Raw genomic sequence first — 57671 nt, 5'->3', positions numbered from 1 at the left:
AGGAGTTCAGGCGAGCCCATATCCCTTAACTTTGGGCTGCACAACCCCGCGGCTACACGGATAATTCCTTCGCAAGAAAAGCTACACGAGCCGCGAAACCCCCTAGTCAACAATCAATGATTGGGGGGACGATCCCATTGGCATACAGTCGGCCGGCCTTCAAACTGAAGTCACGGTGGCTTGGAAGCGGAGCGGAGGAGTTGTGGATTCGTGTGTGATTCGTGCGGGCCTAATTGATGACCATGAAGCGATACGGATCGGCCTCGCTCAAGCCGCAATCCGTGACTCTCCCGAAAACAAGCCCCGGGTGAGCATCAAGGGCGTCGCTCCCACAGTTGATTCGTTCTTGGGTGCTGGGGCTAACATCTGCGACGTAGTCGCCTTGGACCTTTCCCTGGCAGATGGTTCAAACCCGGGAGACAACGTTAGACGTCTCGTCGAGGCTGGCTACAAGGTCCTCATCTACACGCTTGGCGACGACATTCGGTCACTTCAGCAGGCACTGGCCAACGGAGCAATGGGGGTTTCCCGCAAATCCGAACCTATGAGTGAGACCTTATCCAAGCTCCGGAGAGTCGCAGCGGGGGAGTCCATCGATAACCAGGAGCTGGCCGCCGCAATCGAGACTGACGCTGGCTTCGCTGCGAACCTATCGGACCGGGAAGCCGAGTGCCTTGGCCTGTATGCGACGGGATTCTCTCAGTACCAGGTCGCTCGGCGCATGAACGTTGCATCAGGCACCGTCAAGAAATACATCGACAGAATACGAGAAAAGTACGAGGAAGTGGGTCGGCCGGCTGGGACAAAAATAGAGTTGTATCGTCGCGCGGTGGAGGACGGAGTCCTCCCGCCTTTACTGCCCGGGCGAAAGAAGTAAGCGTGACTCCAGGCGCCTCCTCGGGAGCTTCTGCAAAGGCGACGGAGCGGTTATTGGGGAGCGGAATCACTGCATTCTCAGGGGTGCTGCTTCTGCAGGCGCTGGGTCTCGTCCTGGCCCAAGTTCAAGGGACGGGATCTTGGTGGGCAGCCATTCTTTTGTGTGGCATCCTGACTGTCTTTGTTTGTTCCGTTATTGCCTCTGTTCACGGGCGATCCCATCGCATCACGCATATTCTCCTGCTCGTTATGGTTTTAGCGGGGTTTACGCTCTGGCAGGTCGCTGCGCCGCCTGACCCGCCGCCTGAATTCGGTACCCCTTGGTTGTGGGCGGCGGTGAATGTTGGTGCTGTGTGGGTAACTTTTGTTGCCGGCACGAGGACGGGATGTCTTTTCGCTCTGGCAACAGGTGCAGTGTTTGTGGCTCTTCGCACGACCGCCCAGGTCGAGTTGAGATCGACGATATGGGCAGGAGAAGACACAGTCTTTGCAACCATCCTTGCACTGGTCATCTGCTCGGCCATAGGTGTCGTCCGACAGTCGGCTGTCCGACTGGATGCGGCCGCCGAAGAGGCCATCCGGCTATACACGCTGGCTGCGTCCGCCACGGCGCTAAGCCGCGAGCGGCTTAGACTTGATGGGCTCCTCCATGACAGTGTCATGGCTGCATTGCTAACGGCCGCGAATGCCCATTCAATCCACGAATACGACGCCAGCTCGCTGCTGGCTCGTGACGCCCTTGAACGTCTCGAACTTTATGAAACTGGTGCCGAGAGCAGCTCCTTCGAAACAGTAAAGGAGTTGGCCGCCCGGATTCGCTTCACTGTCGATGACGGCAACAGTGACACTCAAATCTCGGTTGGCTGCGACTCTCCAACAAGGGTCACCCTTCCCCCCGTAGTTGCGAGGGCCTTGTTTGAGGCCACAACCGAGGCAGTGCGAAATACAACGCGCCATTCCGGAGCAGAACAGTGCGAGGTAAATGTCGTGGCGGGAAAGCACTCCGCTAAGAATTGGATCCTCATCCGGATAAAGGACACCGGAAGGGGCTTCGATGAAAACTCGGTATCGGAACGAAGGCTTGGCATCCGTGTTTCAATTATCGGCCGGCTTGATTCCGTGGGAGGTTCCGCAAAGGTTAGATCCACGCCGGGCACTGGAACAGAAGTCGACCTTGAGTGGGAAGGCGCCTCGATGTGATTGCTACCAGCTCAACAAGAATGCTGACAGTTCTGTGCGCCCTATTCTCGAGTGTCCATGTCGTCGTAGGGCTGCTTAGCCTTGACAAGGTGAGCAGCCCTTGGCCGCCCCTTGCAGCGATGATGCTGTACCTAACGGCTACGGTTATCGTTCTAAGTCCAGCGCCTCAGGAACTAGCGATCTGGCGGGCTTTTACAGGCGTCGGAACTGTGATTGTCATGGCGGTACTGGTCGACAGTGTCTTACCCAAGGTCGTTTGGCCCGGCTATGCTGCCTGGCACACCGCAGCGTCCTACACCCTACTAGTTGTGATAAATCTTCGCGGAAGGGTGTTCCTCTCGTGGATTGGGGGCATTCTGTCTGTTGTCCTCACCGTCATCTGGGCATCCGACGCCGCTAGTGGATGGATCGGTGGCATGTTGATGAGTATCGCGACGATCGGATGGCTGACCGTGGCCACCGGGGTCAGCCGTTTCCTGCGCAACAATAACCGCCTCATCATTCAATATGCAGCTGATGCCCGGGCGTCGGTGGACCGCTACGCGGCGGAAAAGGCCCTCGGCGTTGCCCGAACACAATGGATTAATCACGTTCGCCGCGTCGCTGCTCCTGCATTGGAGCAGATCTGCACCCACGAGCATATTCCCAGCGAAGTACAGCGGCAGGAATACACGCTTATCGAAGCCCAGCTGCGCGATGAAGTCCGAGGTCGCAGCCTTGCCACTGACCACGTCCTTGAAGCGGCGTGGAGGGCCAGGAAACGTGGTGTGACTGTTCACCTTATCGACGACGGTGGGGAGGACCTGTCTCCAAGTTTGGTTACCAGAGCTGCTGACAAGGTCATTAGTGTGCTTGACCAAGCACAGACAGGGACTGTTACGGTTCGAATCAGACTTGCCGGCGGGGCATCCGCCGTGACGATCTTTGCCACGGCTTCCGAAAACTCGGACGAGCCGACGTTGGTTGAAATTTTTTGATTTGAAGAGCCGCGTGTAGCGACCGGAAATCCAGCCATGGACTTGGCGTACGCACTTCAGCGGACAATTAGTGGCCAGACGGCTCTCGCCCCTTTAGTGAGGGCCTGTCCACTCGTATCATCAAACGATCACGGGCCGGACAAACCAAAATCCGCAGCTGGGACGGTTGCAATACAGTTCCATCGTCCTCCGGGATCCGAGACCAAGTGAGGTCTCAGGAAACATGAAAGCGCCCCGACAACTCCGTTGTCGTGCAGGACTTCGGTCCCATATTTTCATCCCTGATGCCGGGTCCCCGGCTCTTCCTAAGGACACAACCATGAATGAAAAATTCGCCCAGCCATCAGCATTGAGCAGCGGGTGCACTCCCACGCTGAAGAAACGGATGCGGCTACTTGTGACTCTGGGCATGACTTCCGGAGCTTTGATGGCAGGCACTCTCGCCGCTTCCGCCCCAGCATCCGCGTCCACGTACTTAGGCGGGGTGGACATGCAACGCGCATGCGACGTCCAGTATCCGGGCTACGGCCTACGAGCAGTCGTCCAAAATCAGTACAACGCCTACTCATGGAAGTGCGTATCACCTTGGGGCTACACAGCCGGAATCGACGTGAACCGTGAGTGCGTCACTCAGTACGGGCCTGGGGCCTATGCGGGTCTATGGAACAAGTACAACCCGTACACGTGGTTCTGCCAGCGATGAGTCGAGAGTTTGCCCGGAGACCGCGTCACTGAAGGATCGGCTCGCGACGCCACTCCCAGAGAAAATTGCAAATTAAGGTTCTCGAATCGTATGGCATTCGAGGGACCGCGGCGACGACTTCTTGCACGTCAGATCATCGCAAAGTCGTCACGGACAACGACCCCTTGATCTAATCTGGGTTTGCCACACTTCCAGCCGGAAGGAATTATCAATTCGCAGAAGGGGTGCACTATTCGCGTTGGCGTCCGCGGCTTTAGTAACACCTCTCGTGACCGCCGCTCCTGCCCTCGCCTGGTCGGGTAGCAGCACCGTGACAGTGACCGGCAAATCGGGTTGTTGGGATCAGGGGGGGCAGCAGGCGACTGTATACGGCGAGCTTAATAACCAGGGACACACGTCGGTTCAGGGCGGCATGCCAACCCGATATAGCGTCACTTTCACGAATGTGCCCAGTGGCGGCGGGTGGGCCTGGTTCACTGTCCACTGCACCGTTGGCGGCGATCACAACACCTGGGTCCGCGTATACCGGCCCTTCTGGGGCAGCACACTCAACGTTGACCTCTGACGGGGTGTATCGCGGCAAACTGGATCACGCTGCCCTGGCGCCCGTACGGGGCAGCGTGGTCCTTGCTGTGAGTCTTGAACTGGTCCTCCGTGAAGGGCCACAGACGTGGTCCTAGATCCGGTTAGCGTGCTCATCAGTCGTCACCCTAGAAAGTGTCCAGCAAGTGCGCTACTAGCATGTTGGCCTCTCCTGACGGATCTGGAGCAAAGGGGATTGAGGTCCAGAAGTTCGACGGTTGTCAGGTTGAGTCCTTGACTTCCCTGCGCACGCGTACAGAAACTGCTTTTCGAACCCTATACTGACGATTTCCATTGGTTGCTCTGACGTCAGGTTTGGGTGTGGCCCAACCTGATGACGAGAGCTCTTTCACCGCGTTCGATTCGTCGACACCCTACGCTGGCAACATCGATGCACGAAAGCTCGTCGAAACCACGCTTCCCCTTAAACCGATTATGCCTAATGACACGTCAGCCTTCGTCAGATGCGGGTGGCTTAGCCGTCATAGCCTGATCCTGAAAGACCGGAGCGGCATTCGAGTTACTTCGAAACGATCGTTGGGCGAGGCAGCCATCCACAGCATCAAGTCAGCTGCGGCAGCAAGTCCAGGACGCCGGTGGATTGTTTCGAATGCGGCAGGCCTTCTACGCAGCTCTCAAGGCTGCCGACTAACTCAGGGGGTGTGCAGGAGTGAAGAAGAACAGGGTACTGCCAGGAAGTGAACGCGCTGCTGGCGTTCGTTACCTGACTGGTTGCCTCGAGCAATCAATCAGGATATAGTTGACTTTAATCAACTAAATCTATGGAGCGACCTTGTCTAAAAACACCGACTCAACGACAGCCGACCCTGGGTTGTCCGCCTCCGGGATGACCCAGCGGGAGGTAGTCCAGTCCCTGACCGCCCTATTGATGGGCATTTTCGTCACGATTCTCGCCGGGACCGTCGTGTCAACCTCACTTCCGATTATTCTTTCCGACCTGGGTGGCGACCAGACCGCCTACACATGGGTGGTTACATCTACCCTTCTGGCCACCACCATTTCCACGCCGGTCTGGGGCAAACTCGCCGATCTTTCCAACCGCAAGGCACTGCTGCAGTTTTCGCTGCTCCTCTTTGTTGTCTCTTCCGCGATCGCCGGTTTTTCCCAAGACACCTCAATGCTCATTACAATGCGCGTGGTCCAGGGCCTAGGCGCGGGCGGTTTGACGGCGCTGAGTCAGATCGTCATGGCGGACATCATTTCCCCCCGTGAACGCGGCAAGTACATGGGCCTCTTCGGTGCGATGATGGCACTGGGGACAGTGGGGGGACCACTCATTGGGGGCTTTATTACCGACACTCTCAACTGGCGTTGGAACTTCTTCGTCGCATTGCCGTTCGCGGCCATTGCCCTCATCTTGATCCATAAGACCCTGCACCTCCCTGCCAAGAGCAAGCGCAAGGTCTCCATTGACTACGCCGGCATCGTGCTGCTGTCTGTAGGAGTCTCGCTGTTGCTCATCTGGGTATCCGTTGCCGGGCAGCAGTTCGAATGGGTGAGTATCTACTCGGCACTGATGGTCGGCGGAGCTGTCGTCGCACTGATCGCCTTCGTCCTTGTGGAGTTCAAAGCTGCCGAGCCCATCATTCCGCTCTCAGTGTTCAGGAACCACACGTTCACACTTTCGGTCATAGCCTCGATCGCCGTCGGTGTGTCCATGTTTGGCACCTCCGTTTTTCTGGCTCAGTACATGCAGCTTGCCCGGGGGGCGAATGCGACCCAATCCGGGTTGATGACCATCCCGATGATGGGCGGACTGCTGATCATTTCCACTATTGCAGGAGCACTTATCTCCAAATACGGCAAATGGAAGCTAATCATGATCATCGGATCGATGCTTCAACTGGCAGGCCTGTACCTGCTCGGCACTATCCACTACGACTCGGACTTCTTCTTGGTATCGCTATACATGTTCATCCTGGGTGCAGGCTTGGGCATGATTATGCAGAACCTGGTGCTGATTGTTCAGAATGGCGTCGCGTCGGCTGAAATAGGCGTTGCCAGCTCTGGGATCGCATTCTTTCGGTCCCTTGGAGGAACAATCGGCGTCTCAGTCTTGGGGGCTCTTATGGCAACCAAAGTAACTGCCCTCATGGCACGCAAGGCTCCCGAACTCCAGGCAGCTATCGCGGCCCTCGGTGACAAGGGCAAGGAAATTAGTGCAGCGCTGGCCAGCGGGAACATGCCTGATGCCCATAGTCTGCCCGACTCAGTGCGCACCATTGTTGAATCCGTATACGGTGATTCCGTCGCTTACGTTTTCATGGTCGCCGCACCGTTGAGTATTCTGACCGTCCTTGCAATTGTCTTCGTACCGAACAGGGAGCTAAGCAACCAAACCCGCCAGCAGCGCGAAAATAGTGAGGCTGCGACAGCCTTGTCTCCAGGCCTGGAAGCCGTCGAGCAGAACGTGGCCGAGGTCAGCGAGGCCGTTGTCGCGGTCACCCCAAGCCTGGGGCCCGGAAACGGCAAGGTACAACGACAGGACACCCCGTGATCACCGCAGACTCGCCAAGCCAAGAACCACACACAGACTTCGATGGCGTCATCGCAGAGGTCGAGCAGCAATTTAGCAACGTAATTGTGCGGTCCCGCAACAACATCAAGACACGCGCTCTTGCCATCGACCCTGCCCTGCAAGCACAGGGGTACATGGTTCTAACGGTCCTTTACCAATTTGGGGCCCGGCAACAGGGCTGGCTGGCGCAGGAGATGGCAACGGACAAAGCGATGATGAGCCGAACGATCAGCCAGTTGGAGTCCCTTAACCTCGTCACCCGGGACATCGATCCCAACGATGGACGGGCGCAGCTCGTATCAATGACAGCAGAGGCCCACGCCCGCTTCCGAGCGAACCTCGCGGAGGTTCACCAGTTACTACACGATCGCCTCTCCACATGGGACATCGACGAGGTCCGTCGGCTCGTCGCGTTGCTTGCCAAGATCAACGAGTCGGGTTTTTGATTTAAGCCCTCGCAGGCTCACATTCCCAGACGTGCAATTCAGGCGTGGGAAAGATCCCCACTGAGTCCATGCATGCCCCATCTAGACGTGGCTAAAGATGGCGTTGGTGTGTTTGTTCGCATCTAGTCAACGCCGGTAGATCTCTATCGGGTCCTCGAGTAGTACAGCGTACTTTGCCTATTCCCTTCACCTTGCAGCCAAATGATCTCGCCTGAATCTGCCACCGTGTCGACGACTGCGCAGCTCAGAATCCCGGCGCCGTTGACCGGTTCAACACGGTCACCGTGATAGAGATCGCTCGAGGAAGCAACGTACTGACCTTGTGGAAGATACATATTTCCCTCTGCCTCTCTCCCGGAACGGATCCCGTGGAGGATTCTTGTGTCCTGTCGTCCAGTTCTCTCGCACCGCTGGTGTTGAGTTGGTCATCTCGTCTCCTGAGCCGGAGCGTTGGGGTTAGGGAAAGGAAAGATCGCAAGAGAGAGATCTAACGGGTTCAACTGTCCTATTGGGCCCGACCGAGGGTGGGGCAAGAGAAGTCTGGAGGCGCTTCTCTGGCCCACCTCGAACGGCCAGGCAAGACAGAGGTTTCTTCGGCAGGAATAGACGCTGGTTAGAGTTCGCTCTGAACCGGTGCCGGTCCGCACCTTCGGAAGTAGCTTTCCCGCGACCCATCACAGCCCTTGGAGAACACCGCCGTCAGGGAGTTCATCTAAGAACAGCGTGCGAAAGCGCTTCTGCTAGTTCTAGTTCGTTCAACAGGCCGCGGAAACGGCAGTGCGCAGGCGTGTCGATTAGTCTTCGGCCTGATGTTGATGTCTCCCGGCGCCGGCGGCCAGACCGGCCCACGGCCGGTTCAGGGGACTGCGAACGGCACAGGCGTCTCAGCCCCCGGCAGGCACGGACTCACGAGATTGATCGTTGCAGCGGTACTTTTCGGAAGACAGTTTGTCCATGTGCATGGCGTTGAGTCTGTTCAGGTAGCCCGCCAGCGTCTGCACTTCCTGCTGCGGCCATTCGGCGAACCGCGCAAGAAGCTCATTACTCCTGGCATTTTGAACTTCATGCATTCTTTCTTCACCTCTTTCCGTTAGGCCGATATATTGCGCACGACCATCTGCTGCGTCGGCTTTCTTCTCGACGAGGCCGAGACTCTGAAGTAGGGCAATCTGCCGACTAGCGGAGGACTTGGTAATGCCGACGATAGCGGCAAGATCTGTTAGGCGGATGTCGCCTTCCTGGCGGATGAAGGTCATTAGCCCATACGCAGCCGGTTCCACATCGGGGTGTACCTGACGAGACAACTGATGTGACATGGAACGGGCACGCCGCCAGAGCATGCTTAGTTGGTGTTCGACCTCTTGGAGGGCATCATTCACGGCAGCGTTGGATTTTCCCGTATCTGGGTCGCTGTGAAAGTGGTTGCTCATGACAGTCCTGAGAGTAGTTCCCTGGCCTGGCGCTCCTAGCCGGGCCCTTCTTTGGGGGATGGAGCGTCGCCTCTGCGACCGCACAGTGACGGGCGCGGAAGCCCATCAGAGGAGCGCACGCCGAGCACGATCAAACACATCGTCGACCAAATTCTGAAGCAGGCCGCGTCCCTCATGAGGGACGAATTTGTTCACCGACAGGCGCCGATAGCTTGTTGGATCTGGTCAAGTGTCCGAAACACCATAATCGTGTCTCTTGCCGAGTGGACCGGGTGCTCCACAAGGCCTGCCCGGACGGCATCGCTTACCGCCCGTAGCATTGGAATGTAGCCGTTTCCTTCGCGGGGGAGGTCGACTTGCGTTGGGTCATGGATGATGTTTTGCCATGAACCTGCGTGTATCCGCAAAGATGTGGTTGACCAAAAAGGCCCGGGCAATTCGATCCAGCCCTTGGTTCCATTGACCGCGCCGGAAAGGTCAGCGAATTCCTTCATTGACGTCGCGCACTGGGCAAAACGTCCATCGCTGTATTCCAACGTAAAGTGCTCCGCGAGGTCAAGGCCGTCGGGGCGAACTGTTCCGACCGCGTGGACCGAGTCAGGTGGCCCGAAGATTACGTGTCCGAGCGTAACTGGATAAATTCCCTGGTCCAGGAGTGTGCTGCCGCTGAGCCTGACGTCCCATCGGCTGCGGTTTTCTTCCGGCAGTGGAATACCGAACATCCCCCTGCAACTGCGGGGTTCACCGATCGTACCTGAAGCGATTTCCTGCGTCATCCGGATAAAAGCAGGGTTGAACTTTGTCCACATGCCCTCCATGAGAAAGAGATTCTTTTCGCCGGCGGTACGGAACAGCTCCTCAACCTCACTGGCTGTCTGCGCCATAGGCTTTTCAATCAGCACATGTTTCCCAGCCGAGAGCGCTTGGAGTGCCAACTCATAATGTGTCGAAATAGGTGTTGCAATATACACGATGTCCACGACGGGGTCGGCCAGGAGTTGTTCGTAATCATTCGTGGCCCTGGCTCCTGAAACACCGCTAGCAAATGCTTGGGCTTTAGTAATATCCCTGCTGTAGATGAGTTCGACCGAGACGTTCGGGCAGGATACGAGGTCCGGAACAACCATGGAAGAGATCCAGCCCGTTCCTACGACTCCCCATCTTAATGAGCCCTGCTGATCTGCCTTTGCTGCCATGAGATTCCTATTCTCTGTTTAACGAATTCCTGCAAGTCCGCCTGAGCGTCCGTCCGCGTCAATCTGGCTTCGCAAAAAACCAGGGCACTCCCACCGCCGCTACTATCAAAGATGTTGCTGACCACCAATGTGCTTATGGATCGGAAGAAAGACAACAATCGGAAATCGGCCCTGTCTGATCAAGGAACACTTGGCAGGCCGATGCCGGACCATTGGTCCGGCATCCGGGTCGAGCCCCTAGAGCCCGTCGATCGGTGCCATCCGGGCTGCTGGGGGCACGGCATGGATCGCTGCCCCGGCGCTCTTCGGTCCGTAAGGTCACCTGTTGTGTCAGGCTGATGCGTGGTCGCTGAACCGGTCGTGGGCTGCGTCAGCGAGGAGTGCATGCATTCTTGCTTCTGCCCGTTCAAAGACTCCACCGCCCGGCACAGCATGGACCCTGTCAGCTTCGATTGCGTTCAGGGCGGCTTCGGCTGCAGCACGGGCCGTAATGATGCCACCATGTGAGGCAGCCAATTTTTTCATCAGATTGGGATCCGCGCTCGGCTGGCGGTTGATAATTCCCAAGGTCGCAGAGTTGTTTCCAAGGGGAGTGTCCACAAGGCCCGGACACAGAACGGTGGCACCAACACCACGTCCGGTAGACCTGAGCTCGATATCAAGGGATTCTGTCACTCCGACGACAGCGTGCATGGTGGCGGAGTATGGAGTGCGATCGGGCAGCGGCGCAAGGCCTCCTGACGACGCCGTATTAAGGATATGTCCTCGGCCTTGAGCGAGAAGATGCGGCGCGAACGACCTCACCCCGTGAACCACACCGAGCAGTTTAATGTCGATCATGCGTCGCCATGTGTCCAGTCGTTGTTCCCACGTCGGTGCCGCGGGCGAGACAACCCCGGCGTTGTTACACACCAGGTCAACCCGCCCAAACGCCTCCATCGTTCGGGCGGCCAGGGCGTCCACCGAGTCGGGATCTGTTACATCCGTGACCACGGCGATTGCCAGGGCTCCCCGGGCGGTGAGCTGCTCGGTGGCTTTATGGACCGCTTCGGCCCTTACGTCGCTGAGGACTACTGATACGCCTCTATCCACGAGTGCCTCTGCCAACCCGTACCCGATTCCGCTCGCGGCACCCGTGATGACGGCAACCTGACCTGCTTGGATCTGCATTTTCTCTCTTTTCTAGCGTGGATTGAGTCATGTTCGGAGATATACGTCAAACTCACTGAATTCGACTATTTGACGTGCGCCCTGTTCAGTAATGACCCAGAAGAGGTCCATGGCGGGTTGAATATCATCGATCCGTCCGGAAAAGAAGAGGGTTTCGGCAATCCGCGCCTCGATGTAGTCGCCCTTGGAAATCTCGCTGCATCCACTGACTCGGTATACGCGCTGAGGTTGTGACCAGTGCGGTGAATGGATGATGTGATTGGAAGGTTCCACCTGAATGTCTTTCGATTAGGGACGAGGACCTCCCGGGATGGCCTGCGGAAGAAGTCCTTTGGCGTGGACGGCATACTGACAGCAAGCCGAGGTGCTTGGCATCCTAAATTTGGGCAGCCCTGTTGCTGGATCCTGGCGATGAAGCTACGCGTAGCGCTGGCGGATGAGGCCGAACGGAACAGCGGGATGCGCCCGAACTACATACTGGCCCGGGCTTGTCCGAGTAATCAGAATTCCTGTCCTGTGACGGATTGCTGCGGGCTTGACGACATGTACGGCGCTGTCCAGCTTGCTGTCGATCTGGGCAGGATCTTGGACCGAGACATCAACCACGCCGGGGCTTGAAAAGTCATTTGTGGCTGGCATTGTTGCTTTCTTTCTTATTCCAAAACGGAAGACGGCTATTGGAAGGTGCATCCTTGAAGCCGTGTGCACCGGGGTGCCAGCGGTTCTGACGCGTGCATTCCTGCGCGCGCCAGAACCGCTGCGCCCGGCATGGTCGGTCAGGGCACCAGTTCGCTGACCTTTGTCTCCACGGTCACCCGGGCCTCGCTGAGGTAGCTGCGGCGCCCTTCAAGGTCTGCCGCCTGGCCAACCAGTTTGACGTGGGTTCGACCGACATCGTCGGCCGAGCTTCGACCAACGATAAGTTCCAGGTTTCCGGGCTGCAGGGTGAATCGACCGTCGATCCCGCTGTAACCAAGGAGGCTGGTGTCGAATTCGAAGGTGACGGTGGCGCTGTCGCCAGGATGCAGCTGCACACGCTTGAAACCGACCAATTGCAGCGCCGGGCGGGTGATGCCGGGAACGCGTACAGAAGCGTAAAGCTGAACAACCTCGACGCCGTCCCGATCGCCGGCGTTTGTCACAGCTACGCTTGCGACGATGCGCCCGTCCTGGGCGGGGATCTCCTCTGCGTTGACGCTCACGTCCCCGTACTCAAAAGCTGTATAGCTCAGTCCGTGTCCGAACGGGTACAGAGGCGTGTGCTCGAGGTCGATGTATCCCCGGAACATATCTGCATCGCTGCGCCGATAGCCGCTGCCGTGATGCTGCGAGTAGTAGATCGGTACCTGCCCGGTTGCCCGGGGCATGGTGTACGGCAACCTGCCGCTGGGATTGGTATCCCCAAACAGCACACCGGCGACGGCACGGGCACCTGCGGGTCCCGGATAATAGGCTACGACGAGACCGGACAGTAAGTGGTCGATCTCGGTCAGCGCGTAAGGTCGGCCTTGATAGACCACCCCCACCAGGGGAGTCCCTGTGGCTGAGAGCGCCTTCACCAATTCCACCTGCGGGCCGGAGAGTTCGATGTGGGCGATGTCTGTGCCCTCACCCTCGGTGATTTTGGTGCCGAACCAACCAGCCCTGCCGCCAATGGCAAGGATAACCACATCGGATTCCTCGGCGGCGGCGACAGCGGCGGCTATGTCCCGGGGTTCATCCTCGGTCACGCCGACGGCAGTGACACTCGTAACCTGGTTCTCGCCGATGCTTTCGCGTATTGCCTCACTAAGGCTCAATGCATCGTATTGGTCGCGGGCTACCGCGTTGGTGTCAACAGCGGCTGCCCGTGCCCAGTTCGCTGCCCGGGCCTTTTCCATTTCCGGGCTGAGCTCCATCATTCCGCCCACCCCTGCCATGCGCGATTCACCGGTCGCCATGCCCTTCATCATGTCGATGGATGCCGGGTGCGTGTAGGCAGCGAAATTGATCAGCGAGGACTCGGCGTGCGGTCCGATTACAGCCACCCGTTTCGATTTGGAGATTGGCAGTACGCCCTCGTTCTTTAGCAGAGTGATCGATTCCTCGGTAATTGACTTCGCGAGCTCCTTGCCACTGGCAGCGAGGGACTGCAGCTCTCCTGCGTCTTCGCGTACGTAAGGATTTTCGAACAGGCCCAGCTTGAATTTATCGACCAGAACGCGAAGAACGGCTTCATCAAGGGTTGCTTCCTTCAACCGGCCTGCAGCCACCGCGTCGACCAAATGGTGCCCATATCCAATGATCGTGGGCAGCTCCACATCGAGACCTGCTTCGAGCGCGAGGAGCCCAGCATCCTGGGCGTTCTCGGCAATGAATTGCCGCGTGGCCAGCCATTCGACGGTGCTGTAATCAGAGACAACGGCCCCGTCGAAGCCCATACGTCCACGCAGCATGTCAGTGAGCAGCTGCCGGCTTGCCCCAACCGGGACTCCATCAACTTCTGAGTACGAGTTCATTACGCTGCCCAGGTTAGCCAGCTTAATTGCGGCCTCAAACGGGGTGGCATAAACGTCATAGAGCTCACGGGCCCCGATAGTGGTAGCAGCCATATTTTGCCCACCTTCGGTCATCGAGTAGCCCAAAAAGTGCTTCGCGGTGGCGAGGACCCCATTAGACAACTCCGATCCTTGAATACCGCGCACGAACGCCACACCCATGGCACTGGTCAGATAAACATCCTCCCCGTACGTTTCGTGCACACGGCCCCAGCGCGCATCACGCGCGATATCTATGACCGGCGACAATGCCTGCTGTACCCCTACGGATCGCATCTGCTGACGAATAATGTCTGCCATCTCCTGGATCGCCTCAGGGTTCCAAGAGGCGCCGAGACCGATGGCAGTCGGGAACGAGGTGTAGCCGGGGGCCAGGAATCCGTTAAGGGCTTCTGCGTGAGAAATTGCAGGAATTCCAAGACGAGTTCGTTCGACAAGGAAACGCTGAATTCCGTTGTTCCTTGCTGCCAGGGCGGTCGGCTCTGGCAGTGCACCGGCATTGGACAAATGACCGATGCCGTTCCCGATGTGCTTCTGCATCGCCTTCTCGTCGAGCCCTGTCGGCCCATAAAGAAAATTTGGCATTAAGGCAGACACCTGCTGCGCCTTTTCCTCGACGGTCATTTGCGCAAGCAGCGCGGTTGCGCGCTCGTGCGGCGTGGGGTGAATACCCATGGTAATGCTTCCTTAAAATGATGGATCGGGTGTCAAAACCGAGAGTTGATGCTCGGAGAGCAGGGGATGCGGTCAGACACTTTGTTACAAGGCTTGGCGCACGGCGGTAGTTCAGTTCCCCTCTCAGGGGAGGTGTGCATCTCTGGCGAGTCGCGTTTGGACCTGAGTCAATTCACTTCGCGTTGCGGACGCCGAGGGTGATGACTACTCCACCCACTGCAGCGAAAGCGCCAGCCACGATATAGAGCAGGCCGAAGTTGCCGCTGGCCTCGGTGCCTCCAACGAGAAGCAGAGTGGGAGCAACTGCAGGCGCAATGACCTGGGGCAGCAGGGTGGAAAACTGGTTGATCCCAACGAATCGGCCCGCTTCGGTGTCACGCTCAGGAAGGATAGTGATGTAAAGGGCCTGGTCCACGGCGAAGAACAATCCCAAACCGAAATTCAGTACAAAGAGGCCGACCATCAGCAAGGGGACATCGCTTGCGACGGCACTGATCCCGGCGCCGACAGCGAGTATGAAGCCGGATGCAAGAATGAAGGGCTTCCGCCGACCAACCTTGTCCGACAGCCATCCGCTGAAGCCCGCAGCCACGGCGTTGGACACAACACCAACCAGGCCTGACAAGGCGACGATCCCGCCAATTTCTGCAACGCCCATGCCCAGCCGGGTAGCGAAAAACAGAGCGCCAAAGGCCGTTCCAAGCGAAACGCCAAAGTTGAACAGGAAGCGACCGAGCCAATTCCAGGCGAAGCTGGAGTACTTACGAACGTTGAAGCCGTAGTTTTTCAGTAACATCAGAGCCGACGGGCGGGGACCGAAGTCAGTGCTCCGGGTATCGGGCTCCTTAATGAAGATCACGAACGCCAGCATCAGGAGTGCCCCGACTCCTCCAGGAACCAAGAACAGCAAAACAGAGTTGGACACGAAAGAAGCTGCGACGGCTGCCCCAAATACGCCGGCAATCAACTGCGCGACGCCCGTGAGCCCTGAGACGCGCCCGCGTTGCTTCTCGGGGACCCGGTCAGCAATTGTGTTCAGCAACTGCAACTGCGCTGTACCAAGTCCGAGCTGCGCCAGGCACCAGCCCACGATCAAGACCGCAAAGCTTGGAGCAAGTGCAGCAAGCAGGAGCCCGGCTACACCGATTACGAGGCATGACGCGATCCAGGGGCGACGGCGGCCAATACGGGAGCGGGTGCGATCACTCAGGGCGCCCGCGATCGGCCCAAAAACAACGCCGGCGAACGCGCCGGCGGAAACGGCGTATCCCACCCAGCTCTGATGAGCTGGCTCAAGCTGCGCCGTTCGGACTGAGAGCGAAAATGCGATTGGAGCCACGATCGCCATGAAGTTGCCGAACATGGCGAGAGTAAGAAGTGTGACGTATTTCTTGGGAGCTTTGGCCTCAGGTTCAGGGGCTAGAGCCACCTGAGTACCGATGGCAGCAGCGCCATCCACTGCCGCAACGGCGGGAGTGCCGAGCCACTCGGGAGTACCGCTATCAATCATTTCTGACTTCCTTGTCGTGTGGTTAGTATCACGTGATAGCAGAGACTATAGCTCAGCGCTCGGGGAAACTGTCAAGAGGCTCCCTTTACTTTCAGCCGTCGATCCCCGTCGGTTGGCGCCCCCTGTATGCAAAAATGTTGAGATGACTTCACTTGAGAAAGTTCGCCCGGCGACGGCTGCTGACGTCGCAGCCCGCGCAGGTGTATCACGTGCCACCGTGAGTCATATTCTGTCCGGACGTGAAGAACGCTTTCCCGAACCAACCCGTGCGCGAGTTCGAAAAGCTGCCCGTGAGCTGAACTATTCGCCTTGGGCGTCAGGCCGAAGCCTGGTCCGGGGGCGCAGCGACACCATCGTCGTGTTGCTGCCTCAAGTCAGCATCGGTGGTATGCGGCTTCAGGAAACAATTGAGACGTTGACTCGAAGCCTGACCGGACCGGATGCCAACGTGGTGCTTAGAATCGCCGACGAGGACGCCGGCTCCACAGTTTCAGCCCTCCTCAAACTGCAACCCCTTGCAGTCGTTGAACTCGGAGCTCTTCCGACAAAGCACAAGGCGCTTCTGCAATCGCACGGTGTCGCTGTCGTTCCCGACATCGAGCACCCCGTGCGTTACCACGGCATGACGATAGACGTAGCAATCGGCGATTTGCAGGTCCAGGAACTCGGCGGCAGGGGTGACAGGCAGATTGTGTACGCCGCCCTGCACGGCGACAAGAATGATGCTTATGGAGCAGGTCGTTGGACTGCCCTTGAGGGCGCCTGCAGCAGACGCGGACTCGCTGCACCCCTGCGCATGGATGTGCCCCTGGACGTTGATGGGGCAGCCGAACAGATAAAGAAGTTCGGAAGAGTGCCCTTGGGCATCGCCGCCTATAACGACGAAGTCGCAGCGGCAGTGCTTTCCGCCTGTACCCGGCTCGGGAAAAGCGTTCCCGAGGATATATCCGTAATCGGCGTGGACAACTCGCAGATCGCGCGTTTGTGGGTGCCACGAATTACGTCGGTAGAAGCCGACATGAGCGTATTCGCCAATGTGGCTTTAGGCCAGCTCCGCGCGCAGCTCGGAGGTTCGGAGATGCCTGGCCCTGAGATGGGCAACGGTATGCTGCGCGTAGTTCCCGGCCTAACCACCTAGGCCAGCAGATAGGGGGACCCGAGCGGCTGGCTTACGTGCTGCACCCGTTTAGATAGCCTCCAGAGTCCACGAAAGGGTATGGACTCCCTGGCTTGGAAGGACGACCAAATCACGACCTGAGTTGAAAGCATCCGGCGCGCAATCCATTGGCTCTATTGCCAAACCCGCTCGGGGGAGCCCGTCGACGGAATCAGCGGTGTACAGCTGAACCCACTTGGCGGCGGAATCCCAGGACATGACAATTCCCTCGCCGTTCGGGGCAGTGATCCTCGCTTCACAGCGGCCATCGGTCGCAGCTACTCGGGTGAACGCGTGATCGATCTCCGTGGTGCCAACTTTTCGTCCGGCTCGAAAATCGAAGAAACTCCCGTGGACGTCGGCCAGTCCAATTGGCAGCTGACGCTTATGCGATACTTTCATGTACTGCTCGGCATCAAGATGAAGAGTCCAATCGTCGACGGTTCCCTGTCCAGCTACGAGATATGGATGAGGGCAAGAGCCATAGGGAGCCAATGCTGACCCGTTGTTCACAGCGTGAATTTGCGCAGTAAGACCCGCCTCCGAGAGGCTGTATCGCGCCTGAACCTGGACCTGGAAGGGGTATCCGGGGTCTGAGCCAAACTGAATCGCGAAGACCACTGCACTGGAGTCCTTGCGCAAAACTTCCCATTCACGCGCATAGCCCAGTCCGTGAAGTGCGGTTACTTGCGCCGACTCATTGATGGGAACGTTATAGCGTTTCCCTTCAAAGGTGTAGCTGCCATCTGCCATTCTGTTTGGCCAGGGCACACAGACCACGCCTCGGTAATCCACAGTCTTTTTCCCAGGTACCTGCGGAAGAATCATCGCATTGGAACGGTGCGTTAGCGACGAAAGTGTGGCCCCGAGCGTGTCAACAACCGCACGGTAGTCTCCTGCCGTCAGTTCGATCGATGTCATTGACAGTCCTAACTGGCGGCCTCAAGCCGCCGTGCTTCGGTTTCGTTTTAGGGCTGATTCCCCTTACACGTTAGGCAAACGCCACGTGGCTACCGAACGAACGAAAGTCACCCGTCCGACAGCCGGTGTGGTGCTTCCACCACCGCGCGGACCACGCTGCCGGCGGCACCACGCAAGGCTGCGGTCTTCCCAAAGATGGATACCTCGACTTGTTCTGGCGAAAATCTTCCCGGAGCATGTCTGGCGAGGCTGGTAAGAAGCGATGACCGGAGCCATGGGGCGAGGATGGCAAAATGACCGCCCAGCACTACCGAGTTGACGCTTACTATCTTCGCTGTCGAAGCCAGCGCGACACCTAAGTACCATCCCGCGCGGTGCACAGCGTAAACAGCGTCCTTCACGCCTCCGGCCAACTCCCGCAGCAGTTCAGCCATGATGTCGGCGTGGGAGGTTTGTGGCAGAAGGCCCGCAGCAGCGAATATCGCGTCTTGCCCCGCGATAGTTTCGAGGCATCCCGTTGCGCCACAAGAACAATCGGCACCGCCAGGATCCACGATGACGTGACCCACCTCGCCGGCGTGGCCGCCCGGCCCCGTGAAGAGTTGCGAGCCGACAACCAATCCGCCGCCGATGCCGACTTCGCCCGAGATGAAGAGAAAGTCCTGGGCTGCGCCGGTTCCCTGCCGCAAGTGAGCCAATGCCGATGCGTTGGCTTCGTTGTGAAGTGTGACTCCCAGTGGCAGACCCGGTCCGATCGCATCGAGGTCTAATAGGACGTCTTTCCAGCCGAGATTCGGAGCGGACATCACGACCCCCCGCTGAGCATCTATCAATCCTGGGACGGCCAAACCAGCACCCAATATCCTGACCTGCCGGGCGCGCACATCGCTTGCAACGCTGGCGGCAAGCACGGCTAGATCCTGCAGCAGAGGATCGGAAAGGCTACTTCTGTTATTGCGTTCTTGAGTGCGGTGCACCAGCAGCGTGCCCGACAGGTCTGTTACAGCAGCTGCAATGTAATCGATGTTGATTTCCAAGCCCATTACGGCCTGGCTTGGGTTTAGCTGCAGCCCGACACCGGGCCGACCACGATCACCCCGCGGATTCAACCCGAATTCTCGGATCACTCCGATGTTCAAGAGGTCGAGTACCAGGCTAGATATCGAGGCCTTCGTTAGCCCGGTGATGGACGCTAACTGCGCTCGAGTCAGATGCGTGTCCGAGGAGCTTTCGGCCACTTTGCTCATGACCAGAGCGAGATTGCTCCTGCGCACACTCATCATGCTGCCCGGCGCTGACGCAGCGGGCGGGACCATACCTGACGCACGCATTGCCATCAGACGCTCCTCCACTAGAAATACCGTCCCTGCACGCCGGGTGTTGACCACAGCCTACTTCGACCCATATAGTTCAGGCAATAAACTATAGCGCTGTGATCGGCGCCTCAACTGCAAGGACGCATTATGACTCTTTCCCCCACTCCCGCCGACAAGTTCACTTTTGGTCTCTGGACGGTCGGCTGGACCGGCGCCGACCCGTTCGGCGTGGCCACCCGTAAGGCCCTTGACCCTGTCGAAGCGGTGCACCGGCTCAGCGAACTTGGTGCCTACGGCATCACTTTCCACGACAACGATCTGGTCCCGTTCGACGCCTCGGCTTCGGAGCGGGAGCTGATCCTGAAGAACTTCCGCTCGGCGCTGGCGGAAACCGGGCTGAAGGTGCCGATGGTTACCACCAACCTGTTCAGCCACCCTGTCTTCAAGGATGGTGGTTTCACGTCCAATGACCGCTCGGTCCGCCGTTTCGCCCTGTCCAAGGTCCTGCGGAACATCGACCTTGCCGCCGAGCTTGGCGCCGAAACGTTCGTCATGTGGGGCGGCCGGGAAGGCAGCGAGTACGACGGGTCCAAGGACCTTGCCGCTGCCCTGGACCGGATGAAGGAAGGCGTGGACACCGCCGCCGGCTACATCAAGGACAAGGGCTACAACCTGCGCATTGCCCTCGAGCCCAAGCCCAATGAGCCCCGTGGCGACATCTTCCTGCCCACCGTGGGCCATGGCCTGGCGTTCATCGCCCAGCTCGAGCACGGCGACATCGTGGGCCTGAACCCGGAAACCGGGCACGAGCAGATGGCAGGGCTGAACTTCACCCATGGCATCGCCCAGGCCCTCTGGGCGGGCAAGCTCTTCCACATCGACCTCAACGGACAGCGCGGCATCAAGTACGACCAGGACCTGGTCTTCGGCCATGGCGATCTGACCAGCGCCTTCTTCACTGTGGACCTGCTCGAGAACGGCTTCCCGGGCGGTGGTCCGAAGTACGACGGTCCGCGGCACTTCGACTACAAGCCCTCCCGCACCGACGGCTACGACGGTGTCTGGGAATCCGCCAAGGCCAACATGGCGATGTACCTCCTGCTCAAGGAACGCGCACTGGCCTTCCGCGCAGACTTCGAGGTCCAGGAAGCACTCAAGGCATCCGGCGTCTTCGAACTCGGCGAGTCCACCCTCGCCGCCGGTGAAAGCACCGCGGACCTGCTCACAGACGCCGCCGCGTTTGAGGACTTCGACGCCGACAAGGCCGCCGAGCGCTCCTTCGCGTTCGTCCGGCTCAACCAGCTCGCCATCGAACACCTCCTCGGTGCCCGCTAAGCCCCATAGTCCTGCTGCGGGGTCTGCGGTTCATGCAGGCTCCGCAGCATTTCCATCTTCCACACAAAGAAAAGAACCGCTATGCCGCTAGTAGCAGGAGTAGACAGCTCCACCCAGTCCTGCAAAGTAGTCATCCGCGACGCGGACACCGGAGAACTCGTCCGCCAGGGCCGGTCCTCCCACCCCGAAGGCACTGAAGTCCACCCGGACCGTTGGTGGGATGCCCTTCAGGAGGCCATCGCCGGCGCGGGCGGCCTGGACGACGTCGCCGCGGTCTCCATCGCCGGGCAGCAACACGGCATGGTCTGCCTGGATGCCGACGGGGCCGTGGTCCGGCCCGCACTCCTGTGGAACGACACACGTAGCGCTGGGGCGGCAGCCGAGCTGATCAAGTTTGCCGGTGGAGGTGACCCCGTTGCCGGAGCAGGATACTGGGCCGGTGCCACCGGAACGGTCCCGGTGGCATCTCTTACACTCACCAAGCTGCACTGGCTGGCGCAAAATGAGCCGGAGAACGCAGCCCGGGTCGCCGCCGTTTGCCTGCCGCATGACTGGCTCACCTGGCGGCTTGCCGGGTATGGTCCCGGCAGCGGCACTGAAGGTCTGCGGGCGCTCGTGACCGACCGCTCGGATGCCTCCGGCACCGGTTACTATTCGACGGCAGCCGGGCAGTACCTTCCCGCCGTCGTGTCAGGCTCACTCGGCCACCTGCCAGTCTTGCCCAAGGTCCTTGGTCCGCTTGAGGCGGCGGGAAAGACCCGGGACGGTATCCTCCTTGCTGTGGGAGCGGGAGACAACGCTGCCGCCGCATTGGGAGCCGGCGCCGGGCTGGGAGATGTAGTCATGTCCTTGGGCACTTCAGGGACCGTATTCGCCGTCTGTGAGACGCCCGCCGCTGACCCCTCGGGCCTGGTAGCTGGGTTCGCTGATGCAACCGGTCACTATCTGCCCCTGGTATGTACCTTGAATGCCACTCGGGTTTTCGACGCCACGGCCACAATGCTGGGCGTCACATTGGAGGAATTCAACACTCTGGCGCTGTCGGCCGCTTCGGGGGCGGGAGGGCTGACCCTTGTGCCCTATTTCGACGGCGAACGCACCCCGAACCTGCCCGATGCGACTGGCGCGTTGCATGGCATCACCCGTGCGAACTACACCCGCGAGAACCTGGCTCGTGCGGCCGTCGAAGGTGTTGTGTGTTCCCTCGCCGACGGTTTGGCTGCCTTGCAGGCCCATGGCGTCAACGCCCAACGAATCATCCTGGTAGGCGGCGGCGCTCAGTCTGCCGCCGTGCAGGAAGTTGCGGTGCGGCTCTTGGGAACTCAGATTATTGTTCCTCAGCCTGGCGAATATGTCGCGGACGGAGCAGCACGCCAGGCGGTGGCTGCTCTTTCAGGCCGTTTCCCCGAATGGCCGTTGGACACCGTTGAGCGGGCTGCATCAGAAGACCACGACGGGGTCCTCAGCAGATACCGTTCTTACGCGGGCTTTTACACCCGCTGAGTCCAGCCATTGGTACGTAACGGAAGGGCCACCGCCTCAAGCCACTCGTAGAGGACCCCTGCTTGCCCTTCCTACGAGGAACGCAGAAGCGCTCCCGAAGCGAATGATCCTTTATTTCAACGTGAACCGGATACGCGGCAAGTGGGTGCACCCATCGCCTGAGTGTGGTCCATTTCTGGGCGACAGGGGTTCAAAGCGTTGACGTTGCGTTCGGCGGAGTCTTACCGGCGCCAGTTGAAGAACCTTATAAGTACAACTGACGGCCGTCACCGCCGCCTCTACCTCACCGCCAGTAACTTGACATAAAAAAGAACTGATTGGTATTCCATGAGACGCGCAAAAATTGTGGCCACGTTTGGCCCGGCAATTGCCAGCTACGAGAACACTCTCGCGGTGCTGGAGGCCGGCGTTGACGTCGCCCGCATGAACATGAGCCACGGCGACTACACCGTGCACGACAACACCTACGAGAACGTCCGGAAGGCAGCAGCAGAGCTTGGTAAACCTGCGGCGATCATGGCCGACCTGCAGGGTCCCAAGATCCGCCTGGGCCGCTTCGTTGACGGCCCGCACGCCCTCGCTGTGGGTGACATCTTCACCATCACCACCGAGGACGTCCCCGGTACCCAGGAAATCTGCTCCACCACCCTGAAGAGCCTCACCGAGGACGTCCGGGTGGGCGACGCCCTGCTGATCGACGACGGCAAGGTGGCCCTGCGTGCCACGGCAGTGGACGACGTCAAGGTCGTCGCCGAGGTGACCGTCGGCGGCATGGTGTCCAACAACAAGGGCATCAACCTTCCCGGCGTGGCCGTGAACGTGCCCGCGCTGAGCGAAAAGGATGAGGACGACCTGCGCTGGGCGATGCGCCGCGGCGTTGACCTGGTGGCCCTGTCCTTCGTCCGGGACGCCTCCGACATCACCCGGGTGCATGAGATCATGGACGAGGAAGGCCGCCGCGTGCCGGTCATCGCCAAGATCGAGAAGCCGCAGGCCGTGGAGCAGCTGCCGGAGATCATCGATGCGTTCGATGCCATCATGGTGGCCCGTGGCGACCTCGGTGTGGAGCTTCCGCTGGAGGAAGTGCCGATCGTGCAGAAGCGCGCCATCGAACTGGCACGCCGCTGGGCCAAGCCGGTCATCGTGGCCACGCAGGTCCTCGAGTCCATGATCGACAACCCGCGCCCCACCCGTGCGGAGGCTTCCGACTGCGCCAACGCCGTCCTGGACGGTGCTGACGCCGTCATGCTGTCCGGTGAGACCAGCGTGGGCAAGTACCCGATCGAAACGGTCAAGGTCATGGCCCGGATTATTGAATCCACCGAGGTCCACGGCCTGGAGCGCGTCCCTCCGCTGGGCACCAAGCCCCGGACCCGTGGCGGCGCCATCACGCGTGCCGCCGTCGAAATCGCGGACCAGCTGGACGCCAAGTACATCTGTGCGTTCACCCAGTTCGGCGACTCGGCCCGCCGCCTGTCCCGCCTGCGGCCCATCAAGCCGGTCTTCGCGTTCACCCCGGTGGAGCAGGTCTGGAACCAGATGGCCCTCACCTGGGGCATCCAGCCGGTGCTGGTGCAGATGGTCGACCACACCGACGCCATGACCACCCAGGTTGACCGCAGCCTGGAGGAAATGGGCCTGGTGGAAGACGGCGACCTGGTGGTCATCGCTGCCGGATCGCCTCCCGGAAAAGCCGGCTCCACGAACTCCCTGAAGGTGCACAAGGTGAGCGACCTCGCCGACTCGACCCGCGCCGGCGAGCTCGCGAGCAACAAGGAGAAGCTCGGCCCCTGGCCGGAAAACCGGAAGCCCCGGTCTTCGTAGCGGCAGGACATGATTCCCATCAGAATCTACTGCCGTACTTCAGGTATGAACTAGCTCAAGAGCCACATAAACCCCTCGCCGACGCGCGTCGCCCCCGGGACTTTGTTGAATAGGCAGTGCCCCCGACCCAGCGTAGGAACATCACAAACACCGGTGACTGGGTCCTGCACATACGAGTAATGGCATCTCGAGGACCACGTTTGCCTCAGGCTTTTGAATGAGCCCAGCGTGGCTTTCTGCTGTAAACCCCCTCTGCAAAGATTCGAGCGGAAATTATGAAAATTGGAATCTTCACCAGCGGTGGCGACTGCCCCGGACTGAATGCCGTGATTCGCGGCGCCGTGTTGAAGGGCATCGCCGATCATGGGCACGAGTTCGTCGGGTTCCGGGATGGCTGGCGCGGCGTGGTGGAGGGCGACATCATCGAGATCCCCCGCACCATGGTCCGCGGCATCGCCAAGCAGGGCGGCACCATCCTAGGCACGTCCCGCACCAACCCGTTCGAAAACGGCGGCGGCCCCGAAACCATCAAGGCCCACATGGACCGGCTCGGCATCGACGCGATCATCGCCATCGGCGGTGAGGGAACGCTCGCCGCGGCCAAGCGGCTCACCGATGTGGGCCTGAACATCGTCGGCGTGCCGAAGACCGTGGACAACGACCTCGACGCCACGGACTACACCTTCGGTTTCGACACCGCCGTGCAGATTGCCACCGAAGCCATCGACCGCCTCCGCACCACGGGCGAATCCCACCACCGCTGCATGATCGCCGAAGTCATGGGCCGCCACGTGGGCTGGATCGCCCTGCACGCAGGAATGGCCGCCGGCGCGCACGCCATCCTCATCCCCGAGCAGAAAGTCAGCATCGAGCAGATCACCCGATGGGTGAAGGAAGCCCACGCCCGCGGCCGCGCACCCCTGGTGGTGGTGGCCGAAGGCTTCGTTCCGGAACACATTGAAAGCCCCCACTCCGAGCGCGGCCTGGACACCTTCGGCCGTCCCCGCCTGGGCGGCATCGCCGACCAGCTGGCCCCAGAACTCGAAGCACGGACAGGCATCGAAACCCGTGCCACCATCCTGGGGCACATCCAGCGCGGCGGCGTCCCATCCGCCTTCGACCGGGTCCTGGCCACCCGGCTCGGCATGGCCGCCATCGACTCGGTGGTGGAAGGCTACTGGGGCACCATGGTGGCACTGAAGGGAACGGACATCCGCCACGTGGCCTTCCAGGAAGCCCTGGGCCAGCTGAAGACCGTTCCGCAAAACCGCTACGACGAAGCCGCGGTCCTGTTCGGCTAGGGCTTCTTCAGACCGAACTGGCGGAGCCTGTACTGCACACTCCCTGATCCCATTTCCCGTGACCGACGAGCCGATTACTGATCCGCGGTAAGCCGCAGGTTCACGGCGCCACTGTTTATGTGACGGCCAAGGCAGCGTTCTCGTCCCCCCCAGGCGATGAGTTAGTACGACGATTAGCTGCCAGGGCTGATACCGACTGCGAAGAACTTCACGGGGCCAACAAGTCCATGCGGGCAGGGTTGCCCGAAAGGTCCTCGGAGTCGGCCTGTCTCAGCGACCGCGTTCCGCAGAGCGGTGCGAACCTCTATTTGGACATGTGTGCCCTCACCACCTGCCAATGCGTCGCCGAGCTCGAGGACGGTCCCGGAGACGTAGGCGGGGCCGAAGGTCTGATTGCCAATACGAACCGTCGCCGATCCAGCGAGCTCACCGAACTCGAGAACGACGCCGGTGGAACCCTTCGGAACCGCCGCAACCCGGCACGAATAAAGGCCTGTCCCGGAAATGCGGGCAAGCTCGTCGACCGTGCGCCAGTCGGCTGGGCCCTGCCCGTCAAGCTCTATGGTCCGGGTACCTCCTTCCTCGACGGATTGCACGCTGAGACGCCAGTCGCTGACATCAAGCCTCATCCGGCCTTGAGGTGCCGTTTCCTGCGTGCACTGTCCAGTCGCTTCAAGATCAAGCTCAAAGATTCGAAGGTCGAGGGGAGCAAGACTCAGCGAGAGTATGGTGCGGCTCGCATCACATTTTGAATTGATGTCAACCGTCTCGCCAGACATCAGAATCAGCTCGCGCAGGGCGCCTGTCCCTTCAATGGACAAGTTCGCGCTGTGCTGCTCGGCCTCTGGGTTGTAGACCAGGATGTAGCGCCGGTCGCCGGCGTCCCGCAATTGCGTAAGCAGAGGTGGGCCGTTCCAAGATACGCGAGGCGAAACACCAAGTTGGCTTAGTGCCTGTGCAGTCTCGGAAAACGCTCCAACAGTGGTTACCGTCGGTAGCTCGAGGGCCCGGTTAACCGCCGCTTTCACTCGTTCCGAGCGCTTGGCATTGCCACCGAAACCGGAGTCCTCGGTGGGAGATTCGCCTACGAACACCACGCACAGTCCCCGAGCGGCTGCTTTATGGATCGCTTCCGCTGCTTCGGGCGTGATGGCGCGCTCCTCAACTACGAGCCCCTGATAAGCGGGACCGTCCGGAAAAAGGGTTCCGTTTCCGACAGCAGATGCTTCGGAAAGTCCGATCGGGTCAAGATACTGGACAGAATAGCCGGAACGCTCCAGCGCCTCGGTGTCGGCTAGTAAGCCCGGTGCGGTGAAGTCTACGTCGCCGAAACCACGGGCCGCAGTGGTAAGGAAGCCGTCGCGGTAAATTGCGACGTCAGTTCGCGGGACACCTGTCTCGAGCACCGCAGTTCCTCGGGCCCAGTAGTCGGTAAGCGGCCGCCAGTGCTTCCATTCAGGGTAGAAAACGTCATTCCACGTGTCCGATACGTAGTCCTGAAATCGGCTCTGTGTTGGCCAGGGAGCGTCCGGCTCTTGCGTTCCGAAGCCGTGCACGAATGGCTTGGTAATTCCGGCAGCCCACTCCTTGTCGAGCATCTGCTTCAGATCTCCAAGGGTGAGTGCATAGGCAGCCCCGAATTGAGCACCAAGCTCAGTGCTGATCCGGTTTGTGCCGCCTTGGTGGGCCCCACCGACCAGGGCGCGCTGCCAGTCAAGGGCGTAGCGCCAATTGGGGTGGTCCTTGGATAGGGGAGCGCGATCGCCCGAGTTTAAGGACTCTCCTTCTGCCCGACCTCCATGGCGGACAAACTCACGATTGGTCCGCACCGGTTCTAGATTTTGACCGTAAGCTACCTGGGCTTTGTGCCTAAGCCCGTGGGTGGTCGCCCACCGCTGGAACAGCAGGAGGTGATCCGTGATGTAAAGGTCACTGATTAATCGGTAGTAATCGCTACGGATCCGGGCACCTTGCAAGTCATTCAGCTCATAGTCCGGAGTTGGCTCCTCGTTAGGCACCCAGTACCGACACATCCCATGCGCGAAGAGCACGGGGAGGTAAGGCGTTATGGCGTAGCCGTGCCGCTCAAGGAAACGATCAGGAAGACTGGGGCTCCAGAACAAGGAGTCTGCGTTGAGCTCAAGCGAGTCTTCGAAAAGCTCGGTACCAACGCGGCGGAGCATCGGAAAGTTCTCCGCTCCAATTTGGTGCTCATCCAAGTACTCCGTGGCGGCAGAAGCGGCATCCTTGTCAAGGAAGCTGGTGGCGCCCTGCTCGCTGTCTCGAATCCAAAAAGCGAACAACACCCAATCGCCCGGGCGCGGAAGCCATTCAATGGTGTTTCCCGTTACCTGGGGGGTGATGTCTACCAGCGACGATGTGTCTAAGACCGTCGACTGCTCAGGGGGAAGGATGATTCTTTTCGGTCCGTAGTGCTCGTTCCCAGGGACTATGGAAGGGGGGTCCCCCCAACTGACCACCCTTGCCGCGGTCACAGCTAGGAGCCGCGATGCCCGGGAACAGTGAGGGTCGTCGAAGGTCGGCGGGATCGGAACGACAGCCTGGCTATCCCCAAGTCGAGTGACGCCGTATTGAAGCTCTTGGGCGGCGTGTTTTGTGCCGGTTGTGGTGTTAGGTGTGCGGACGGGCCACTCTGCACCCAGCGTCATTGCCACGCCAATCCCGAGCTTGTCCGCTTCTGCCAGCACAGCACTCAGCGCGTGCCGTTGCGCCTCGTCTGCCCAGAAACCCTGGGAAAACGCAATTTCAACTTCGCCAAACCCTGCTTCGGCGATGCTTCTCAGCTCTCTTACCAGTTCCGACGGGCTCACCTGCGATTGCCACCACCAGCGCATTCCGGGCCGGTCGGTCACCTGCGGCGACTGGAATCGGGCAGGGTCTAGAAAGTTGCGCCTTACCGGAAGGTTCAGGAGCTGGTCCTCGTTGGTCCCCAACATAGTCCTCTTCTGTCGTGTGAATTAATGCCGCGATTGGTCTGACCAACCCGCCCCGCCGTCAGTTGCCGCCGACTAACCGCTAAGTTGCGCACAGCCCTTGTTGGTGGCCTTCAGGATCGTCGGCTGTGGGCCGGCCTGTTGGGCACCAAGGAGAGGGCGGTGGGCAAAACTCTATTTGCTGATACTGAAACCTACGGAAGAATGGCTTTGCCACGCGTCCGGGCAGTTTCTCCGAGCCAAGCCAAGCTTGGTTTCGGAGAACGGACAAAGGAATCCCGGTCAACGGCGATGAGCCCGAACGTTGGTCCCCAGTGGCCCCATTCGTAGTTGTCCAGCAAGCTCCAGTGCAGGTAGCCGCGCACGTCTGCGCCGTCGGTCATAGCATCGGCAAGGTGGCGAAGGGCCTCGGTTGTATAGGCGATACGGCGCCGATCGTCCGCAGTGGCAATCCCATTCTCGGTAACCAGGATCGGGAGCCCCGTTACATCGGTTACGTGGCGAACTGCCATGCCCAGCGCGTCGGGACGGTAGGAGGTACCAACGAGGGTGTTATCCGGGTGCTCGGGATGCGGGACGAGCCCATCTTTATCCACTGCCTGGCTCGAATAGGACTGTACACCGATGAAGTCATCCCCTTCGGCCGCGTGGAGGTACATGTCTTCGAAGTTGTAAAGGACCTCGCGGAATTTTTCCTCATCTCCCGGAGTGGAGGTCAGAGCTCCATTGGCGATGGACCAACCAACCTTTGCTCCTGTGCGCTCACGCACGATGTCACGGACGCCGTGGTGAGCCCTGATGAAAGGCTCCCCGTATTCCGGTTCCGGAATCGGAAGACTTGCTGCAATTCGCGCTCGGTCCGGTTCTCCTTGGACCGTTGGGCTTTGCCACTTCTGAAGCGTGCCCTTTTTGGCCGCTTCCTGGAGCATGACCATCATTGCCATTTGATTCGGTTCGTTGATGGTAAGGACCCATTCAACGCCACCCAAAATTGTTGATGCTTCGGTAACATACGCTGCGAACCGGTCCGTGGCACCCGGGCTGCGCCAGCCCCCTTCTTCTTGGAACCACTGCGGGTTGGAGAAGTGGTGCAAGGTAACAACGGGAGTAATCCCGAACTCGAAACACGCCTCGATCATGCGGCGGTAGTGGGCGAGCTCCGCTCGTGAGAACTGGTCGGGCCGGGGTTGGATCCGTGCCCACTCGAGACCAAAGCGGTAGGTGTTGAGTCCGGCGTCAGCCAGGAGTGCGATGTCTTCCCGGTATCGGTGGTAGCTGTCGTTCGCGTCGCCGCTGGGCTCCATGCCCGGAACTTTGCTTTCCCTGGCCCACCAGTCACTGTTGACGTTGTTGCCTTCTACCTGGTGGGGTGCTGTAGAGGCCCCCCAAAGAAATCCATCGGGAAAGCTGTTCATATAAATCTCCTTGGGTAGTAGGTGTTGCAGGTTTTTCGAAGCCACGGAGCCCCGGGGAGCTGTTCGTAACACCCAACAGGTGGCGGTGGCCATGGAACGATATCGAAGTAAACATGGCCCGATGGGAGTTTTAGCAAGTGCCTGTTAGCCGACAGGAAAATCAATATTGGCTACTGTTTTCGCTACCCGGGATTGCAGCTCCACGACAGATTTCTGGCTTCAGGCGCGGCTTAGGCCTACTGCGGTCTGTTCGTGCTGTTCCCGTTGCTGTTCACGAAGCCGAAGGCGTTCGGCGCGGCGCCGCTCCTGCTGGACCGGATGGGGGATGGGAGCGGCAAGCAACAGCCTCTGGGTGTAGGGATGTTCCGGCTTTAACGTGACGTCTTCGGCCGGGCCAGTCTCGACGATTTCACCGCGGTACACCACAGCCACGCGATGACTGATATGACGTACGACGGCGAGATCATGTGAAATGAAGAGGTATGCCACGCCGGTCTCGCGCTGTATGTCTAAGAGCAGCTCAAGCACGAGTGCCTGCGTGCTAAGGTCCAGCGCGGAGACAGGTTCATCGCAGACAATGAGCCTGGGCTTGGGGCCGAGGGCCCGGGCGATGGCAACGCGCTGGCGTTGCCCTCCGCTGAATTCCCTGGGAAGCCGGTCAGCGGCGTCGTGGGGAAGACCGACCTGATCGAGCAGCGTCCGCACCCGCCTGCGTGCGTCAGCGCGGGTCGCGCCGAGCGTTACCAGCGGTTCGCTGAGAATGTCGCCGACGGCCATAGCTGGATTTAGAGAACTGTAGGGATCCTGAAACACGACCTGAAGATCGCGTGCGATCTTCCGCCGTTCTGCTTTGCCGGCATGGGAAATGTCCTTACCCTCAAACTCAATGCTTCCCTTGGTGACAGGTGCAAGACCGAGAACGGCGCGGCCGATGGTGGTTTTCCCGGAGCCTGATTCACCCACGATACCCAGGGTCTCTCCTGGGGCCAGATCGAGGGACACCCCATGAATGATTTCCAGGGCGGGTTTGAAGAACTTCTTACTGGGGTAGGCGACGTGCAGGTTGTTAACTTGCAGTAAAGGGTTCATCATTCCTGCTTCTGCGCTAGTGCGGCTGGTCTATCAGCGCGAACGGTGGATTCGTCCAAAATTGCGGCCAAAAGTGACTTTGTGTAGGCCGACGCCGGGTTATCGAACACGTCCACGGCTTCACCAGTTTCCACAATCCGCCCGTCTTTCATAACGGCTATTCGCTCGCAGATGTCGGCGACGACCCCGAAGTTGTGAGTAACAAGAATGATTGCAAGGTCCAGATCCTTTTGCAGGTCCCGGAGAAGGTCAAGAATTTCAGCCTGGACCGTCACGTCAAGAGCTGTGGTTGGTTCATCGGCAATGAGAAGTGCCGGACGGCTGGCAACGGCACCTGCAATGAGGACACGTTGAGCCATGCCACCCGAAATTTGGAAGGGGTACGAGCGGTACACCCGCTCCGGGTTAGCAATCCCGACGCGCTCCAGCAACTCCATGACCCGTGCTTTTGCTTCCTTGCGGTCAACCCCTGTGGTAGCCCGAACAGACTTCACAAGCTGCGCGCCCACTCGGTAGGAAGGATCCAAATTGGACATCGGTTCCTGGGGAATATATCCAATACGACGGCCGCGGATCTTTTGCATATCCCGTTCTGAGGCCTCCAGAAGGTTGATGCCATCGAACCAAACCGACCCGCCCAAGATGACCGCTTCCGCAGGAAGCAATTTAAGGATCGAAAAGGCTGTTTGCGATTTTCCCGATCCAGACTCCCCGACGAGGCCCAGAATTTCGCCCTTATTTAGGGTGAAGTTGACTCCCTTGACCACAGGGCGGACGGTTCCGTCGGACGCGGGGTACCCGATTTGTAGATCCCGCACCACCAACAACGCGTTTTCCTCGGAAGGGATGGGTTCGAGAGGCCTTGCCGAGGACGCGGGACGGCGTGACTTTCTGCCACCGACGTTCTTCTGCCCGCCTTCCAGGGCATCTCGAAGCGCATTGCCAAACAGAATGAGACAGGCAGTGATCAGTCCCAGCGTGATGCTGGGCCACAGGAATTGCATCGGCCGAAGGTATAGGTTGGTAAAGCCCTCAGAGACCATAGACCCGAAGCTCGGAACGGCGCTGGAACCTACCCCAAGAAATGCGAGGCCTGCCTGCACACCAATGGCGGTACCTACCAGGAAAGCAGAAGCCACGATGATGGGGCCGCGGATGACGGCCAGGATGTGCCGGGCGAGGATGCGTGTGTCCGTGAGTCCTGACACCCGCGCTGCGTCGACGAAGAGTTCCCCCTTGGTTGCAATAACAAGTCCGCGGACAATGCGGAAGATGGCAGGTGACAGCAGTACGCCGTAGATCACCATGGTGACGCGGTAATCGCCGCCCGTGACCGGCATCAACAGGATTAGGAGGAGAATACCCGGGAAGGTCATGACCAGGTTGAACAGCCATTCGGTGACAGCTGATGTCTTGGAACCGAGGTATCCGCCCACGAGCCCTGCCGTGACTCCGACAAGAAGTGCCACTATCACGCCAATCAAGCCCGCGATAATGCTGGTCTGGGTGGACGCCAGAAGACGGGCGAGAATGTCCCGCCCGTTTTGGTCACCCCCCAAGGGCCGGTTTGGGTCACCCGGTAAGGCGTTAGCGTAGTTCAAATCTGCTGCGTTGGGGTCGTGCGTCCAGAAAAATGGTCCGAGGAATCCGACCAACACGATCACCGTCAGGATCGCCCCGGTGATCACCGCCTGAGGGTCGCCAGCCAGGCGCTTCCATAGTGGTGTTCTTGCAGATGCTTCAAGGTCGGGGTCGGCTGTCAGCTGCTCGACACTCATTGAAGTCTCGCTTTCGGGTTGAGCCATCCATTTACGAGGTCAGCGAGGAGATTGATAGTGACGGTCAGAAGAACAGTGAAACCTGTGATCCCCATGACGACGGGCACGTCCCCCCGTAGCGCCGCGGAGAATGCGTATGTTCCGAAGCCAGGAAGAGCGAACACTTTCTCTATGAAAAGCGCGCCGCCCAGCATCGCTAAAAACTCGAGCCCCAGCACCGTCACAGCCGGGCCGACCGCGTTGCGAAGTGCGTGCTGCATGACAACGGTTGTGTTTTTCATACCCCTCGCGCGGAGTGTGCGTACGTAGTCTTTACGAAGCTCGCCTATCATCGCCCCGCGGACTTGTGCTGCCATATTGGCAACGCCTCCGATTAGCAAAACAAAAATCGGAATCGCCGCTGTACGCAGGTAGCCGTCGAAGTTGGAAGAGGGCGCTGCATACCCCGTCGCGGGCAACCAGCGCAGTGTTACTGCAAAGATCAGCACCAGAACAATGGCAAGCAGTAGCGACGGAACGAGCATGCCAATAAGGGAAACACCTTGGGAGATCTTGTCAATTGTTCCGCCCCGGACAGCAGCGATGACACCGAGGGCGATACTCAGTAAAACAGTGATCGCCAACGCTGGCAGCACGATGGACAGGGTTACGCCCAACCGCTGAGTGACCGCCGGTCCTACTAATTCACTGGTGAAAAGCGAACGGCCGAAGTCGCCTTTAAATACGCCGCCCAACCAGTCCAGATACTGCACCCCGACGGGGCGGTCATAACCCAGTTTCTGCATTCTCCCTGCAACGTTTGCGTCTGTGGCAGCCGTGCCCAGAATGGACCTAACAATTTTTTCGAAGGAGGGTGCCAAAAGGAGGTAAGTGATGAAGGTGACCAGAACCGCCAGAATGATGCCAGCGCCGAGGCGCCGCAGCACGTATGTGATCATGCTGTTCCTAAAAGTTGCAATTCAAGGTGCGCGGCCCCAGGTCGCTCCGGGGCCGCGCACAAGGTTTAGTTGGCGCCGATATTGCTGAGGTAGATAGGCACAGCGCCGTTAGGCAGGTACTTCACCCCCGGCTTGGTCAACCACGTGCCGCTGGAATATACCAGCGGTGCCACCAGGGCGTTTTCTACCGAGTACCGGTTGATCCGCTTGTACACCGCTCCCTGGGCATCGGGGTCCGTCGTCTGTGCAGCCTCAGAGAGCAGGCTGTTTAGCTCCGGAGATTCATAGCCCGACGGGTTAAGTGCACCGCCCTTTTGAAGGTTGGCTCGGGTTTGAATGGAGGGGGAGTTCAAACCCTCGAAATACCAAGCCATTCCGTACTTTCCGCTCGAAAGGGATGGAAAAACGTCTTGGGGAGGGACGGATTCCCAAGTTACCTTGATTCCAATATCCGCCAAGGACTGCGTTATCGCCGGCTCAAAAGTATGCGAGAAGTAAGAACTTGGCATGGTGAGAGCAAAGCCATCGGGGTAGCCAGCTTCGGCAAGGAGCTTTCGCGCCCCCTCAGGATCGTGCTTGTAGTAGCCCTCAAGATCTGGATCGTATCCGGACTGGATTGGGTTGTAGAACTGACTCGTGGCCCGGGCACCGCCCGACATAAGCTGCTTTGCGTAGAGATCCCGGTCAAAGGCCATATTGATGGCTTCACGCACACGTTTGTCGCCCAGCGCTGGTACAACACTGCCAGTCCGATCGAGGAAGAGCAGTCCACCCCAAGCCTGAGCTTCGATCTTCTTCTTCTCAAAGGCTCCCTCAGGAAGCGTGGCAATCTGTGCCGCAGACGCTGTACCTGCGTCCAGCTCACCGGCCTGCAACGCGTTGAATTTTGCCTGTGAGTCCTCAATAACGCGGATGGTAACGGTTTTGTACGGGTAGTCCTGGAGGTCCCAATAGTCATCGCGCCTCTTAAGGACATAAGTCGAACCGTTCACGGTTGCATTCTTGTCCAAAACATAGGGACCCGAACCGATCGGGTCGAGGGCAAGATTTTCGTCACCGAGCTTCTTTGCCTCAGCGATAATGCCGGCCCCTGTTGCAAGGTTCACCAACAGAGCGGGGTCCGGCTTGGAAAGGTTCAGAACGACCGTGTGGTCGTCCGGCGTATCAACGGATTTAACCGACGCCAAGTCCGGCACGCGGATACCAGGGGTAGTGCGGCTACGCTCGATAGTGGCCGCCACATCTTCAGACGTTACCTCCGCGCCATCACTGAACTTGAGGCCGTCCCGCAGGTCCAGGGTGAGCGTCATTGCGTCGCTCGAGTATTCCCAGCTCTTTGCCGCTGAGGGCTTTACAGCGCCGTCAGCGTCCACTTTGAGCAGGGTGTCGTATATTCCCGTCCAGATGTAGGCCGCTTCCCCGACTTCGGCCTGTGCGGGGTCGAATGAGGAGGGTTGTCCGCCGATCGCGAAAGCGAGAGTGCGCGACTCCTGGGAAGCTTCTTTGGCCGGGGCACTACATGCGGTAAGCCCCAAGGCAAGCGTTAGGCCGACAGCAACAACGCTGCCCCCTGTCCGCACGGCTCTCGGGCGCAGTACTTTGGTCACTGGGAACTCCTTTGTCATAGTGGGGGCAAAAAAAGGCGAAGTTAGGGGCGGACAATTCGTCACCGGCCTTGGATGCGTTCGGCACAGATACCAAGGTGCTAGCTCTGTAAGTGGAGGCACCCTGTCAGGACGCGGAGCCTCGATTGCCAGTTGTAACGATTCATTGTGACGCGTGTAACTATTATGCACACGTGATACTAGGCTTGCAAGTGACGGCAATGCCGCACCGTTGCAGACAAAGCGCGCGATATCGCCGCGATCGAGTCGGTGGCAACGAATGTAGCGGAGCTAGCAGCAAGGCAGCGGAATTCCGCCACAGAAAGCCCGGTGCAGCGGGTCTGGAAAGGGTCGGCTCAATCTGCTGATAGCCGTACCCGGGTTTGCGGGGATGGGGACATCATTCATGCAGACGATCTTGATTCCGATTCAGTCGAAGCTCCCTGATCTACTTGGCGCTGCTCGCGCGGACAATGCTTGGGTTATCACAGTGACTCTCCTTGTATCAGCGATCTGCACGCCTATTTCCGGCAAGCTCGGGGACATGTATGGGAAACGGCTGGTGGCGCTGGTTCTACTATCCCTGTTGGTCGTAGGGTGCTTTCATTTGCGCACTCTCACCCACAATTGCGCCGCTGATCGTGGGGACGGGCGCTCCAAGGCACGGGCACGGGGGTGATCCCGCTCGGAATTTCGATTCTTCGCGACAACGTCCCGAACGAGCGCATGGGATCGGCAATTGCCCTGGTGAGTGCATCGCTTGGTGTTGGCGGAGCGCTCGGGCTGCCGTTTTGTGCTTGGATAACTGAGCATTTCAACTGGCATGCCCTTTTGGGGTGCGTCAGCCATTGCGGCCTGGCTTCCCTGCCGCATATCTCTGTGGCGGGCGCTGTCAAGACCGGAACGCACGGTTCGGGTGCAATTTAGACCGAGGGGAGAGGTGCTTTGTGGAGAGGTACTTGCGTCGCGCCAACCTGCCTACCAAGGCCTGCACGTGCCCATCGCCCTGGGCTGCGCTACAGCACTCCGTACATCCTGGGTGGTTGGCGATGACGGAACAATGAACTCAGCAGATTCCGAACTTTCGCCGGATGGAACAGTGTCAACCGGGGGAGGGGAACCAGCTGATGGCGTTGGTTTAGTCCGCCGTGCGCTACGCCTCTCATCCATCCCGGGTCATTGGCTTGTCACGGTTCTTTGCCTAGACGCGGTTCGGCTGGTCTTCGTCCGGACACCTATCTTCCCCCAACGCGAACCATGGGCCGGCCTTCCGAACCACGACAACCGGTCCAGGGCGGCTAATAGTGCGAAACGCGCTGACCTCAATGTGCAACTCCTTCTAGATTCGTTTTGTGGTGATGTGGTCTTCGCAGAGCAGCCGGTTCGGCGTCGACGTGATGCTGCGAAGGTCCTGGAGGTTTTGTCGAGTCTGGCCTGATGCTGCCCTCATTCGGTAACCGTGAGTCGCGCACGAACGATGTTCTGCACGCGAGCATGTGACGAGGAGGCCTCGCCTTCCATCTGAGCGGTGACGCGGGCAGACAGGAAGTATGTTCCCGGTGTGTGAAAAGCTCGCTCCTGCTCAATGGTGATGGCGGGAGCAGGCTCAATGGCGATTGGCTCCGCCGTCTGACGTGCCGCGAAGATGTCCGAGACGACCTCCACGACTACTCCGGGCGTTGGGGCCTTGACGTCGAGGCGAATGCAAACCGGGTGACCGGCGCTCACCTCGGCACTCGTCGAGCCGTTGAGGGTGAGGCTCGCAACCGGCTGAATGCCACCGGCGTCTCGACCCCCTTCGCGGAGGACGATCTGGCCGTCGATAACCTGATATTCCGAGTCGGGAGACGGTGAAATTCCCCGCTCCACCCATGCCGCGAGCTGCCGGAGAGCAGCCTCCAGAGCGCCAACATAATCAACGCTGCGGTCGGGGAACTCCTGACGGTCGGCGTCGCCATGTAAGGCGTTGTCGATGTACCACAGGCGGAACCGTTCGCCCGATTCGTCCCCGAGATACTCGGCGACGCGTGAACGGTACCAGTCTGCCTGCCAGGGGAAGGCTTCGCGGTCGAGCAGGCAGGCTACGACTATGACCTTGCCCGTTATCCGCCCGGTTGGCAACGCGCCTGCGGTGCGCTCGGTGAACATCGGTCCGAGCAGCGTTGGCCGTTGAGGATAAAGGGGAGCGCCGTCCGTGTCGCGGAACTGATCCCAGACCGTGTAATCGGCCCCGGGAACCTGATGGCGGTGGTAGGTCTGCACTGCAAGAAAACGCGAGTTGTCGAGGGTAACTCCATCGCCTGCTGCCAAGCCGGCGATGATAGCGTCCTGACCGGCCTCGAGCGTGGCAACATCGCCCCGGACGGCCGAGAGGCGAATGACCTCGCCGGCCAACGTCCCGCTTCGCACGACGAGTTCCGCCCCGAGCAAGGGACCCGCCGGGGCACAAGCCAGTCGAATAGCGGAGACCGTCTGCCCAACGGATGCGGCGTGCAGGAACGACTCGTCAACGCCGCCCGCATTGGTTTCCAGTCCGTCGGCGGGAGCGGCGGCGAGCAGTTCGGTAATCGAGGTGTCGACCTGTACCCGGTCGCGGTGAACGGAGGACGTCGGATCGGCGCCGAGATACCCCTCGGCGTTCCAAAACTCTTCAGCGTAGGTAGGATCGGCGGCCATCACTGCGGGAAAGAGAACGCTGAACGCGTGCATCCCCATCGTTTCCCACCCGAACCACGACCGCGGCGGGAAACCCATCCGCGTCGCCTCTGAGAGAGCAGCGGCCTCATCGGCGGTCAACTGGAGAGATGAAGGATCACCTCCGACGTCGTACGCGGCAACTATCGCGGGAAGCACGTCCCGGAGGACGCGCTGAGCGTGCATCCGGACACTGAACACGCTGGGAATCGACATCGGGCTGCCGGGAACGTAGGGCACGAATCCGTCCCAAACGTCCGTGGTGTTCTCCGAGGCCCCCATCGTGCGGTAAGCACCACCGCTACCTCCATAAAGGTAGCCGAACGGCCGGTGCTCGCGCTCATAGACGTGCCCTGCAACCTCGCGAGAGAAACGGGCAGCGGCGGCATTAGCCCGGAATGCGCCAATCGTGGAGTCCAGCCCCGACAAGGGGTTGGCTGCGTGGGGACCTCCGCCGTTCGTCTCGACGAAGTAGGCGCCGGAGTCCACCGCGAACGCGATCTTGTTGTGCGCGCCTACAACAGTCGGGGCTAAGTTTTCGCTCTGCGGCACTGGAGTGACATGCTGGAAAAACCGCCCCTCGTAGGCATCCTCGCTCGGAAAATAGTACGAGAACAAGGTGTCGGTGCCCTCAAATCCCCCATGGACGTAACGATGCGGCACCGGCGTATCCCGCCACTCGTCGACGTCCACGAACGGGCTGGCAAACAGATCATCTGCGGTCTGCCCCTTCCACCTGACGGCGCACAGGCCGGCCAGGCCGGTAGCCCCGTCTGCACTCATCGTCCTATCGGTAGTCATCGTTCTGCTCCTTTGTTTGCATTGCTCGAATCGTCGACGTGCGCTTTCGCCCCGGTGACGCCAGGTCCGAACTCACGCATCTGAAAGTTGCTGGGCAACAGGGTGCCTACCATGGTGACCGCAGTTCAGTAACAGCGACGGTGGGAGGCCGAACCACTGTAGGTAAGGACGGACCGTGGACACGCGGGGCAGGGGTCCCGGCCCGTCGGCGAGATCAAGAACGAACTCCCGACTGCCCTTCGGCTTCGACTCCGGCCGGAAGCCCGTGTTTGGCTCATGGCGAGCTCCCGTCGGAGTGTGATGTTTCGACATGCCCGGCACTAATAACTGTTAGGTCACAACGGTCGGCTAAAAAGAGTATGACATGCGGTATTTAGTGCCGCAAACGAAAACCGCATATCATGCTGTTATGGCAACACGAGGACCTTATGCGAAAGGCGTCGTCAAGCGCGCCCAAATTCTTGACAAAGCCCTTGAGGTAATCGCGCGCGAGGGCTACAGCGGCGCCACCGTGAAGCAGCTCGCCGATGCCGTAGGCCTCAGTCAAAACGGCCTGCTCCACTACTTCGGGTCGAAGGACGCGCTCTACGTGGAGATCCTTCGTCACCACGCGGAGGTGCTTGCAATCCAAGTGGACTCGGAGCACGCTGACTTCTCTTACAACTTCGCGCAACGCAGCACCGAGGCCCTCTGGGCTAGCGTTCGAGAGCCCGGCATCAGCCAACTGCTTCTCAGTCTGGCGACCGAGGCGACGGAGGAAGGGCATATCGCTCACGCGGAAATTGAGCGGCGATACGCGTCATTCCGGGAGGTTGCGTCGACGGCACTCTCAGCCATGCAGGAGCGAGGAGAATTCCCAAGCGACGCCGACCCGGCCATCGCGGCAGCGCTGCTCGCCGCAGCGTTCGACGGATTGCAGATGCAGTGGCTCTACGACAAAACGATCGACGTCCGGGGCGCATTCGCCTACTTACTTCGTCATCTCGGAGTCTCAGACCAAGGTGTGGAACCCGCGCAATCAGAAGGCGGTCCTCGGCTGCGGGAAAGCATCCGGCCGGCTTCGGGTCTGCCTCCTTATGACCGTGCAACTTCATCGTCTTCAGCGTGACGTCAGGAGAGAACAATTATGAGCAAGCAGCTTGCAGAGCTTCCGGAGACCACGCACCACGGCAAAGAGTCCGTTAATCATTTCGCGGAGTACCAGAACCAGGATGCGGATGTGCTGAAAGACACTGCCACATATGTACTCGTCCCAGGCGCCGGCCATCCTGCCGCGAGTTATGACCAGGTACAAAAAATCTTGGAAGCGCAAGGGCGAACGGTGCACGCCGTTACCTTGCCTGGGGTCGGAGAACGGCGTGGTGAACTTTCTCGCGAAACGGGTTTGCAGACCCATATTGTTGACGTCGTCAACTTCCTGCGCGACCAGAGGTTACAAGACGTCGTTTTGGTCGGCCACAGCTACGCAGGAATGGTGATAACCGGCGTGGCGGACCGCGTCCCCGAACGCATCAGGCATTTGGTGTATCTGGACGCCGTTCATCCTCAGCCCGGGCAGAGCCTCATCGAGGCGCAGCCGCTAATAAAGCATGTCCCCGCTGTATCCAAGCCTCGAGTGGTCGATGGTGTCACAGTAAATCTCTACCCCGACGGAGATACGTTTACCTTCCTCGGGCTGTTAGAGCCGAGAGATGTGGCTTGGGCGCAGCAGCACCTGACACCTCATCCATGGAAAACTTTCATCGACCGGCTGCACATCGAGAACTCGGAAGTGCTCGCTTCCATCCCTCGAACTGATATCTACACACACAAGACTGCAGAAGGACTCACGATGGCCGGGATGATCACAGACGAAGAAAAGTCCCGCGCTTGGCTCATAGATGCTGGTCACGACCTGATGCTGACGGAGCCAGACCGCACCGCTGAAATGCTGCTAGCTGCGGCAGCCCACAGTCGGTCTTGATCCGGGTATCAGCTCACGACCTACCAGCGGCGTCTGACCCGTCCTCGATTATTCCCGTTGCTGTATGGCTCTTTTACAGCGCTGGCCCCGCCGGACTCCACTTTTAGGCTGCTCCCCAAGCATTTTTAAGAGCCGATAATTAAGATTTCGTCAAGCTACAGCTTCGACAGGGGAGAGGCCGCCCTGTCTTACGAGTAGAGCTGCGAGGCCTGTAAGAATGGGCTGCATGGGCGAATCTCAGGCTGGCATTGGATTGGGACGTGACGCGTTCCTGGAGATCCGTGTCGAGCTCGTCGACAGCGACCCTGCGATCTGGCGCCAGCTCGAGATCCGAAGCACCATGACGCTGGATCAGGTCCACCGGGTCCTTCAGACGGCCTTTGATTGGGAGGACATGCACCTGCACAGGTTTACAGCCTTGGAGCCTTTTGTGCGGCTGCGGCCGGTCGACGGCGAGATTCCGGATGACCTGCAGTGGCTCCCTAAGCAGGAGTGCCTTGATCCGGACGACAGAGCCGAGGAGGATCTCTCCCTGGCGCAGCTGTTCGTGCTGGGCTCCGGAGTGGCCTTTTACGAGTACGACTTTGGTGACAGCTGGCTTCACCGGCTCGAGATGGTGTCCCAACGGCCGGCGGACGAAGGCGCGCCGCCGGCCCGGCTGGTCGACGGCGCCCGACGCGGCCCGTTGGAGGACTCTGGCGGATTGCCGGGATATGAAGAGGTTATGGACGCCTTGGCTGACTCGTCTCATCATGACCATGACGAGTACTCTGCCTGGGTGGCCGATATGACCGGCTCCACTGAGCCTTTTGACCCGGCCTTTCTTGACATTGCCGACGTGAACTGGTCGCTGGCTGAATTGTTCTGACGCTGGGAACCTGCGCCCGGAAACTCCATGAAAAACGGGCAGGAAAGTGCCTCTTTTACGGCTCTCCCCCGTCCGATTTGAACTGGCATGCACGGGTATTCGTGGGCCGGGAGTAGAAGTAGCTCTGCAGTGTGTTCGTCCGATTGGCAGAGTGTCTCTGAACTGATCAGTCTCATCTGCTTGTAACAGCGCCGCGCACGGCTGAGATGTATTGGGCGTAGGCGGCTGCTGAGTCGGTAGCGTGGCGTTCGATGGTTGTAGGGGAGTAGCCGAGGGTGTCGGCGATGATGGCCACGGGTGCAAGTTTGGTGAGCTCGTGGAGAGTTCCGAGTCGCGCGGCTCGGGTGCTGAATAGCTTGCTGAGGCGTGTTGTGAGGTGTCCTGGGTGGATGTGCCGGCCGGGTGAGGTTCCGCGGAATACCCAGTTGGTGTTCGGGTGCGAGGCGGTCAGGTTGTGGCCGGGGTTTGCGGCGAGTTCCCGCCAGGGCGCATCTAAGGGCTCAGGCAGTGCGATCTGGATCGTTCCCAGCTGGATGGTGACCAGTTCTTCGGTGACGGTCACGTCATCCCAGGTTAGGCGCGCTATGTTTTCGGCCTGTTGCCCGAAGACGAGGATGAGGATCGCGGCGGCCTGATCGCGTGCTTCAATTTGTCCACCGGCCTGGAACACGCGGTTGAGTGCTTCATCCTGTCCTGACTTGTCGAGTTTGGGGCTCGTTCCCCGACGATGCGGGATGATAGCCAGTCCTGCAGGAGCGGCCTTGGCCTTGATGGCCCATTTCAGGAAATGTTCAGCGATCCGCCTGGTGGTAGGTCCTTCTGCCTGCCATAGGTCGAGATGAGCCTGGGTCAGCCCGGCCAGGTTGGTGCCGTGGTTGGTGAGCCAGTTGAGCAGATCGATGGCGACTGTCACTTGCTGCTTGGCACGCAGGAAAGTGCCGCGGGTGACTTCGTCCATCTGGTTCATCCGGCGTAGGTGATGCCAGCGGATGTAGCGGCGGATGATGTCACGGTTCTCAGGGTTGCTGACCCGGTCTAAGGCCTGTGCTGACCAGTTCTCGTAACGGGTGCGGAGTTCGTCGCGGCGGGGCAGCACGCCATGTTCGGTGAGGAGGCCGCGGACGTATTCGCGGGTCCGCGAGTCGGGCAATCCATCGAAGCTTTCATGCGTGATCTTTGGTGTGGCGGCGAGGTTTCGGAGGAAAGCGGTGACGTGCTTTTGCTGTATCCAGGTGATGCCGCTGTTGGCGCGTTTCATCGACTTCAGTGCCGTGGCGAGCGGAATGAGCTCGGAGGCCATGATTCCCCGGGATGGGTCCGTGAGGAGGCCGTCAACAATCGTGGCGAGGACGCAGCTCCAGCAGCGGCCGCCGCTGTGGAGTTCGTCTTCTGCTCCGCAGCTCTCGCAGTCTATGTTGAGCCGGACGCCTGAGCATCGACGGCAGGCAGGTTGGTCATCGATAATTCCGGGCAGGACGCCTTCGTGGCCGCAGGCGCAGGTGCCACGAGTGCGTTTGGCTTGCTGGTAGCAGTAGCCGCAGACTCCGCCGTCGGGCCATCGAGCGACGGTTTGGTGGTGCTGGCCGCAGCGGCCGCAGGGGACTGGCCAGCGGATGGGGTCCTCTGCTTTGCGTGGCCTACTCACCCGTCTTCGGGAGCGACGAGTCGGACGCGTCGTGCGATCGGGTTGCCTGGTTGGATGCCGAGGTCTTCGCTGCGCTTGGGGGCGTTGGCTGTCGCTGCGGCGCGCATTTCGACGAATGGTTCGAACAAGTCGTTGGGTGTGCAGTTGAGGATGTCGCAGAGCGCGGCGAATGTCCTGGCCGGAATGCGCTCCGGCGTGGAGGTGACCAGCCTGTAGACCTGGCTTTCGGAGAGGTTGATGCCACGGGATTTCAGGAGTGGCATCAGTTCGGTGGTCTTCCAGAGGTTCTGTTTTGCCATCAGGGCTCGCAGGTTCCAGCGGTAGCCGATCCGGCGCTGTTCAGGCATCTGGGTCCTCCAAGTTCGCGATGCGGCGTGCAATCATCTGCTGCACGGTTTTCTGCTTGAAGTCCGACGATACCGAGGTGTAGAGCCCGGTGGTTGAGGCGTAGGAGTGGCCGACCTGCGTCTGCACGAATGCTGCGTCGTAGCCGGCTTCGATCAGGTGGGTCACGTAGGAATGCCTGAGGCAATGGAGGCCCAGCTCTTGGGGCAGGCCGGCGGCATCCCGTGCAGCGGCGAACGCATCCCCGAACGAGCCCAGGGACATCCGGGCGCCACGCTCACTCGGCCAAAGCGCCGAGGACCGTTCTGCGGTGGGGAACTGCTGCCGCAATCCACCGGATGTCCATGTCTTGAGCTGGTCCACGACCCAGTCGAACTCCGGCACGGTCAACACGGTGCGCCGTCTGGGTCCTGAGCCCGCGGTGCCCTTGGCAAACCGAACCTGGACTGCCCCGAACCGGCCGTAGTCGCTGACGTGAGGGTTCGGGCCGAAGTCCTCCAGGTCCAGCATGGTCATTTCACGCCGGCGAAGCCCGTAGGCATAACAGACCTTGAACGCCACCGAGTCGCGGAACAGGGGCAGCCAGCGCTTACTGCCGGCGGCGTATTCCCGGTCGACGAGGTCATCGATGTAGTCGAACAGCCGCTGCAGTTCCGCCTTGGTGAATGAGCGCTTCTTCGCCGGGACGGCATCATCGGTGGTGTGCCGTGGCATGTTCCACTCGAAGCAGATCTGGCTTGGAATATCACCGAAAGTCCGTTCGCAGAACTCGCCCCACCCATAGCCCGGATGGGTCAGGTAGGAGCAGAACATCGCCACAGCGTTGCTGTACGAGCGCAACGTCTTCAGGCTGATCGGCTTCTCACCGGAACGCAGTCCGGCCAGGAAATCATCGACGTCTGCCGGACGCCATTGCCACGGAAATTCACCCGTAAAGCGCTGAAAACGCTCCAGCAGCTGGCAGCGCTGCTTGATGGTGTCCGTCGTGAGCCCACGGGCCAGCATCTGCGCCCGCCAGCCATCCAGCATGGCAGTGAAAACACGCTCGTCGGCCCTGAACAGCCCAACATCCGGATCCACCAGCATCCTCGGGACAAAACCCGGAACGGCACCACTCACTGCAACCCCTAAACCATGGAAACATGCATTAGATGCAGGAAACCTATAGCCATAAGCGATCCGAGGGCAAATTCAGTCGTGGCGTGAAGAATGCGCGCCCCGGGCAAAGCCCGGCTGACCTGCGGAAACGTCAGATTCGTCATGAGGCGGGAGTTCTCGCATCCACTTCCACTCCCGTGCTTTAAAAGCCGATATCGGATCTTATGTAAAGCTGTAATGACTCTAAGTGCGAATCGTGCACATCGTGAGCTTTCGGGGAACGTATTGAGGCTCTCCCCTAATCTGTGCCTGACCTGCAGATTCATCTTGATGTCAGGATGCCAATGAATGCCGCGAGTGAGTTCCGCAGAGGGCCTGAACGGGCGGCCGTAAGTAGCCGGTGACCAGCAGTTCTGCAATCAATGATTGCGGTTCTCGCAATCTGCGTGCGAATATCGCAAAGAGCTGCGATGAGGCAAGGACTGACCATGGCGCAGGATGATGAGAATGTTCTGTTTGTTCCGTTCGGCGGCGAAGCGCCGGATCCGGAGTCGTTCCTGACGCTTGTCCTGGACGGCTGGGAGCGCCAGCAGCGCGCGAAGGATTTCTCGCCGTCGACTATCCGCACCAGGAGGAACGTCGTGCTGAGCCTGGTGGACTTTTCCGGCCGGTATCCGTGGCAGTGGACGTTGGGCGACGCGGACGATTTTTTCTCTCATGCGCGTGCTGTGCGAAATCTGTCTCATGGGACGGTCCGGTCTTACCAAGGTGCTGTGAAGTTGTTTTGCGACTATGCCTGCAGCCCGCACTATGACTGGTGTGAGCAGAGTGCGAGGCTCTTTGGTCAGGTCTTTGCCCAGGTGGTAACTGAGCTGAACCGGGTGACGCACGCGCAGCCCACCGAAGCCCGTCCTGCCAAGCGGCCATTTAGCCAGCGTGAGCTGCAGGAGCTGTTTGATCTGGCCGACCTCGAGGTGGTGCGGATCCTGGACTCGGGCCGCAAGGGTGCACTGGCCGCCTGGCGTGATGCGATTGCGTTCAAGACAGCTTACGGATGGGGGTTGCGCTCGGACGAGTTGCGCCACTTGCAGGTGGCGGACTTTTCGCGGAACGGCAAGGCTCCGTTTCTTGGAGACCATGGCGTACTCCGGGTGCGCTGGGGCAAGCCGCACCGCGGCTCCGCGAAGAAGGTCCGTTCCGTCCTGACGGTTTGGGAGTGGTCCGCGGAAATGGTTGCCGATTGGATCAGGAACGGACTCCCCCGCTATGGGCATCCCGTCACAGACCTCTTCCCAACCAGCGCGGGAAAAATTGTTGGCGAATCACACCTGATCGGCCGGCTCCATGACCTTGTAGACGAGCTGGGGTTCCCGCCGGGACTGGACCTGCACTCTTTCCGCCGTTCGTATGCCACGCACCTGGTTACCGGTGAAGGTTTCGATGTGGCTTTCGTTCAGCTGCAGCTCGGCCACGAGCACGCGGCCACGACCTCGATCTACACCCTGCCCTCCCCCGACTATCAACGCCTCGCACTTGAGCGGGTGCATGAACGAATCATCAATGCGGCCCTGGAACTGCGCGAGAGGAAACACTGATGAGTAGACGAGAGATCGATTACACGTGGCGGGTCCGCGAGATCATGGCACGCCGCGGGGTCCATACGGCCAAGGAACTCGCCGCCCTATTGCACGATCGCGGCATAACCTTGACCGCCAACGCCATTTGGCGGATCGTGACCCAGGAACCTGAACGGATCTCCTTTAAGGTCCTCGTTGCACTCTGCGACGCCTTGGACGTGACGCCGAACGACCTGATCACCTACACGGCCACCGACACCAAAACCGTTCGGCAGCACCGCAAAGCAGCTGGCGAAGACATCCCGGACATGCGCAACTACCGCCCAGTCCGCGCCCGGATCGTCGAGGACGATGACTAGCCGAGGGCGTCCATCCACCGGCGGCAACGGCTCCGCACGCCCGCCAACACTCACCGATCTGCCCACCCCCAAAAAACGCGGCCGACCACGCTCAAGCGGAGACTACACCTGCGGCCGGTGCCACCAGCAAGTCGCCAAGATCCGGGTGCACTGGCCCGACGGCCCAGTCTGCGGAGCCTGCTTCACAGAGGCCACCCACAGCCGCGGGAAGTGCTCCAACTGCGGAGAGACCCGCATGCTCCCTGGCCGCTCGCCAGACCAAGAACCCATCTGCCGCGACTGCGCTGACATCACTACCGCCTTGACCTGCACACGATGCAAACGCGAATCCGAACGGTTCCGGAGCGGTCTCTGCATCCGCTGCACCCTCACAGACGACCTCACGGCAGTGCTCAAACCCAATGATGATTTCCGTCTGCGCCGGCTGATCAGCCTCCTCACCGTAACCGGCAGGCCCGAGAGCATCTACACCTACATGCGCCGCGGCACCAAGGCCCGGGAACTACTCGAAGCAATCGGGGACCGAACACTCCCGCTCACTCACGAGGCCTTCGACGCCCTTCCCCGGTCCACTGCCGCCGAACACCTGCGCGCACTGCTGGTCCACCACCGCATGATGCCAGGGCGCGGCAATGAAAATCTCACCCGCTTCGAACATTGGCTGGCCACAAGGATCAGCAACCTCCCCGACGACGGCACGAGCCAACTGATCGAACGCTACGCGGCATGGCACCACCTCAAACGCATCCGGGACAAAGCCACAGACCCGGCCGTGAATCTCGAAACCGTTACCCACGCGGCCAAACAGGACATCACCGAAGCAGGCAAGCTCCTCATCTGGCTCCGTGACTCCCACGGCATCGCAATAGGGGAGAACTAAGACAAGCCCACATCGACGAATATCTCAGTACCGGGCCCAGCACCCGCAAGCACATCCGTAATTTTGTCCGGTGGCTCAACCGCGACAGCACACCACGAGGGCACCTCGACGCGCCGTTCCGTCCCGCTCAATCCACGCCAATGATCACTCAGGCCGAACGTATTGAACTCGTGCGCAACTGTCTGGAACACGACCACGTCATAAGGTCCACACGCCTCGCTGGGCTGATCTTGCTGCTCTGGGCACATCCACTGAACAAGATCGTCATGCTCCGCCACGAACACATCAGCATCACTCCCGAGGGCATGCTTCTCAAGCTTGGGACCACGCCGGCCACTATCCCCGCAGCAATAACCGAGATGTTCTGGAGCCAGCGTGAGGGATCTGAGAACCAGAACACGACGAACTCAAATACCTCGTGGCTTTTCCCCGGCACCCGCGCCGGCCAGCACCTTCACCCGGCGACCCTTTCCGAGCGGCTCAAAGTCCTTGGAATCGACGCACAACGGGCCCGAAACGCCACACTCCGCGACCTCACCCAGGAAGTCGACGCCCGAACACTCATTGATCTACTCGACTACAGCCCCGCGGTCATCACACAGCACGCAGCCCGCGCAGCCACGCGAATGTCCGACTACATCGTCTTCAAGAAGAATCAGCGTCCCTAACGCCCGCGCATGGCAAGAAAACGGATAACGTACTTCGCCATCAGGGGTCAGAAGGGGCCGAAAGAGGCCTTTCCCGGCCGCTCAGGAAAGGTTGTGGATGGTCCCCGCCCAGCGAGGGCTGGAGACGGCCCGGCGGACAGCCCTGGCACGTCCGTGGAAGTCGATCTTTGGCAGCGGTGGGTCGTCCTTGTGATTGCCGGTGTCGCTCCAGGTTGCCTGCGGGGCGGCATTTTTGGTTGTTGTGGAGTGGTCGGTGATCAGTCCCATGCCGGCGTATTCGCGCACCGCGGCGATGCCGGCAACAGCATCGGTCTTGGTGTCGAAAGGTTTGGACACTGCCATGATGGTGCCGTCTGGCGCTGTCAGCCGGAACCTGAAGGCCGATTCCGCGTCAACAAATAGTTCGAACATTCCTGCCATTGCGATCCTTTCGGCCTGCGGGATCTTGGGGCGGCATCCTTGCCGCCAGACAGGCAGGAGGCGTCGTCGCCTCCGTTTTCCCTTGGTGGATCCCGCGGCCAAATCTTCTTCAATTCAGCATGTGTTTGACGAGTCTTTCGCAGGGACTCATGCCGGCGCAAGGTTTCGGCTTGCATCCAGGCGAAGTGATGCCCGGCTCTCGGTCCGCCTGGCCGCACTTCTCCCGAACTCCCCGAGCCGGTCCTTAGTACGCCGCGGGTCGATGTTGCAAGCCATCCTCAGCTCGATGGGCAGGTCAACGACAAAAGTCCTCATCGAGACCACTCCCCCGCTGAAGACAACGGACCCATGGAAGGCAGCCCGGAATACCTGGCCGGGAAGGCCGCCCTGCGTCGGTACTGGGAAACCTTCGGATTCCGGCCGGCGCACGGTGACTGCATGGTCTTCGAGGAGGTGGCCGACGGCATTGACTGAGCCGCCTCACCCCGCTCCCACATCCCTGAACCTTGACGTTTCTCCGCCACGGTCCGACACTCGATTCCACAAACCAAGAGGTTGGAGGCAGCCTTGAACGGTCAGCGCATCGGCTACGTGCGGGTCAGCACGCTCGACCAGAATGAGCGACGCCAGCTCGAAGGCCACGTCCTGGACAGAGTCTTCACAGATAAGGCCTCCGGCCGGGACACCGCGCGGCCACAGTTAACAGAGCTGCTGCGGTTCGTCCGCGACGGCGACACCGTCGTCGTTCACAGCATGGACCGGCTCGCCCGCAACCTCGATGACCTGCGCGCCCTCGTCCAAGGCCTCACCCGTCGCGGGGTGCGGGTGGAGTTCCTCAAAGAACAGCTCGTCTTCACCGGCGAGGACTCCCCCATGGCCAACCTGATGCTCTCGGTCATGGGTGCGTTCGCCGAATTCGAACGGTCTTTGATCAAGGAACGCCAACGGGAGGGTATTGCCCTGGCCAAGCAGCGCGGCGCCTACAAAGGAAGGAAGAAAACCCTAACGCCGGAACGCGCTGCCGAACTGATCCGGCGCGCCGGCAACGGCATCCCGAAAGTTGTCCTCACCCGCGACTACGGGATCAGCAGGGAAACGGTCTACCAGTACCTCCGCCAAGCCACCGTAAAGTAGAACCTCCCCTCCCCCGCTCGTTCCCAGCCAACCTCAAGGTTGACCCTCCAAGGTTGTTCATGGAACTTCGGCCAACCGCTATTTGGCCGGAGTTTCGCCAATTCCAAGGCCTTTGACCCGGGTCGGCAACGCGGTGGCTACTTCTTGACCCGCACCCTGCGTCAAGCTAACTTGACCCAATGGAACGTGATGCGGACTCCATCGAGCAGGCGCTCAGCAGCGGCGATGTCCACCAGCTGCTCAAGGTATGGGAAGACTTCAATAGCGGCGAAACTTGGCGCGAAATCTCTGCCACCGGCAGCGACCAGGCGCGGAGGCTCTGGCCGAGATCTCGGAAGTCGCAGCACTAGAGGCTTTGCGGGCGAACGCGAAGGCCGTCGAATTACTCACAGCACGGCGCTGGTACGTCATGAAGTCCGCTCGGGAGGCAGGCGCGACATGGGCTCAAATTGGCGAGGCGCTCGGGATCACGAAACAGGCCGCCCACGACTTCTACAGTCGAAAGACTGAAGAACAGGAAAAGTACCTGTCGGACCTTCACGACACGGCCGCGGCCCGTGCAGTCCTGGACGAGTGATACTACCGAGGAAGTCCGGCCCCCCCCGTACGCGCAATGGGCCACGGGCACGATCCACCCGAGGTCACCCCTCGGGTTGACGGAACGCCGGTTATCGGCTCTTCAAGATGACAAGACGAGAGGCTAAAGCGCCGCCTTTCCATACGGCGAGAGTTGATCCGTCTTGCGCCGTGAATGCACCCACCCTAGGAATCGGCGATACGGAGCGGCTGCGTCTTTCGGCGGTTATGCTGAGCGCCATGACGTTGACACAGCGGATTGATGAAGTGATTGCTTCACCCGCCCATCATCTCCTGACCGATTTCTTTGATCCACAGGGACCGTTCGCAGGGTCAACATTCGACGAGCTCGGAGAGAATCCGCCAGAAAGCATCAGTCCGGCAGATCTCGTTGCCGTAAGCCTTCTGGACGTCCGCTTTGAACCACGAGCCGTACGATCGTTGCTGGATTCCGACGCCTCGAAGCTCTCGAAACTACTCATCGCTATACCCGCCGACGTCGACATCTGGGATGCTCAGGACCGCGACCTTGACGCAGCCGCCGAACTCTTCCGAGCGATCGATGCTTATGCAGGAGTTGGAGAAACCAAGGCCAGTAAACTTTTGGCCCGCAAACGTCCACGACTCCTGCCGGTCATCGACAGTGTAGTGCGGAAGGGGCTTCCGTTGGGCTCCGAGCCGGCACGAGAGCTGCGCGCTGCGCTATCGGATCAATGTCGTCGTACAGCGCTGGAAGCCCTTAGGCCACATGGAGTTTCTCCCCTCATCTCAACAATAAGACTGCTCGATGCCGCCGTGTGGATGCGGTACAGCCAATCAAGGAATGCGAAACGAGCTCGACGCAGAGCGGGCATATAGCTTGTCGCTCTAGGGTTCGCACTGTCTCTGTTGACCAATTGGCCCTGAGGTGGCGTTCCATTGTTAAATCGCCCCGCAGAGGTTCATACGGCCCCGCGTGCCACCCACCGGCCGCGTAGCATTGGCGAAACAGATCGGAGCGCGCCGTATCATCTTGCCCTATAACATATGAACAAAGGCCAGACAGAATTGAAGATTGGTAAGCGCTTAGCTATTGGGCTCAAAGTCCTTACAACCATTGCGGCATTTCTTTCGGCTGCCACACTAGGCCTTTCCAAGTTGCCCGACAAACCGGATCCCGCGACTGGGCAGCCCCCCTCGGCTTCGCCGTTTCTCGGAGTGGCTCAGGCCGATTGGTTGTATTGGTCGGTGGTCGTGGGCATCGCATTGGCTGCCTTGGTTCTCGTTGACGCTGCGTGGACGCTAGTAAAGGAACGCAGGCAAACTCGATTCGAGGCCGTGCGAGAAAATGTCAGCTTCTTCCTGCTGGGCGCCCTTAAATTTATCAGCGACAAGACCGGCATCAATATCATTTATCTCGGCGGTTCAGTCTTCGAGTACAAAAAGAAAGGTAAGAGCTTTCGACTTGAGTCTTTGGTTCGCTACCGATTCGATGCCTACCCGTCTCCCTCGGGGATCGAATGGACTTCGGGGAAGGGTGCAATTGGCGCGGCCGCAGCAACACGCGAAGCGGCGCATTGCGACTGGGTAGAACTGTCTACACAACTCAACAGTAGCCCTGATTCCAGGGCTAAACTCTTGACGGCTGTTCCAGACTCAGAGCGCTATGGCTTTACGGACGATGAGCTGGCCCGTATGGGGAAGCGCTACTACGAGAGTTTGGCAGTGCCGATCCTGGCGGACGACGGCGAGAAGCTCTTGGGAGTGCTAGCAATCGACATTCCTAATAGGAATGAGCTCGATCTCACCACTTCACTCCTTGGTGATAAGCAGAGTGAACAAATCGCCACAGGTGCCGCTGCCTTCGTCGCCAAGGCTTTGGGTAGCCGTTAGGATCGGAGAAAGGAGGAGGGAAAAACATGGCTAAACACTCGTCCAGTAGAGCAGCAAGCGATGAAGAGACGTTCGTTGAGATCCTGCGATCGCTCCATCCCTCGCCCGAGCAAGAAAAGATCATTGCTGAGGTTGAAGCAGAGAAGACTTCATCCGAACGAGAAGATCAGTAGCCCAGGAGCAGCATTTCCAGGCGGACAGCCTGACCTCAAATGGATGAACAGCGCTTCTCCCATATATACGCCACCGGAACTTGACAGAATCTTAATTATCGGCGTTCATTCCGTCGTTAGTGGAGAACCGTCCACTGGAGAGTACGCGGGTCGGTATTCGGGATGGTTTGGCAGTCCATCCTTATCAGATTGCAGGAGAGGATTTCTCTTGCTTTGCCGGGCCTGCGGATTCCAGTTGTGGGTTCGTCGCTGGCACGAGGCCTAGTGTTGAAAATTCGCTACGGAGGACCTTGGCCCACGCGGCGTAGCCCAGGCCGTTAAGGTGTAGGGCGTCAGCGGTAAATTCCTCCCGCAGTGCGCCGTTGTCATCGGCCAGCGCAGGCCACAAGTCTACGAAAACCGCGTTTTCACGAGCAGCAATATTGCGGAGTAGTGAATTCAAGAACGTGATATTTTCGCGGTACTTGCGGCGCCGCGGCATAACACTATTAATCAGGAAAGGAGATTTGGGAGCGCGTTTCCTGATCTCCTTGACCAGTTCTTGGATAGACGCTGCGATGTCTTCTGCTTTTCGTTTTGCCCCGCCCAGGTCATTCGTCCCGATCAACAGAGATATAGCCACGGGGTCATGGATCGCAGTGTCCAGTCTGGTGAGGACTCCCTGTACGTCGTCGCCACCGATGCCGCGGTTAAGGGTTTGCAGCTCGGGGAACCATTCGTCCCACTGCCCCCCTTCGGTAATGCTGTCCCCTAGGAACAGGACTCTCTGAGGTGGGAGGGGCAGCTCTTTAAACTGGGAACGGCGCATGGTGATGCTCCGCGAAACGAATCCAAGGATCAAACGAGCGATGGGGTTCATTGATTCTTTACGAAGGGCAAGCACGATTCATAGTTTATTCCCGGGCGGGGGAAAACCCAAGGGCGGCACCCTAAGTGATCCGAGTTAGCATGCCAAATGATCGCTGATTAGCCCGGCGGCAGCCCGCATTCCTTCTCGGTTAGGGTGGAACGAAACTCCGTTTCCGGGCTTGGGCCGGAAACCGTTGACCCAAGGTTCTGGACTTCCAAGGGCATGGTTCTCGCTGAACTGCGAGAGTTTAACTAGCTCAGATCCGGAACGAGCTGCAGCGTCTTGGAACATTTGTGCAACCTGCTCGCCAAGCACCCGCAGTGTGGACATGGTTTCACTGTCGAAAGGTGCTGAGGGCCCCGGTGTTGTTCGATGCCCGATTATCGTGAGGTAGTCGACAAAGACGACGCGTGCCTTTGGGGCCCGACGGTGAATTTCCTCCGCGACGCTCACTAGTCCCGCAGTGGCACGGTCAATTAGTATTCCCGGCTTCTCGCTTATCTGTGGGAGTTTAATTCGCGAAAGGACAGGCTGCGTTAACAACCAGCCCTTCAATGCGGCTGCATACATCGAACCGATGTATCCGACGTCATTGCCACCCGCTGTCACGGTGACGAGATCGCTGTCGTGAGACAGGCCCCGGATTTGAGGCTGGAATTTTAGGAGGCCGACCCGCTGTGAACGGGTAAGAATTGTTTCCGTGGTTGCACCCGATATGGATAGGTCTGTGAGCCGGCAACCTAGCTTCTCAGCCAGAAGGTGCGGGTAGTTGAGGGTAGATCGTTGAGCGCGTCGACTCTCTATAGGCCGGATGCCTGGACCAGCGGCAAACGAACTTCCCAAAGCACTTAGGTGCGTGATTTCGTGCCTGGTCTGGCCGGAAGCCTCTGCGGGACTGCTGTTCACTTATTTCTCCTCGAGGATTGCGGGTCGGCGCCGGCAGTTGTAGGTCTCTGTATGAAAGGAGCGGCGGTGGCAATCGATGGCTGGTGAGGCCCGTCGGCCTATGCCGGTCTTGCTACCGGCGTTCTCGAAAAGGCATCTCTCACGCTTGCAAGATGTCACCGCGTCACCTTGCTGATTTGCCGGAGTTGTCGCTGGTCGTAATCTTGACGATTGCTTGGGTCAAGCCGTCCGCGCTGGCCGTGAACGTGATCTCTCCGGGACGTGTTGTAGTGCGGATAATTGCTTGAGCCCGTCCCTGGTAGGTGCTGTGCGTTGGAGAGCTCAGTTGTTCAGCGGTCGCAGGGTTGGCGCTTCCGAAGCCTAGTAGCGTTCCTTCGCCTTCTACATTGACTGTCACGGGCCTGTCATCGAGTGGTTTGAGCACGCCTGTGTTGTCAGTGAGCTCGACATCGATGAAGACCAGGTCAGCGCCGTCTGCCGTTGCCTCGCTGCTTTCAGCAGTGGCTCGAAGTACCGTTTCGGGGCCGGCCGAGGCTAGGGTCTCTGAACCGACGACGTTGCCGGATTTGTCGTATGCCGTGGCAGTGAGTTTCCCCGGCGCATATGGCGTGGTGAAAACAGTGCGAAATTGTTTCTTCTCCCTGACTTCTCGGGAAGCGATGAGCTTATCGTTCAGGTGCAGGTCAACACGGTGAGCGTCAGCGTATACTTCCACTTCGGCTTTGACGCCTTCGTATCCGCTCCAGCTCCAACTGTGAACCGTGTCGGTCGGCCGCCAATTGTTCTTGGTGCGTTTTTTACCGGCATGGTTCAAGGGACGCACGGACAAGAACGGGCCTCGTGTTCGGCCCCACACAATCTCGTTGTAGTACGACCAGGGTTGCCGGTAACCGGTGATATCGATGATCGGTGCCCCAGCCAGGAGTGCCGGGTAGGGCTGGAACAGTTTGCGGGGACTGTCATACTGCTGAGTGGCGATGCCGGCTTCCCCTACGTAGTCCCAGGCTGTCCACACGAATTCGCCGATGACGTTGGGCATGGCGTTGATCAGCCGCCATAGTGTAGCGGTTGTGCTGGGGGTCGTTTCCGTGCCAACGATAACGCGGTCCGGGTACCGCTTGGTGTCCCTGACCCACCGGTCGTGCCCGTAGTTGTAACCCGCAACATCGAGGGCGAACTGTGCTTCCCTCGTCCTATTCTCGGCTTGGGGGAGCCTGAGCAGCAGCGGAGTGAGCTTCTCGAAGGCGCCCATCAGAAAGTTGAGCATCGCGATCGTCTTTTCAGGATTGTCCGCCTTCTCTTTGTTCTCGACCTTTTCGGACTCCACTTTGGGGTCGTCCTTAGGGGCAATGAAGCTCAGGAAGACGTTCACCCCATTGGTGATGAAGCGGTCGGGGTCCGCTGATCGGGCGTGAGCGGCTATGTCGTAGCCGAGCGCCTTGCCTTGGTCAGTGGAGATCTCGCCAATCTCATTGCCGATCGAATACATGATCACTGAAGGGTGGTTGTAGTCCTTGGCGATCAGCGCGTCGAGGTCACGTTGCCACCACTCCAGGAAGTGCCGAGAGAACCCATCGCGGGACTTGGGCCTCCACCATTCATCGCCGAGTTCATCCATGACGAGCATCCCGAGTTTGTCGCATGCTCGAAGAGTCGCCCGTGAGAGGGCGTTGTGAGCGCTTCGGATCGCGTTGTAGCCGGCATCACGGAGGATGCGGATCCGGCGTTCTTCGGCAGCCTCCAGTGTGTGGGCGCCAATGATTCCGTTGTCGTGGTGGATGCAGCCCCCGCGCAATTTAGTTGTGGCGCCGTTGATTTGGAGGCCTTGGTGCGCGTTGACAGTAACAAGCCGGATCCCAAACGTATCCTCGACTGTATCGAGGCCGTCGTTCTTGTCGGCGAGCTCTGCGTAGACGCTATACATGTGCGGATGCTCCGGCGACCAAAGATGTGCGCCGTCGATAGTAAATTCGAGGGCATGGACGGAGTTTGTTCCCGGCGGGGTCACTACCTCTTGGGAGGTTGCCGAAATCTCTTTGCCGTCCGGCCCCGTGAGTGTGACTGTCAATGTGGAGGTGCGGGCTTTGATGTCGTCGTTAGTGACAGTGGCACGGGCATGAAGCGTAGCGTTGGTGCCCTCCAGGCTAACTGTCCGCAACTGCAGGCCGGTCGGATCGATATGCAGAAGAGGACCGATCAGGAGGCTGACCGGGCGATAGATTCCGCTTCCTGAGTACCACCGCGAATTTGGGCCTGACGGGTTATTGGCAACTACCTCAAGGAGGTTATCTTCCCCGTACTTCAGGTGGTCATCAAGCACCACTCGGAACTCTGCGTAGCCCGAGGGGCGTCCCCCGATGAGTACGCCGTTGAGGTAAACCGCCGAGCGCATATAGATACCTTCAAACTCAATGACAACGTGTTGCCCGCGCCACGCTTCGGGCGCAACGAAGGTCTTGCTGTATCTGTACACGCCACCTGGGTAGAAGCCTGTGTGGTAGCCATTTGCCGTTGCCGGGTCGCGTTCTTCGTAGAGCATGGCATCGTGCGGGAGTGTCACAGCCGTGGGCTTCGCAGACCCGGCAATGCCGGAAACAAGCCAGTCTGTATTGAACGGTGTGCGTTTCATAATCCCTCGTTATGGTGATTGAACTGACAGAAAGCAGCCGGAACTGAGTGAGCGCCGTTTGGATGCGAGCTGATGGTCTTGCAACTAAGTGGCGGTTTCAGCGGCACCGACTAAAACCAACGCCGCCATGGGCGGTATTGCCAACCGCTGCTACTCCATAGCGCTGCCGGCGTTCTCGAAGTGGGCAATTTGGCCGATACGTCGGGCGTGCCTTTCGTCATTGCTGAAAGGAGTCTGAAGAAAAGCTTCCACGAGGTCGAACGTTTCCTGAGCTGAGTGTTGCCTTGCTCCCAAGGCAACAACGTTGGCGTTGTTATGTTCCCTGGCGAGAACGGCCGTTGAGTGGTTCCACACTAGTGCCGCACGGATGCCCCTCACTTTGTTTGCCGCGATTTGTTCACCGTTGCCGGAACCGCCAAGAACAATGCCCAACGCATGCCTCCCCGACTGTTGGTCGGTGATAACAGCCTGGGCTGCACGAATGCAAAAAGCGGGGTAGTCGTCTTGCGGGTCGTACGTCTTTGGCCCGTGGTCAACAACTTCATACCCTTTTGCTGCCAGGCGCCTTACGAGATCAGCGCTAAGGTCAAGCCCGGCGTGGTCAGTGGCTATATGGACCCGGGGGCAGAGTTGCGTGTCCGTGGACATTGAATTTTCCGTTCTTATGCATGTGATCTAAGTGCTGGGTAAAGGTAGGCGGAAGCCGGCCGGGCCCATGGCGCAGCCCTGCGTCCGGCCGGCTGAAGGGAACCGTCAGATGCCGCCGGCGAGTTTGTAGTAGGCGGCGTTCCAGTTCAGGTCTTTCTTGAACTGGCGGATGGTGGTGTCTTCGTCGATGGTGAGCAGTTCGGTTTTGGCGATCTCGGCGAAGTCCTCGAAGACGTCCATGCCCACCTGGGTGGAGAGCACGGTGTGGTGGGCGGCGCCGGCGGTGAGCCAGGCGGCGGCGGAGGTGGCGAAGTCGGGCTTTGGCTCCCACAGGGCCCGGGCGACGGGGAGGTTGGGCAACGGCTGGTCCAGGGGGACGACGTCGACGGCGTTGGCCACCAGGCGGAAGCGGTCCCGCATGTCGGACAGGGCGACGACGACGCCCGGGGAGGCATCGGCGTCGAACACCAGCCGGACCGGGTCTTCCTTGCCGCCGATGCCCAGCGGGTGGATTTCCAGGCGCGGCTTCGATGCCGTCAGCGAGGGGCAGACCTCGAGCATGTGTGCGCCGAGGATCTTCTCCGAGCCCG

At 59.6% G+C, this 57671-nt stretch carries 48 protein-coding genes (1 of these 48 only partly in view); 24 read left to right on the top strand and 24 right to left on the bottom strand.

Annotated features, from left to right (window positions below; all coding sequences use genetic code 11):
* Positions 1–307: 307 nt before the first annotated feature.
* The 5 genes from QRN53_RS12670 to QRN53_RS12650 all read left to right on the top strand — a co-directional run bounded on the left by QRN53_RS12670 (position 308) and on the right by QRN53_RS12650 (position 7323).
* Positions 308–877, top strand: coding sequence for a helix-turn-helix transcriptional regulator (locus QRN53_RS12670; RefSeq protein WP_285244198.1), 570 nt, complete (start codon positions 308–310; stop codon positions 875–877).
* A gap of 419 nt (positions 878–1296) precedes the next feature.
* The gene (locus QRN53_RS12665; protein ID WP_285244197.1) at positions 1297–2076 is read left to right on the top strand and encodes a sensor histidine kinase; all 780 of its coding nucleotides are present in this window, start codon (positions 1297–1299) and stop codon (positions 2074–2076) included.
* A gap of 20 nt (positions 2077–2096) precedes the next feature.
* The gene (locus QRN53_RS12660; RefSeq protein ID WP_502934845.1) at positions 2097–3053 is read left to right on the top strand and encodes a DUF8320 family protein; all 957 of its coding nucleotides are present in this window, start codon (positions 2097–2099) and stop codon (positions 3051–3053) included.
* Positions 3054–5185: 2132 nt separating this feature from the next.
* A complete protein-coding gene (locus tag QRN53_RS12655) occupies positions 5186–6856 on the top strand; it encodes an MDR family MFS transporter (protein WP_285244239.1) in 1671 nt (556 codons plus the stop codon).
* Positions 6853–7323 (top strand): MarR family winged helix-turn-helix transcriptional regulator, encoded by a 471-nt coding sequence (locus QRN53_RS12650; protein ID WP_285244195.1) that lies wholly within the window; start codon positions 6853–6855, stop codon positions 7321–7323. Before QRN53_RS12655 ends, QRN53_RS12650 begins: the two co-directional genes overlap by 4 nt.
* An 884-nt stretch (positions 7324–8207) precedes the next feature.
* Here the strand turns inward: QRN53_RS12650 and QRN53_RS12645 are convergent.
* From QRN53_RS12645 to QRN53_RS12620, 6 genes are all read right to left on the bottom strand, one after another.
* Positions 8208–8753 carry a MarR family winged helix-turn-helix transcriptional regulator gene (locus QRN53_RS12645; RefSeq protein ID WP_285244194.1) on the bottom strand — a complete coding sequence of 182 codons (546 nt, stop codon included), beginning with the start codon at positions 8751–8753 and terminating at the stop codon, positions 8208–8210.
* A 191-nt stretch (positions 8754–8944) separates the two neighbouring features.
* Entirely contained in the window at positions 8945–9949 is a 1005-nt protein-coding gene (locus QRN53_RS12640; RefSeq protein ID WP_285244193.1) for a Gfo/Idh/MocA family protein, read from the bottom strand.
* Between the two features lie 330 nt (positions 9950–10279).
* Positions 10280–11119, bottom strand: coding sequence for an SDR family oxidoreductase (locus QRN53_RS12635; RefSeq protein WP_285244192.1), 840 nt, complete (start codon positions 11117–11119; stop codon positions 10280–10282).
* Between the two features lie 27 nt (positions 11120–11146).
* Complete coding sequence (locus tag QRN53_RS12630) at positions 11147–11392, bottom strand: hypothetical protein (RefSeq protein ID WP_285244191.1); 246 nt, start codon at positions 11390–11392, stop codon at positions 11147–11149.
* Between the two features lie 503 nt (positions 11393–11895).
* Positions 11896–14331, bottom strand: coding sequence for a glycoside hydrolase family 3 N-terminal domain-containing protein (locus QRN53_RS12625; RefSeq protein ID WP_285244190.1), 2436 nt, complete (start codon positions 14329–14331; stop codon positions 11896–11898).
* Positions 14332–14503: 172 nt separating this feature from the next.
* Complete coding sequence (locus tag QRN53_RS12620) at positions 14504–15841, bottom strand: MFS transporter (protein ID WP_285244189.1); 1338 nt, start codon at positions 15839–15841, stop codon at positions 14504–14506.
* Positions 15842–15983: 142 nt separating this feature from the next.
* Here QRN53_RS12620 and QRN53_RS12615 point away from each other — a divergent pair, with 142 nt between their 5' ends.
* On the top strand, positions 15984–16979 hold the full coding sequence (locus tag QRN53_RS12615; protein ID WP_285244188.1) for a LacI family DNA-binding transcriptional regulator: 996 nt from the start codon (positions 15984–15986) through the stop codon (positions 16977–16979).
* Positions 16980–17027: 48 nt separating this feature from the next.
* Here the strand turns inward: QRN53_RS12615 and QRN53_RS12610 are convergent, their stop codons facing one another.
* Positions 17028–17918, bottom strand: a complete 891-nt coding sequence (locus tag QRN53_RS12610) for an aldose 1-epimerase family protein (protein ID WP_285244187.1) — start codon at positions 17916–17918, stop codon at positions 17028–17030.
* Between the two features lie 107 nt (positions 17919–18025).
* Positions 18026–19255 carry an ROK family protein gene (locus QRN53_RS12605; RefSeq protein ID WP_285244186.1) on the bottom strand — a complete coding sequence of 410 codons (1230 nt, stop codon included), beginning with the start codon at positions 19253–19255 and terminating at the stop codon, positions 18026–18028.
* A gap of 126 nt (positions 19256–19381) precedes the next feature.
* Between QRN53_RS12605 and xylA the strand changes: the two genes are divergently transcribed.
* From xylA to QRN53_RS12585, 4 genes are all read left to right on the top strand, one after another.
* The gene (gene xylA, locus QRN53_RS12600) at positions 19382–20569 is read left to right on the top strand and encodes a xylose isomerase (protein WP_285244185.1); all 1188 of its coding nucleotides are present in this window, start codon (positions 19382–19384) and stop codon (positions 20567–20569) included.
* An 81-nt stretch (positions 20570–20650) separates the two neighbouring features.
* Entirely contained in the window at positions 20651–22072 is a 1422-nt protein-coding gene (gene xylB / locus QRN53_RS12595) for a xylulokinase (RefSeq protein ID WP_285244184.1), read from the top strand.
* A 327-nt stretch (positions 22073–22399) separates the two neighbouring features.
* Positions 22400–23896, top strand: coding sequence for a pyruvate kinase (gene pyk / locus QRN53_RS12590; RefSeq protein ID WP_285244183.1), 1497 nt, complete (start codon positions 22400–22402; stop codon positions 23894–23896).
* 275 nt (positions 23897–24171) lie between these two features.
* Positions 24172–25197, top strand: a complete 1026-nt coding sequence (locus tag QRN53_RS12585) for an ATP-dependent 6-phosphofructokinase (protein ID WP_285244182.1) — start codon at positions 24172–24174, stop codon at positions 25195–25197.
* Between the two features lie 173 nt (positions 25198–25370).
* Here the strand turns inward: QRN53_RS12585 and QRN53_RS12580 are convergent, their stop codons facing one another.
* From QRN53_RS12580 to QRN53_RS12555, 6 genes are all read right to left on the bottom strand, one after another.
* Entirely contained in the window at positions 25371–28154 is a 2784-nt protein-coding gene (locus QRN53_RS12580) for a glycosyl hydrolase (RefSeq protein WP_285244181.1), read from the bottom strand.
* A 191-nt stretch (positions 28155–28345) separates the two neighbouring features.
* A complete protein-coding gene (locus QRN53_RS12575; RefSeq protein WP_285244180.1) occupies positions 28346–29566 on the bottom strand; it encodes a glycoside hydrolase family 1 protein in 1221 nt (406 codons plus the stop codon).
* Between the two features lie 219 nt (positions 29567–29785).
* Positions 29786–30658, bottom strand: a complete 873-nt coding sequence (locus QRN53_RS12570; RefSeq protein ID WP_285244179.1) for an ATP-binding cassette domain-containing protein — start codon at positions 30656–30658, stop codon at positions 29786–29788.
* Positions 30655–32433: a dipeptide/oligopeptide/nickel ABC transporter permease/ATP-binding protein gene (locus tag QRN53_RS12565; protein ID WP_285244178.1), complete on the bottom strand. Its 1779-nt coding sequence runs from the start codon at positions 32431–32433 to the stop codon at positions 30655–30657. Before QRN53_RS12565 ends, QRN53_RS12570 begins: the two co-directional genes overlap by 4 nt.
* A complete protein-coding gene (locus QRN53_RS12560; RefSeq protein WP_285244177.1) occupies positions 32430–33371 on the bottom strand; it encodes an ABC transporter permease in 942 nt (313 codons plus the stop codon). The genes QRN53_RS12565 and QRN53_RS12560 overlap by 4 nt, the downstream gene beginning before the upstream one ends.
* Positions 33372–33436: 65 nt before the next feature.
* The gene (locus QRN53_RS12555; protein ID WP_285244176.1) at positions 33437–34978 is read right to left on the bottom strand and encodes an ABC transporter substrate-binding protein; all 1542 of its coding nucleotides are present in this window, start codon (positions 34976–34978) and stop codon (positions 33437–33439) included.
* 672 nt (positions 34979–35650) lie between these two features.
* Here QRN53_RS12555 and QRN53_RS12550 point away from each other — a divergent pair.
* Positions 35651–35902, top strand: a complete 252-nt coding sequence (locus QRN53_RS12550) for an MFS transporter (protein ID WP_285244175.1) — start codon at positions 35651–35653, stop codon at positions 35900–35902.
* A gap of 519 nt (positions 35903–36421) precedes the next feature.
* On the opposite strand, the gene QRN53_RS12545 is transcribed toward QRN53_RS12550, so the two are convergent.
* Positions 36422–38470, bottom strand: a complete 2049-nt coding sequence (locus tag QRN53_RS12545) for a hypothetical protein (RefSeq protein ID WP_285244174.1) — start codon at positions 38468–38470, stop codon at positions 36422–36424.
* Positions 38471–38879: 409 nt separating this feature from the next.
* On the opposite strand from QRN53_RS12545, the gene QRN53_RS12540 reads away from it, so the two are divergent.
* The 3 genes from QRN53_RS12540 to QRN53_RS12530 all read left to right on the top strand — a co-directional run bounded on the left by QRN53_RS12540 (position 38880) and on the right by QRN53_RS12530 (position 41301).
* Positions 38880–39578 carry a TetR/AcrR family transcriptional regulator gene (locus QRN53_RS12540; protein WP_285244173.1) on the top strand — a complete coding sequence of 233 codons (699 nt, stop codon included), beginning with the start codon at positions 38880–38882 and terminating at the stop codon, positions 39576–39578.
* An 18-nt stretch (positions 39579–39596) separates the two neighbouring features.
* The gene (locus QRN53_RS12535) at positions 39597–40433 is read left to right on the top strand and encodes an alpha/beta hydrolase (protein WP_285244172.1); all 837 of its coding nucleotides are present in this window, start codon (positions 39597–39599) and stop codon (positions 40431–40433) included.
* A 226-nt stretch (positions 40434–40659) separates the two neighbouring features.
* Complete coding sequence (locus QRN53_RS12530; RefSeq protein ID WP_285244171.1) at positions 40660–41301, top strand: plasmid pRiA4b ORF-3 family protein; 642 nt, start codon at positions 40660–40662, stop codon at positions 41299–41301.
* Between the two features lie 172 nt (positions 41302–41473).
* On the opposite strand, the gene QRN53_RS12525 is transcribed toward QRN53_RS12530, so the two are convergent.
* The 3 genes from QRN53_RS12525 to QRN53_RS12515 form a co-directional block, all read right to left on the bottom strand.
* Positions 41474–42601, bottom strand: coding sequence for a Fis family transcriptional regulator (locus QRN53_RS12525; RefSeq protein WP_285244170.1), 1128 nt, complete (start codon positions 42599–42601; stop codon positions 41474–41476).
* Positions 42602–42942: 341 nt separating this feature from the next.
* Complete coding sequence (locus QRN53_RS12520; RefSeq protein ID WP_285244169.1) at positions 42943–43293, bottom strand: helix-turn-helix domain-containing protein; 351 nt, start codon at positions 43291–43293, stop codon at positions 42943–42945.
* Positions 43286–44377 carry a tyrosine-type recombinase/integrase gene (locus QRN53_RS12515; protein ID WP_285244238.1) on the bottom strand — a complete coding sequence of 364 codons (1092 nt, stop codon included), beginning with the start codon at positions 44375–44377 and terminating at the stop codon, positions 43286–43288. The genes QRN53_RS12520 and QRN53_RS12515 overlap by 8 nt, the downstream gene beginning before the upstream one ends.
* Before the next feature lie 500 nt (positions 44378–44877).
* Here QRN53_RS12515 and QRN53_RS12510 point away from each other — a divergent pair, with 500 nt between their 5' ends.
* The 4 genes from QRN53_RS12510 to QRN53_RS12495 all read left to right on the top strand — a co-directional run bounded on the left by QRN53_RS12510 (position 44878) and on the right by QRN53_RS12495 (position 47873).
* A complete protein-coding gene (locus tag QRN53_RS12510) occupies positions 44878–45984 on the top strand; it encodes a tyrosine-type recombinase/integrase (protein WP_285244168.1) in 1107 nt (368 codons plus the stop codon).
* Entirely contained in the window at positions 45984–46325 is a 342-nt protein-coding gene (locus tag QRN53_RS12505; RefSeq protein WP_285244167.1) for a helix-turn-helix domain-containing protein, read from the top strand. The genes QRN53_RS12510 and QRN53_RS12505 overlap by 1 nt, the downstream gene beginning before the upstream one ends.
* Before the next feature lie 301 nt (positions 46326–46626).
* The gene (locus QRN53_RS12500; RefSeq protein WP_285244166.1) at positions 46627–47205 is read left to right on the top strand and encodes a hypothetical protein; all 579 of its coding nucleotides are present in this window, start codon (positions 46627–46629) and stop codon (positions 47203–47205) included.
* A 230-nt stretch (positions 47206–47435) separates the two neighbouring features.
* Positions 47436–47873 carry a hypothetical protein gene (locus tag QRN53_RS12495; protein WP_285244165.1) on the top strand — a complete coding sequence of 146 codons (438 nt, stop codon included), beginning with the start codon at positions 47436–47438 and terminating at the stop codon, positions 47871–47873.
* An 81-nt stretch (positions 47874–47954) separates the two neighbouring features.
* Here the strand turns inward: QRN53_RS12495 and QRN53_RS12490 are convergent, their stop codons facing one another.
* Entirely contained in the window at positions 47955–48293 is a 339-nt protein-coding gene (locus QRN53_RS12490; RefSeq protein WP_285244164.1) for a YegP family protein, read from the bottom strand.
* A 348-nt stretch (positions 48294–48641) separates the two neighbouring features.
* On the opposite strand from QRN53_RS12490, the gene QRN53_RS12485 reads away from it, so the two are divergent.
* The 6 genes from QRN53_RS12485 to QRN53_RS12460 all read left to right on the top strand — a co-directional run bounded on the left by QRN53_RS12485 (position 48642) and on the right by QRN53_RS12460 (position 52048).
* Entirely contained in the window at positions 48642–48767 is a 126-nt protein-coding gene (locus QRN53_RS12485; RefSeq protein WP_285244163.1) for a hypothetical protein, read from the top strand.
* A 93-nt stretch (positions 48768–48860) separates the two neighbouring features.
* Positions 48861–49427: a recombinase family protein gene (locus QRN53_RS12480; protein WP_285244162.1), complete on the top strand. Its 567-nt coding sequence runs from the start codon at positions 48861–48863 to the stop codon at positions 49425–49427.
* Positions 49428–49701: 274 nt separating this feature from the next.
* A complete protein-coding gene (locus QRN53_RS12475; RefSeq protein WP_285244161.1) occupies positions 49702–50004 on the top strand; it encodes a hypothetical protein in 303 nt (100 codons plus the stop codon).
* A 239-nt stretch (positions 50005–50243) separates the two neighbouring features.
* Positions 50244–50861 carry a DUF6308 family protein gene (locus QRN53_RS12470; RefSeq protein ID WP_285244160.1) on the top strand — a complete coding sequence of 206 codons (618 nt, stop codon included), beginning with the start codon at positions 50244–50246 and terminating at the stop codon, positions 50859–50861.
* A 168-nt stretch (positions 50862–51029) separates the two neighbouring features.
* A complete protein-coding gene (locus tag QRN53_RS12465; protein WP_285244159.1) occupies positions 51030–51875 on the top strand; it encodes a hypothetical protein in 846 nt (281 codons plus the stop codon).
* Positions 51876–51901: 26 nt separating this feature from the next.
* Entirely contained in the window at positions 51902–52048 is a 147-nt protein-coding gene (locus QRN53_RS12460; RefSeq protein WP_285244158.1) for a hypothetical protein, read from the top strand.
* A 184-nt stretch (positions 52049–52232) separates the two neighbouring features.
* Here QRN53_RS12460 and QRN53_RS12455 read toward each other — a convergent pair whose 3' ends face one another.
* The 5 genes from QRN53_RS12455 to araA form a co-directional block, all read right to left on the bottom strand.
* Positions 52233–52931 carry a GDSL-type esterase/lipase family protein gene (locus QRN53_RS12455; RefSeq protein ID WP_285244157.1) on the bottom strand — a complete coding sequence of 233 codons (699 nt, stop codon included), beginning with the start codon at positions 52929–52931 and terminating at the stop codon, positions 52233–52235.
* Between the two features lie 60 nt (positions 52932–52991).
* Positions 52992–53804, bottom strand: coding sequence for an SGNH/GDSL hydrolase family protein (locus QRN53_RS21790; protein WP_350224169.1), 813 nt, complete (start codon positions 53802–53804; stop codon positions 52992–52994).
* Between the two features lie 163 nt (positions 53805–53967).
* On the bottom strand, positions 53968–56433 hold the full coding sequence (locus QRN53_RS12450) for a glycoside hydrolase family 2 TIM barrel-domain containing protein (RefSeq protein WP_285244156.1): 2466 nt from the start codon (positions 56431–56433) through the stop codon (positions 53968–53970).
* Between the two features lie 150 nt (positions 56434–56583).
* Positions 56584–57081: a ribose-5-phosphate isomerase gene (locus QRN53_RS12445; protein ID WP_285244155.1), complete on the bottom strand. Its 498-nt coding sequence runs from the start codon at positions 57079–57081 to the stop codon at positions 56584–56586.
* 105 nt (positions 57082–57186) lie between these two features.
* Positions 57187–57671 carry the 3' portion of an L-arabinose isomerase gene (gene araA, locus QRN53_RS12440; protein ID WP_285244154.1) on the bottom strand. It continues 1036 nt past the right edge of the window, so only the last 485 of its 1521 coding nucleotides appear in the window; the start codon falls outside the window, past its right edge; it ends in the stop codon at positions 57187–57189.

It is taken from the genome of Pseudarthrobacter sp. fls2-241-R2A-127 (genome assembly GCF_030209355.1).
In the GTDB taxonomy this organism is placed as follows: Bacteria; Actinomycetota; Actinomycetes; order Actinomycetales; family Micrococcaceae; genus Arthrobacter.
The sequence above is the reverse complement of the archived record's forward strand: the minus strand, read 5'-3'. Positions and strand labels throughout refer to the sequence as shown.

Bases quoted from the DNA above. Each gene is read 5' to 3' on its own strand.
- QRN53_RS12470 (WP_285244160.1), top strand. From the start codon at position 50,244: ATGACGTTGACACAGCGGATTGATGAAGTGATTGCTTCACCCGCCCAT.
- QRN53_RS12530 (WP_285244171.1), top strand. From the start codon at position 40,660: ATGGGCGAATCTCAGGCTGGCATTGGATTGGGACGTGACGCGTTCCTG.
- QRN53_RS12520 (WP_285244169.1), bottom strand. From the start codon at position 43,293: ATGCCTGAACAGCGCCGGATCGGCTACCGCTGGAACCTGCGAGCCCTG.
- QRN53_RS12525 (WP_285244170.1), bottom strand. From the start codon at position 42,601: ATGGCCTCCGAGCTCATTCCGCTCGCCACGGCACTGAAGTCGATGAAA.
- QRN53_RS12540 (WP_285244173.1), top strand. From the start codon at position 38,880: ATGGCAACACGAGGACCTTATGCGAAAGGCGTCGTCAAGCGCGCCCAA.
- QRN53_RS12535 (WP_285244172.1), top strand. From the start codon at position 39,597: ATGAGCAAGCAGCTTGCAGAGCTTCCGGAGACCACGCACCACGGCAAA.
- QRN53_RS12580 (WP_285244181.1), bottom strand. From the start codon at position 28,154: ATGTTGGGGACCAACGAGGACCAGCTCCTGAACCTTCCGGTAAGGCGC.
- QRN53_RS12565 (WP_285244178.1), bottom strand. From the start codon at position 32,433: ATGAGTGTCGAGCAGCTGACAGCCGACCCCGACCTTGAAGCATCTGCA.
- QRN53_RS12660 (WP_502934845.1), top strand. From the start codon at position 2,097: ATGCTGACAGTTCTGTGCGCCCTATTCTCGAGTGTCCATGTCGTCGTA.
- QRN53_RS12585 (WP_285244182.1), top strand. From the start codon at position 24,172: ATGAAAATTGGAATCTTCACCAGCGGTGGCGACTGCCCCGGACTGAAT.
- QRN53_RS12640 (WP_285244193.1), bottom strand. From the start codon at position 9,949: ATGGCAGCAAAGGCAGATCAGCAGGGCTCATTAAGATGGGGAGTCGTA.
- QRN53_RS12510 (WP_285244168.1), top strand. From the start codon at position 44,878: ATGGCGCAGGATGATGAGAATGTTCTGTTTGTTCCGTTCGGCGGCGAA.
- QRN53_RS12610 (WP_285244187.1), bottom strand. From the start codon at position 17,918: ATGACATCGATCGAACTGACGGCAGGAGACTACCGTGCGGTTGTTGAC.
- QRN53_RS12545 (WP_285244174.1), bottom strand. From the start codon at position 38,470: ATGACTACCGATAGGACGATGAGTGCAGACGGGGCTACCGGCCTGGCC.
- pyk (WP_285244183.1), top strand. From the start codon at position 22,400: ATGAGACGCGCAAAAATTGTGGCCACGTTTGGCCCGGCAATTGCCAGC.
- QRN53_RS12490 (WP_285244164.1), bottom strand. From the start codon at position 48,293: ATGGCAGGAATGTTCGAACTATTTGTTGACGCGGAATCGGCCTTCAGG.
- QRN53_RS12465 (WP_285244159.1), top strand. From the start codon at position 51,030: ATGAACAAAGGCCAGACAGAATTGAAGATTGGTAAGCGCTTAGCTATT.
- QRN53_RS12625 (WP_285244190.1), bottom strand. From the start codon at position 14,331: ATGGGTATTCACCCCACGCCGCACGAGCGCGCAACCGCGCTGCTTGCG.
- xylB (WP_285244184.1), top strand. From the start codon at position 20,651: ATGCCGCTAGTAGCAGGAGTAGACAGCTCCACCCAGTCCTGCAAAGTA.
- QRN53_RS12460 (WP_285244158.1), top strand. From the start codon at position 51,902: ATGGCTAAACACTCGTCCAGTAGAGCAGCAAGCGATGAAGAGACGTTC.
- QRN53_RS12515 (WP_285244238.1), bottom strand. From the start codon at position 44,377: ATGCTGGTGGATCCGGATGTTGGGCTGTTCAGGGCCGACGAGCGTGTT.
- QRN53_RS12645 (WP_285244194.1), bottom strand. From the start codon at position 8,753: ATGAGCAACCACTTTCACAGCGACCCAGATACGGGAAAATCCAACGCT.
- QRN53_RS12655 (WP_285244239.1), top strand. From the start codon at position 5,186: ATGACCCAGCGGGAGGTAGTCCAGTCCCTGACCGCCCTATTGATGGGC.
- xylA (WP_285244185.1), top strand. From the start codon at position 19,382: ATGACTCTTTCCCCCACTCCCGCCGACAAGTTCACTTTTGGTCTCTGG.
- QRN53_RS12620 (WP_285244189.1), bottom strand. From the start codon at position 15,841: ATGATTGATAGCGGTACTCCCGAGTGGCTCGGCACTCCCGCCGTTGCG.
- QRN53_RS12570 (WP_285244179.1), bottom strand. From the start codon at position 30,658: ATGATGAACCCTTTACTGCAAGTTAACAACCTGCACGTCGCCTACCCC.
- QRN53_RS12560 (WP_285244177.1), bottom strand. From the start codon at position 33,371: ATGATCACATACGTGCTGCGGCGCCTCGGCGCTGGCATCATTCTGGCG.
- QRN53_RS12605 (WP_285244186.1), bottom strand. From the start codon at position 19,255: ATGGCAATGCGTGCGTCAGGTATGGTCCCGCCCGCTGCGTCAGCGCCG.
- QRN53_RS12450 (WP_285244156.1), bottom strand. From the start codon at position 56,433: ATGAAACGCACACCGTTCAATACAGACTGGCTTGTTTCCGGCATTGCC.
- QRN53_RS12445 (WP_285244155.1), bottom strand. From the start codon at position 57,081: ATGTCCACGGACACGCAACTCTGCCCCCGGGTCCATATAGCCACTGAC.
- QRN53_RS12635 (WP_285244192.1), bottom strand. From the start codon at position 11,119: ATGCAGATCCAAGCAGGTCAGGTTGCCGTCATCACGGGTGCCGCGAGC.
- QRN53_RS12505 (WP_285244167.1), top strand. From the start codon at position 45,984: ATGAGTAGACGAGAGATCGATTACACGTGGCGGGTCCGCGAGATCATG.
- QRN53_RS12575 (WP_285244180.1), bottom strand. From the start codon at position 29,566: ATGAACAGCTTTCCCGATGGATTTCTTTGGGGGGCCTCTACAGCACCC.
- QRN53_RS12615 (WP_285244188.1), top strand. From the start codon at position 15,984: ATGACTTCACTTGAGAAAGTTCGCCCGGCGACGGCTGCTGACGTCGCA.
- QRN53_RS12485 (WP_285244163.1), top strand. From the start codon at position 48,642: ATGGAAGGCAGCCCGGAATACCTGGCCGGGAAGGCCGCCCTGCGTCGG.